Below are 57,671 nucleotides of genomic sequence, written 5' to 3'. Positions count from 1 at the left end.
CGGTACCGGGCTCGTGGGCGAGGAGCGCCTCGCCGCGCTTGAGGCCGAATGCGCACGGCTGGTCCCGCTCGGCGCGGTACGCGTGCAGCTCCTGCTTGACGAAAACGACTCGTGCATCGCCATGCAGGACATCGAGGGCAACGAGTTCTGTATCGACTGAGCCGCGAACGTCGCGCCGCTTCGCTCCCACCTCTCCGGCCATTGGGGTGAACCGCCGTTTCCCGTGATCGTTCCGTGGCGTTGAACGGCCCGACGCGACCGCTTCGGACGCGTCTTCCAGCGTTCCATGGGAGTAGCTATGCGTATGCGTTCTGCCCTGACCGCGTCCGTCCTCGCGGCCGGTGTCCTGCTCGGTGGCGCCGGCGCCGCTCTGGCCAACGACGGTGGTGGGTTCGTTCGCGGCACCGGTGCGCACGCGGCCGAGCGGACCAGTTCCTCGACGTTCGCCGGTGTCATCAAGCACGTCGGCCCGGTCTACACCTCGACCCGCGAGAGCGAGAGGGACTGGGAGCACGGGACGTTCCTGGGCATCTTCGGCCGGCACTGAAACGCCGGCCCGGCACTGCCGGGTAGGGCACCGGGCCACCAACGACGGTGCGGGGCGGTCGACATCGCGTCGACCGCCCCTTTCTCGTTTCCCGCCCGGTGTCGTCGTCACCCGTCGTCATTTCTCCGAACGTTGTGGGGCGGACCGGCGTCGTAGGGGCAGCCGATCTCGAAGGGGTCATCATGACGTCCGTACGTTCGCTCGCCCGCTCCCTCTCCGCTGCCGCGCTGTCCGGGGGACTGATCGCCGCCACCGCCGCGTGTGGTGGCGAGGTGTCCGCGGAAACCGACGAGGCGCCCTGGCAGGAGCCCGCCTCCTACACGTACACGCTGACGTCCAGTGAGGGGGAACGGGCCCTGATCGGAACCTTTCGGGTCACGGTCCGGGACGGGAAGGTGACCAAGGCGGTCGGCCTCGACGCCAGTGCCCGGCGGGTGGTGCGGCAACTGCCCGACCAAGTGCCCACCCTCGGCACGCTGTTGACCGAACTGGACCAGGCCCGGCGCGACAAGGCGGACACGGCGGAGGTCGAGTACGCGACCGACGGGCACCCCACGCGGATCTTCCTGGACTGGGAGAAGAACGCGATCGACGACGAAGCCCTGTATGTCATCAGCGCCTATGAAGCGGCCGGTGGATGACCTTCTCGGAGAATCAGGAATCAGGGAATCGAGGAATCAGGGAATCGGGGAAGTGGCCAGATCCTTACGCCCTGCGGCCATCCGGCCACTTCTCGCTGGACAGGTCCTCCGCGCAGGATCGGTTCCATGAGGTTTCTCTGGATCTTCGCGCACCCCGAGCGGCAGTCGCTCAACGGCTCCTTGCTGACCGAGGGGCTGAACGCCCTGCGGGAGCAGGGGGACGAGTACCGCGTCTCCGATCTGTACGCCATGGGCTGGAAGGCCGTCGCGGACGCCGACGACTTCGCCACCGCGGGCCTTGAGCGCCGCCTGTTCCTGGGCGCCGAGCAGGAACGCGCCTTCCAGCAGGGCGTGTTGAGCGACGACATCAGGGAGGAGCACCGGAAGATCGAGTGGGCCGACGTACTGGTCTTCCAGTTCCCGCTCTGGTGGTTCGGGCCCCCCGCGATCCTCAAGGGCTGGTTCGACCGCGTACTCGTCCAGGGCTACGGCTTCGGCATCAAGGGGCCGGACGGCCGCACCCGGCGGTACGGCGACGGCGGGTTGGCCGGGAAGCGGGCCCTGATCATCACCTCGGTCGGCGCACGCGAGTCCGGCTTCGGCCCGCGCGGTATCCACGGACCGGTGGAGGAGGTGCTGTTCCCCCTGCTGCACGGCACGTTCTGGTACACGGGCATGGCGCCGCTGCCGCCCTTCGTCGTGTACGGGGCTGACCGCTGCACGGAGCCGGAGTACACGCGCACCGCGTCGGACCTGAGGGAGCGGCTGCGCACCCTGCCGGCCACCGCTCCCGTGCCGTATCGCCCCGAGAGCGGCGGGAGTTACGACGAAGCCCTGGTGCTGCGCCCCGAACTGGCCCCGAGTCTGCGCGGACTGGAAGTACACCGCACCACGTGAGGTGGCTGTGAGGTCACCGCGAGGTCACTGGCCCGCGCCGACCGGCAGGTTGAACACATGGTCGGGGGTCACGACCTCGGTGATGGCCTGCCCGAAGAGGGTGCCGGGCTCCTGCCCGTTGTACAGGATGTCCGTGTTGAGGAGCACGACGAGGGTGGCCCCCGACTCGGGGAGATAGAGGGTCAGGGACTCGTAGCCGGGCAGCGAGCCGTTGTGGCCGATCCAGCCCTGGACATTGAAGATGCCCAGGCCGTACCCGGCGCCCGGAACACCCGTCGGGGCGGTCGCGAGCCGCTGGGCCTGGGTCTCGGGCGTCAGCAGGGTGCCGGTGGCGAGGGTACGGGCCCAGGAGCGCAGGTCCTGGAGGTCGGAGATCATCGCCCCGGCGGCCCAGCCCCAGGACGGGTTCCAGTCCGTCGCGTCCACGACCTGCCCGCTCGCGCTCTGGTTCGTGTAGCCCCGTGCGTGCGGGGTGGGGAACTCGGCGCCGGTCGGGAAGAGGGTGTGGGTCAGCCCGGCGGGCCGTACGACGTTCTGGTCGATGTACTGGTTCAGCGGCACCCCGCTGACCTTCTCGACCACGAGCCCCACCAGGATCAGATTGGTGTTGGAGTACTCGAACTTCTCACCGGGCTGGAACCCCACCGGGTGCTTGAAGGAGTAGTCCAGCAACTCCTGGGGTGTGAAGGGCCGTTGCGGGTCGGACGTCAGTGCCTTGTCGAAGTCCGGGTCCTCGGAGTAGTTGAACAACCCGCTGCGCATGCCCGCCAGTTCGCGCAGGGTGATCCTGTCGCCGCCCGGCACCCCGCTGACGTACTTCCCGATCGGATCGTCCAGACCGACCTTGCCCTCGTCGACCAGACGCAGCAGCGCGGTGACGGTGAACGTCTTCGTCTCGCTACCTATCCGCATGTTCAGGTTCGGCTCCATCGGCGCACCGGTGGCCTTGTCGGCGACTCCGAAGGACCGTACGTAACTGCCCTTGCCGGGGGCCCAGAGTCCGACGGTCACGCCGGGCACATCGGCCTCGCGCATGACCCGCTGGATCGCCGCGTCGAGCCGGGCGGACACATCCGCGGTGAGCTGCGGGAAGGCATTCGCCGTGGGGGGCGTGGTCGACGGGCTCGGGGGCGTGGTCGACGGGCTGGGAGGTGTGGTCGAGGGGCTGGGGGACGTGGTCGACGGACTCGAAAGTGAGGAGGTCGAGGAAGGTGACGAGGGTGAGGAGGAGGAAGACGGGTCCGGGCTCGGCGCGCCGTACGCCACCCCCGCCGACACCGGTGCCACCAGCATTCCGGCCGCCGCCACCCCCACGCACGCCCTGCGCCACCGCGCTGCCGAGCACTTCATGACCGGCCTCCTCCTGCCCTGGCAGGACCAGGCTAGGCCCGCCGGGGCACCCCCGCACGGCGAGGAATCGCCCGCCCGCCGTACCGGTGCCGTCATGGGGCGACCGGGCCCCGACCTACGAACGGGCCGCCCGGCGCTGAACTCCCCCCATCGAGTGCTGGATTGGGGAACAGCGGATGCGTCGGCCCTTACGGGGGCACCCTGGTGGAACCGGAGATGGAACCGAAGATTCCCCCCACGTCCCCTCAGGAGGCGGTCCCCCATGCTGCGCGGTATCGATGTGAGTGCGTATCAGTCGTCGTTCGACACCGACGGGTTGTCCTTCGTGTTCGTCAAGGCCACCGAGGGCAGGTCGTACCTCAATCCACGTCAGACCACCCAGGCGAAGCAGGCGCGGGACGCGGGGTGCGTGGTCGGCTTCTACCACTTCCTGTGGCCGGGGAATCTGAAGGCGCAGGCCGCGTACTTCGTGGAGCACGCCGTGTCCAAGGCACACGATCTGCTCGCCGTCGACTGGGAGTGGACGGGCGAGCACACCCGCGCGAGCAACGCCGAGAAGGACAGTTTCATCCGCGAGGTGAAGCGGCTGCGACCGCACCACCGGGTCCTGCTGTACACCAACCGGGACTTCTGGCTGAACGTCGACACCACGTCGTACGCGGGCGACGGCCTGTGGATCGCGGACTACACGACGGCCGGCAAGCCACGTATCAAGGCGGACTGGACCATCCACCAGTACACCGATCAGCCACTCGACAAGGATGTGGCCGACTTCAAGACCGAGGCGGCGCTACGGGCCTGGGCCGAGGGCGTCTAGAACGGCGCCGCGCAGCGCCCCGCAGGGGCGCGGGGAACCGCGCGACCAGCCACACACGACCCGCATTTCCACACCGGCCTTCCAGCGGAGCGTTCAGGCGCGGAAGTCCGCCGGCCGCTCCGGCGACGCCTCGCCCAGCGCCTTCGTGATCGCGCCGGTGTCGCCGACGAGTCCGGAGACCGGGGAGCCGGGCTGCTGGCGCCAGGACTCGTCCAGGCCGCCCGCGTCCACGGTGTCGAAGCCGATCGCGTCGATCAGCTCCCGCACGGTCCGCTTGGCCGCCTCGTCGTCACCGGCGACCGGCAGGGCGACCCGGCCGGGCGTCCCCTTGGGCTTCGGCTTGTCGAGGATGTCGTGGGCGTACGTGCCGTTGAACGCCTTGATGACGGGGTGCCCGAGCTGCCGCTCGGTCCAGCGGCTCTCCGTGACCCCGTCCTCGATCTCGGCGATCCGGCCGTCCCGCCCCGGGTAGTAGTTGCCGGTGTCGAGGACGGCGAACCCGTCGGCCGCCCCGTCCAGGATTCCGGAGGGCAGCTTCGGTACGGCCTTCAGCGGGATCGCGACCACGACGACCTGGGCGCCGCGCGCCACCTCGGTGACCGGGAGGGGCGTCGCTCCGGTCTCCTCGGCGAGGTCGGTCAGGGTCTCGGGGCCACGCGAGTTGGCCACGGAGACGTCGTGTCCGATGGCGGTGAGCCGCCGGGTGAGGTTGCCGCCGATGTTCCCCGCGCCGATGATGCCGATCTTCATGTCGTGCCTTCCGAGAGTGAGGGCTGCTGACGTCGTGATCCAACTCTCGGACAGATCGAGCTATTCCGACACCCGAGCGGACACCTGGGTGGACACCTGGTCGGACACCTGAGCCGTCTCCGCGCCCCGGGTCAGCTCCCTCAGGGTGTCCGTGAGTTCGGCCTCCGCGAGATCTCCGGCCACCGGGTCCCCCGCCTCGACGGCTGCGACCAGGGCCGCGTGCGAGGCGTCCCCGTAATTCGGGTCCCGGGTGCGGACGCCGAGCAGGGCGAGCAGGTCGATCAGCCCCTCGCGCAGGGCCGGTACGAACTCGGCGAAGAGGTCGGTGAGCACGGGGTTGTGGGCCGCCGCGACGACGGCGGCGTGCAGGGCGATGTCGGCGTCCACGAACGCCGCGTCGTCCCCGGTGGCGGCGGCCCGCCGGGCCTCCAGCGCGCCACGCAGGGCGACCACGTCCTCGGCGGTGCGGCGGCGGGCGGCGAGCCGCGCGGCCTGCACCTCGACCAGCATCCGCACCTCGTACACATCGGTGACCGCCGCCCGCCGCAGCCGGGTCGGCCAGTCCTCGACGGGCTCGGTCGCGAGGACGAAGACCCCGGCGCCCTGGCGCGCCCGTACCAGTCCGGCGCCCGCGAGTGCCCGCAGCGCCTCACGGACGGTGGAGCGGCCCACGCCGAGTTCTTTGGCGAGGGTCGTCTCGCCCGGGAGTCTGCCGCCGACCTCCCAGTGACCGGCGGCGATGTGCGCGCGCAGGCGTTCCGTGGCCTGTTCGACCAGGGGGCTGGGGCGCAGGGCACCGAGCGGCATCGGAGGGTCCACCTCGTTCGGGAGCGGTAAGCCCCCACAGCTTACTTGTCTGAGGAGCTGAGGTGTAGCTAGGCTGCCACCGGTTCCCGACCGAACGAAACCGAGGGCCCCGCACCGATATGAGCATCATCTCTCCCCCGGGCCGCGAACCGGTCGGCCACCCGGTGACCGCCGCCCCCGGGTCCGACGACCCGGTCCTGTACGCCGATGACGTGCACGTCGTCCGGGACGGCGCCGCCATCCTCCAGGAGGTGTCCCTCACGGTCCGCCCTGGCGAGCACTGGGCGCTGCTCGGTGCGAACGGCGCGGGCAAGACCACCCTGCTCAGCCTCTTCGGCGCCCTGGTCCACCCCACCCGTGGCACGGTCGAGGTCCTGGGCCGCCGTCTGGGCCGCGTCGATCTGCGCGAACTGCGGTCGTACGTCGGCCATGTGAACCCCCGACATCCCCTGCGCTCACCCCTGCGGGTGCGGGACGTCGTGCTGACCGGGCTGACGAACTCCGTGGAGCGGCCACCCCGGTGGGTTCCGACGGCCGCGCAGGAGGAGCGGGCGGACCGGCTGATCGGCACGCTCGGTCTCGCCGAGCGGAGCGGGGCGCGCTGGCCGACCCTGTCGCAGGGCGAGCGGGGCCGGGCACTGATCGCCCGTGCGCTGATGCCGGAGCCCCGGCTGCTGCTGCTCGACGAACCGGCGACCGGCCTGGACCTGCCGGGCCGTGAGCGGCTGCTCGACTCCCTCGACGGGCTCCGCCGGGACCACCCCCACCTGGCCACGGTGCTGGTGACACACCATCTGGAGGAGCTGCCGTCCGGTACGACGCACGCGCTGCTGCTGCGGGACGGCCGCTCCCTGGCGCGGGGCACGGTCGGCGAGGTGCTGACGGGGAATCTGCTGAGCAAGTGCTTCGACCTGCCGCTCACGCTGGAAAGCGCGGACGGCCGCTGGAGCGTACGGGCCCGCCGCGTCCCGCACCTGGCGGACAGCCTCGGACCCCCACCGCCGAGGATGGAGACCCACAAGGCCGAGTGACAAAGGGGTGGCGGGATGGGTACGGGTGCGGGGGCTTCGCTGCGGGGCATTCTGGACGCGGCGGCGCGGGGGAGGTTCCCGGCGGCGGACGGCGGCACGACCGTCGTACCGCAGGAGCGTCACCGGGACGCGGGCGTCATCGCGTTCACGGCGCACGCGGTGGTCATCACGGACGAGGACCCTCAGTGGGTACGGGCCGCGCTGAAGGCGGTGGACTGCGACGCCCTCGCGGCGGCGATGAACCCGCGCTTCCTGGCCGCCTTCCTGGACCGCACGCACCGCACCATGGACACGATCGATCTGCTGACGGTCGCCTCCCGGCTGCCCGGTCCGCCGCCGCTGCCGCTCACCCCGCTGGACGACCCGGACCATCCCCGGGTGGTACGGGCCCGCGCGCACCGCGACGACGTTCGGGTGTGGGCCGCCGACGGGGGCGTCCTGGTCATCGGGCGCGGGGTCGCCGGCCGTCTGGAGGCGGCGATCGAGGTCGACGAGGCGGTACGGCACCGGGGACTCGGCCGGGCGCTGGCGACGGCGGCCCGCCATCTGCTCCCGGCGGACGCGGCGGACCCGGTCATCTGGGCGCAACAGGCCCCCGGGAACGCCCGCAGCGTACGGGCGTTCCAGGCGGCCGGGTACCGTCCGGTGGGCGCGGAGGCCCTGTCACTCCCCCGCACCCCGAAGCCGTCAGCGGAAGACGCCCGTGTGGCCGAGTGAGTACCGGCCTGGCTGCGGATACACAGCGAGTCCGTGCGGCCCGCTGCCGACCGGGATACGGGCCAGTTGCTTCCCCGACGAGGTGTCGATCGCATACACCTCGGAGTTGTAGCGGCCCGACAGCCACAGCACCTTGCCGTCCGCCGAGACCCCGCCCATGTCGGGGCTGCCGCCACCGGGCAGCTTCCACTTCTTGGCGACCTTGCCCTGGGCGAAGTCGAAGACGGAGATGGTGCCTTCGCCACGGTTGGAGACATACATCACCTTGGAGTCCCGGCTGACATACAGGCCGTGGCAGCCCTTGCCGGTGGGCAGCAGGGTCGGCTTGGTGAACTTCTCGCCGTCCAGCACCCACACACCGTGGGCCATCATGTCGGCGATGTAGAAGGTCTTGCCGTCGGGTGAGATCTTCACGTCCTGCGGCATGGCTCCGGTGAACGGGAGTTTCTGCTGCCCGACGACCTCCATTTTCTCCGTGTCGACCTTGAGGAGTTCACCGGAGAACTCGCAGGAGACGATGAAGTACCGGCCGTCCATGGAGAAGTCCGCGTGGTTGACGCCGTAACAGGTGACCGGCTCGGTCTTCACACGCTTCATGGTGTGCGGGTCGCGGAAGACCAGCTCACGGTCGAGTGAGGCCATCACGATCGCGTACTTGCCGTCGGGCGTGAAGTACAGGTTGTAGGGGTCGTGCACATCGACGGGCTTGCCCGCCTTGCCGGTGCGCGGGTCGATGGGCGTGAGCGTGTTGCCCTTGTCGTTGTTGACCCAGAGCGTCTTGAGGTCCCAGGACGGCACGACGTGCTGCGGCTGGGCGCCGACCGGGATGGTCTCGATGACCTTGTACGTCTTCGGGTCGATGACCGACACGGTGTTGGAGCTGGTGTTGGGGACGTACACGCGGGACGGGAAGTCCTTGACGACCGGCGACAGCTGGTTCGGCCGGTCGGCCGCGTACACGTCCTTGGGGTCGAGCACCGGCGGCATCCCGGGCAGCCCGGAGACATCGGCGGGCCGCGCGGGCGGCTTGACGGCGCCCTGGGTGCCGAGGGCCTGGTCGGCCCGCTTGTCGCTGTGCGTGCCGCAGCCGGCGAGGGCCAGGAGGACGGCGCCGGCGGTCAGGGCGCCGGCCCGTCTGGTGAGGGTCAGGTGCAGGGACATCAGGTCAGCAGCTCCGTGGTCGTCACCGCGCGCAGGCCGCGGCGGTGCAGTTCTTCCAGGACGCCGGGCAGCGCGGCAACCGTGTCCGCGTACCCGAAGTGGAGGCTCACCACCGACCCGGCGCGGGCCGGTCCCGTCACATTGCGGACGACGGTCGCGGCGCCGGGCGAGGTGAAGTCGAGCGAGTCGACGTCGTAGGAGAGGACGTGCGGGTAGCCCACCGAGCGGGCGATCCGTTCGACCTGCGGCGACGCCTTCTGGGCGCGCGAGGGCCTGAACCAGCTGCCGATGGATCCGGTGAGCCGGCGCAACCGGTCCGCGCAGCCGGTGATCTCGGCGCGGGCCTCCGCCTCGGACATGGCGTTGATGTCCTGGTGGTGGAGGGTGTGGTTGCCGAGGTCGTGGCCGCCGTCGAGGACGCGCCGTGCCATGTCCGGGTGTTCGTCGAGCCAGGTGCCGACGGCGAGCACGGTGACACGGGCGCCCGCCCGTTCGGCCTGGGTGAGCAGGGTGCGGGCGATGGCCGGGTCGCCCTGGCCGTGGAAGGTGAGGGCGACCTGCGGGCGGCTGCCGGGGCCGTGCTCGATCTGGACGGGCAGTCCGGGGAAGCGGCGGGGGCCGGGTGCGGGGCCGCCGGACCGGGACGGCGACGGGGACGCGGCGGCGGGACCGGACGCGGGGGGCGTGCCGGAAGCCGGGGGACGGGCGGACGCGGGGCCACTGGAGGAACAGCCGGCGGTGAGGGCGCCCGCCGCGGCGAGCCCGGCGCCGGTGCGCAGCGCTGAGCGGCGGTCGAGGGTCACGCGACCATTTAAGGGGGAGTGCGGGCGAAACAGCCTGATTGACCCGGTTCGGTGCCAGGGTCCCGTAAATCGGGATCTTGACGATGGGGCTCCCAATGGGCCGTTCAGTCACTGTTTACCAGGCGAGTGTCCGATATCACCAAGGATTCACCCAGGAAAAGTAAGGACTCGTACCGAATTGCCCGAGTGGATACTTTTGGATCACTGACGGCCGTCTGCCATAGTCGGGGGCACGGCCTCCCTTGACCCGGGCCCAGGTCGTCGAAAGCTGCCGCGGACCACACCCCCCAGCGTCCGCGGCGCTCCACAGAAGCCCCCGCGACACCGCACAACGGCCGGCCGGGGGCTTCTGTGCACGTACTCGCGCGACCTTCCTCAGCGGTCGTTGACCCGCATCTCGAACCATGTCGTCTTGCCGCGCGGCAGCAGATCCACGCCCCAGCGGTCGGAGAGCTTGTCCACGAGGGTCAGGCCCCGCCCGGAGATGTCGAGTTCATGGACGGGCATCAGACAGGGCAGTCCGCGCGAGGGGTCACGCACCTCCACCCGGATCCAGCCCCGCCGCCGCAGCATCCGTAACCCGAAGACACGGGCGCCGGTGTGCCGCACCGCGTTGCCGACGAGTTCCGAGACGAGCAGGACCGCGTCCTCGGTCATCTTGGGCGAGAGACCCCAGTGCACCAGGACGACCACCTGGGCGAGCCGGCGGGCGGTCGCCGCGGACTCCGGACGGGAAGGGAGCGGAACCTCACCCTCCGTCGGATTACCGAACAACTCCAGTGCCTTGAGCGCCTGTTCGTCCGCGACCGCGGGCGACCAGCGTGCCACGGTCGCACCGCCGTGCCGCCGCGGCTGTTCGATACCCTCCAGCCCCGCCATGCCCCCCATCATGGCCGCCCAGAGCGTTTTCCGGGGCCGTTCCGACGGAATCGACCAGGCGGAATCTTTTCTTCCGGGGATGCGGGTTGACATATGCCAGGGGCAGTGATCACCCTCGAACACCGTCGCTGACCTGCGATGACCTCCCGCTTATGGGTGATCACCGTGAGCTTTGGCCAAGGCAGGCTTAAGGTTCTCTTAAGGCTGCGCTAAACCGCTCCTTCGAGGGACAACGACGGTGGACGGTGGTCAACTCGCCCTTCAGGACCGCCCATTCGGGAGCCGTCAGAGGAACTTCGCCTTGCCCGGACCCTCTTCGACGAAGCTCCGCATCCCGCGCTCACGGTCCTCCGTCGCGAACAGCCCCGCGAACCAGTTCCGTTCCACCGCGAGGCCCGTGTCGATGTCCGTTTCCAGACCGGTGTCCACCGACTCCTTGGCGGCACGCAGCGCGAGCGCCGGACCCCGGGCGAGCCGCGCGGCCCACGCCCGCGCCTGCTCGTACACCTCGGCGGCCGGTACCACCCGGTCCACCAGGCCCAGGGCCAGGGCCTCTTCGGCCTTCACCTGACGGCCCGTGAAGATGAGGTCCTTCGCCTTGGACGGACCGATCAGCCGGGCCAGGCGCTGGGTGCCGCCCGCGCCCGGGATCAGACCCAGCAGGATCTCGGGCTGGCCGAGCTTGGCGTTGTCCCCCGCGATCCGGAAGTCGGCACACAGCGCCAACTCGCAACCGCCGCCCAGCGCATAGCCGGTGACGGCCGCGACGACCGGCTTGGGAATCCGCGCGACGGCCGTGAAGGACTCCTGGAGCGCGCGCGACCTGACCACCATCGCGGGGTGGTCCATGTCCTGCATTTCCTTGATGTCCGCACCGGCCGCGAACACCTTCTCACCGCCGTAGAGCACCACGGCCCGCACGTCGTCCCGGCGCCCGGCCTCCTCGGCCAACTCCTTGAGACGGTCCTGCGTGGCGATGTCCAGCGCGTTCATCGGGGGGCGGTCCAGGCGGATGGTACCGATGCCCTCGGCGACCTCTAGATGCACAGTCATGCCGCTCAGGTTAGCGAGCGTTAATGGAATCGGGCCCGGTGCCATTGGTCACAGTGGGGGAGGTCCGGTGCGATCTCGGCTGCGGGCCGTGCGTGGCTGGTCGCGCCCACGCGGCGGAGCCGCACATGTCACAGCCCCGCGCCCCTGACGGGGCGCTCTCGTACCGGCCCTACGCGATCCACTGCTCCCAAGACATGTTCCACCCGTTCAGTCCGTTTTCCGGTTGGATCTGCTTGTCGTTGGAGTTCTTGACGATGACCACGTCCCCGATGAGGGAGTTGTCGAAGAACCAGGCCGCCGGCTGCTTCTTGTCCCAAGCTCCACGCACATCGCGCAGACCCACACACCCGTGGCTGACGTTCTGGTTGCCAGGGGCCCCCGGTGCCCAGTAGTTACCGTGGATGAAGGTGCCCGACTGCGACAACCGCATCGCGTGCGGTACGTCCTTGATGTCGTACTCACCGCCGAAGCCGACCGTGTCACCGTTCATCCGGGTCACCTTCAGCTTCTCGCTGATGACCATCTGACCGTTGTACGTGGTCGTCGCGGGGGCGCCCGCCGTGATCGGTATGTTCTTGACGGTCTTACCGTCCCGGACGACCTTCATCGTGTGCTTCTTGGCGTCGACGGTGGAGACCTGCGAGCGGCCGATCGTGAACGACACGGTCTTGAGCTGCTTGCCGTAGACGCCGGGGCGTCCCTCGACCCCGTCGAGGTTGAGCTTCACGCTGACCTTGGTACCGGCCTTCCAGTACTTCTCGGGACGGAAGTCGAGCCGGTCGTTGCCGAACCAGTGACCCTGGACGTCCACGGCGGGCTCGGTGGTGATCTTTATGGCCTTCTCGACGTCCTCGGGGTGCGTGATCCCGCGCGTGAAGCGGATCGAGAACGGCATGCCGACCCCGACCTTGGAGCCGTCCTCGGGCGTGAAGATACCGACGAAGGTGTTCTTCGGGACGAGCGTCGTGAACGTCGTGTCCTTGGCCGACTCGCGGCCCTTCGTGTCCTTGGCGACGGCGTGCACCTTGTACTTGGTGCCGGACGACAGATGCTGCGAGGGGGCCCAACTGCCGCCGCCGCCCGCCAGCTTGCCGTCGACCGGGTTGCCCTTGGAGTCCTCGACCCGTACCTCGGTCAGCTTGCCCTTGGCCGCGGTGACCTTGAGGGCGCCGCTGGTGGCGACGGAGTCCGCGCCGTCCTTGGGCAGGATCGACACGACGGCCTGCGAGGGCGCGGTGTCGGCCTTGTCGGAGCCCTTGCCGTTCTTGTCCCCGCCGGAGCCCTTGTCGGAGTCCGCTCCCCCGCCGCCCGAGCCGCACGCCGTCAGCACGACGAGCAGTGCCCCGAGCAGCAGGGCCGGCAGCGCGTGCCGGCGCCCGTGCCGTGTCCGACGTGCCGCGGGCCGCTCCGCCCCGCCGCCAACCGACGCCCCCGATATCGGTCGCCCGTTCACCTTGTTCTTCTCCCCTCGCACGGCCCGGTCAGGCCCGCACCCCTGCGCGCCCCGCGCGCACCACCCATTGCGCGTCCCGCGCATCTCGGCCAATTAATCACACGGTCCGAGGAGCTGACTCCCCCGTGATTGTCACTGTTCCGTACCAGCTTGACGGGGGGTCACGCTGGTCACGGGGTCGCGCGGGGGTCGGGGGCACCCGTCAGCGCAGTGCGGAACCGGCCTTCCACTCCTGCCACTTCATGTTCCAGCCGCTGAGCCCGTTGTCCGGGGCGACCGTCCTGTCCTCACTGTTGACCACCTCGATGATGTCGCCGATGAGGCTGCGGTCGAAGAACCAGCCCGCCGGGGTCTTCGGGCTGCCGCCCTTCACATCCCGCAGCCCGATACACCCGTGGCTGACGTTCTGATGGCCGAAGGAGTCGGGCGCCCAGTAGTTGCCGTGCAGATAGGTGCCGGTGTTGGTGAGGCGCATCGCGTGCGGCACGTCGGGGATGTCGTACTCGCCGCCGAAGCCGACCGTGCGGCTGTTCATCCGGGTCATCTCGAACATCTCGGCCACCACCATTTTCCCGTTGTACGTGGTGCGGCGCGGGGCGCCCGCCGTGATCGGCAGTGTGGTCACCAGCTCGCCGTCGCGGCGCACCTCCATGGTGTGCTTGGCCGCGTCGACCAGGCTGACCTGACTGCGGCCCACGGTGAAGCGGATCGTCTTGTGCTGGAGCCCGTACGCACCAGGTGCCGCCTCCACATCGCGCAGGGCGAGGTCGACGGCGACCTCGGTGCCGGGCTTCCAGTAGTTCTGGGGGCGCAGATCGAGCCGGGTCTTGCCGAACCAGTGGCCGACGACCTCGACGGCGGGGCGCGTGGTGACCCGGATCGCCCGCTGGACGGCGACCCGGTTCTCGATCTCGCGGTTGAACTCCAGGGACACGATCATCCCGGTGCCGACCGTGGAGCGGTTCTCGGGGGCGAGGTAGGCGATGAACCGTTCATCGGGCACGTAGGTCGTGAACGTCGTGTGCCGGGCCGAGCGGCGCCCGTGGCCGTCGAGGGCGACGGCGTCCACGGTGTACTTGGCGGCCAGCGCGAGCCGGGCGTCGTCCGGCAGCCAGCTCAGTCCGTCGGCGGAGATCCGGCCCGGCACCGGGGACTCCTGCGCGTCCTGCGCCTTGACGACCTTGACCGACTCCAGGCGCCCGCTGGGCACCCGTACCGTCAGCCGGTCCTCGGCCTGGACGGCCCGGGAGCCGTCGGCGGGAACCACCCGGATGGCGTCCTGGGGCGAGCGGGGTTTGCCGAGCGGCAGCGTGTCGGGGGTGCAGCCCGTCGCCCCGACGAGCAGACAGGCCCCGGTCAGCAGGACGGCCAGCACCGCCCCCGCGCGCCGTGCGCGCCTCTGTACCTCATGTACCTGAAGAATCACGTCTCACCCAACGACCGTCGACGGCGAGGGAAACGTGAGTGCGACCCGGCCGGTGGGCAGAACACTGGTGAGGACTACGCGGGGAGAGCCGCGGCCGGGACGCCGCGCGCTCTCGGTGGCGCGCCGGTCCCACCGAGCCGCGGGAGGGTGACAGGTGTCCAGCGCACCCGAGCAGGAGGCAGTGCAGGAGGAGGACCGGGACGCTTCGGACGGCGGCCCGGAGCGGCCCGCCGCCGTACTCGACGGCGTGCGCGTCAGGGCGCGCCCGTCGATCCCGGTGACGTCGGTGTGGCCGGGCACGTCGACCCCGCTCGGCGCCCGGTTCCGTATCGGACCCGACGGTGTGGCGGGCACCAACTTCGCGCTGTGGGCGGGCGGCGCCGAGGCGGTCGAGGTGTGCCTGTTCGACGAGCACGGCAAGGAGACCCGGGGCCGGCTGACGGAGCTGACGCACGAGATCTGGCACGGCTTCGTACCGGGCGTGCTGCCGGGCCGGCGGTACGGCTTCCGGGTGCACGGCCACTGGGACCCGTGGACGGGCGCCCGCTGGAACCCGGCGAAGCTGCTCCTCGACCCGTACGCGCGGGCGGTGGACGGCGACTTCCGGCGGCTGCCCGCCGAGGTGTACGGGCATGTGCGGGACTGGCCGGAGCAGTATGTGGCGGACACCGTGCGGGACGACCGGGACTCGGCGCCGTTCGTGCCCAAGGGCGTGGTGGTCCACGACGACGTGCCCGACGACGAGTGGCAGGACGACCGCAGGCCGAAGACGCCGTGGGAGGACTCGGTCATCTACGAGCTGCATGTCCGCGGCTTCACCAAGCTGCACCCGGACATCCCGCCGGAGCTGCGCGGTACGTACGCGGGCCTGGCGCATCCGGCGGCGATCGACCATCTCGTACGGCTCGGGGTGACCGCCGTCGAACTGCTGCCGGTGCATCAGTTCGCGCACGAGGACCATCTGCTGCGCCGGGGACTGCGCAACTACTGGGGCTACAACTCGATCGGCTACTTCGCGCCGCACGCGGCCTACGCGGCGTCCGGCACGAGGGGGCAGCAGGTCGGCGAGTTCCGGCGGATGGTGCGGGCGCTGCACGCGGCGGGCATCGAGGTGATACTGGACGTCGTCTACAACCACACCGCCGAGGCGGGCGAACTCGGCCCGACGCTGTCCCTGAAGGGCATCGACAACCGCGGCTACTACCGCCTCCAGCCCGACGCCCGCCGGTACGCCGACTACACGGGCTGCGGCAACACGCTGCACGTCGTCCAGCCGCAGGTACTGCGGATGATCACGGACTCGCTGCGGTACTGGGTCACCGAGATGGGTGTGGACGGCTTCCGCTTCGATCTGGCGGCGGCCCTCGCGCGCTCCGTACAGGACGTGGACATGCTGTCGCCCTTCCTCGCCGTCATCGCCCAGGACCCGGTACTGCGCCGGGTGAAGCTGATCGCCGAACCGTGGGACGTCGGCAGGGGCGGCTACCAGGCGGGGGCCTTCCCTCCGCTGTGGACGGAGTGGAACGACCGCTACCGGGGCGCGGTACGGGACTTCTGGCGGGGCGCGCTACCGGATGTCCGTGACCTCGGGTACCGGCTCTCGGGGTCGAGCGACCTGTACGCGTGGGGCGGCCGACGTCCGTACGCCTCCGTCAACTTCGTCACCGCACACGACGGTTTCACGCTGCGCGACCTGGTCTCGTACGAGCACAAGCACAACGAGCCCAACGGCGAGGCCAACCGGGACGGCACCGACGACAACCGGTCCTGGAACTGCGGCACCGAGGGCGAAACCGACGACCCGGACATCCTCTCCCTGCGCCGCCGCCAGCTCCGCAATCTGCTGACGACGCTCCTGCTCTCGACGGGCGTTCCCATGCTGGTCGCGGGCGACGAGATGGGCCGCACACAACGCGGCAACAACAACGCCTACTGCCAGGACGACGCGACGAGTTGGCTCGACTGGACCCTGCTCGACGACCCGGCCTGGCGGTCCCTGACCGACCTCACGGCCCGTCTCACCGCCCTGCGCCACCGCCATCCGGTGCTGCGCCGCCGCGCGTTCTTCTCGGGCGGCCCCCAATCGGCGGACGGACTGCGCGACGTGGCGTGGTTCACGCCGCACGGCACGGAGATGACGGAATCCGACTGGTACGCGCCCGCCGCCACCCTCGGCATGTACCTCTCGGGCCGAGACATCCCGGGCCGGGACACCCACGGCGCCCCCATCACGGACGACAGCTTCCTGACCATCCTCCACACGGGCACGGACACGACGGAGTTCACGCTGCCGGGGGGACGGTGGGCGGAGGAGTACGAGGTGGTGATCGACACGGAAGATGAGGAACAGACGGACTCACCAGCACGACTGCATCGGGCGGGCACACCTTTGCGGGTCGCACCAAGATCCGTCCAGCTACTCCGCATTTTGAGCCCGTCCGGCGATTGAGGACAAGGCCGAAGGCCGACATCCCCGGTCAGAGCCAACCGCGTCAGCCCAATATCCCCCGGTCATAGCCAACGGCCACCGCGGCGGCGCGGTCGCTGACTCCCAACTTGGCGTACACATGCGTCAGATGGGTCTTCACGGTCGCCTCGCTGACGAACAGCACCCGGGCGATCTCCCGGTTGGAGGTCCCCTTGGCGACCAGGGCAAGGACCTCCCGCTCACGCGCCGACAAAGGGGCACCCGCAGGGGTCACCGGCGTACGGACCGCCGACATCAGCCGGGACGCGACGGCAGGAGAAAGCACCGTGCGCCCCGCGGCAGCGGCCCGTACCGCCGTGAAGAGTTCGTCGCGCGGGGCGTCCTTGAGGAGGTAGCCGGTGGCGCCCGCCTCGATGGCGGGGATCGTGTCGGAGTCCGTGTCGTAGGTGGTCAGGACGAGGACCTTGGCGCGGGCGCCGGCCCGGGTCAGTGCCGCGATGGCGTCGACCCCGCCGCCGCCCGGCATGCGCAGGTCCATCAGGACGACGTCCGGGTCGAGTTCGGCGACGCGCGTCACCGCGTCGACGCCGTTCGCCGCCTCGCCGAGGACGGTGAAGCCGGGCGCGGACTCGAACATGCCGCGCAACCCGTCGCGTACGACGGGGTGGTCGTCGACGATCAGCACGGTGATAAGGGTGTCAGGCGTCATGGCGCACCAACGGTACGCGAGCGGACACCGCGGTGCCCTGGCCCGGTTCCGCCTCGACGGTCAGGGAGCCGGCGAGCCGCCGCGCGCGGGCCCGCATACCGTCGAGTCCGAAGCCGCCGTGGCCCGAGCGCGGGGGCAGGGCGCCCGGGTCGAAGCCGCGGCCGTCGTCGCGTACGTCGAGGGTGACCTCGCCCGCCATGTACGACAGGGTGACGCCGACGCGGGTCGCCGACGCGTGGCGCGCGGTGTTGGACAGGGCTTCCTGGGCGATCCGCAGGAGGGTCGCGTCCAGTTCGTCGTGCAGGGGTTCGGCGGTGCCGGTGACGGTGAACTCGGCGCGGGTCCCGGTCCGTTCGGCCCAGGTGGCGACCGTCTTCTCCAGGGCCTGCGGCAGTCCGTCGTGCTCCAGGGCGACCGGGGCCAGATTCTGTACGGAGCGCCGGGCCTCGCCGAGGCTGTGCCGGGCGAGATCGGCGGCGCGGTCCAGATGGACCCGGGCGGCGGCGGGGTCGCTCGTGCCCGTGACGACCTGGAGCTGGGCGATGATCCCTGTCAGGCCCTGCGCGATGGTGTCGTGGATCTCGGCGGCGAGCCGCCGCCGTTCGTCGGCGACGCCCGCCTCCCGGGCCTGGACGAGGAGCTGGCTGTGCAGCGCGGCGTTCTCGTCGAGGGCGAGTTGCAGCCGGGCGTTGGTGCGTTCCAGTTCGGCGATGGTCTCCTTCTGGAGGCGGCTGCGGTCTCGCTCCTGCTCGGCGAAGTGCCCGAAGACGGTGACGAGCGCGACGTTCGCTCCGAGTACGGCGCCGAACAGCACCCACTGGAGGCCGCCCTGCGGAGGCAGTCCCCCGGACTGCGAGCCCGCCATGGTGACGGCGGTCGCGAACAGGCCGAACCGCGGCAGTTTGCGCGGCAGCAGCCGTTCCACGCCGAAGTAGCCAGTGGCCGCGTAGAACGCGAAGAAGGGGTTGAGCCAGGTCAGCGCGAAGGCGATGCCCCAGCGCACGGCGTAGAACAGCGTCCCGGGAAGGGACGGGCCCTCGTGCCGGGCGCCGGTCACGGTCCACGCCACCTGGAGCAGGAAGGCTACGACGACCAGCGCCCACGCCACCGTGCGGGCAACGGGGCTCATCAGCAGGTCGGCGGTGGCCAGCGAGATGACGAGACCGATACCGAGCAGACCGAACGGCCCCCAGCGCTCGAAGGTCCGCTGACGCTGCTCGACCAGGTCGACCGCCGCCATGGGCTTCGGTACGGGCTCCAGTACAGGCGTCGGTACGGGCGTCGTCATCCGCCCAGTCTCGCGCACGGCGGTGTCCGTCCCCTCCATCAAGGTTCCGTCACTCCCAGCGGAACCAGCGGTTGGCGGCGGCGGACAGCACCACCGTCCACACGGCAAGGATCCCGAGGTGGGCCCAGCCCGGCCAGTCCCCCGCGGCGGCCTCACCGAGTGCCTGCGCGGCGGCGCCGAACGGCGTCAGCTCGACCACGTTCGCGAGGGCGTCCGGCATGGCCTGTACGGGCAGCCACACGCCCGCGCTGAACATCATCGGGAAGAACACCGCCGAGCCGATCGCATTGGCGATCTTCGAGGTACGGGACAGCGCGGACACCAGGGCGCCCAGCGCTAGGGCGGCAAGCACCGCCAGGACCAACGCGAGTACGTAGCCCGCGAGTTGGCGGGGCAGCACGACGTCGAAGACGAGCCTGCCGACGGTCAGCGAGAGGAGCGCCGAGGCCAGCGCGGCCACGCCGTGCAGGCCCATCTGGGCGCCGAGCAGGGCGGATGGCCGTACCGGTGTGGTGGACATCCGGCGCAGGATGCCCCGTTCCCGGTAGCCCGTGACGACCGGCGGCATGGCCTGCAACCCGGCCATGATCATGGCGAGCAGCACGGTGACGGGGACGTACACGTCGATGGTCCGGATGCCACCGAGGGACTCCTCGGGGTCCCGGAAGGACGGGATGGAGCCGAGGATCACCAGGAGCAGTGTCGGGAAGGCCAGGATCCAGAACAGTGCGCCGGGTTCCCGGCGGAACAGTCGGGTCTCCGCCTTCAGGACGGCGAGGGTGGGGCGCGGCACGGCGCGGACACCGCTCGCGCCGGGGGCGGCCGGGCCGGGGCTCGCCGGGGCGGCCTTCGTGGTGGGGGCGGTCATGCCGTGGCTCCCGTCAGATCGAGGAACGCGTCGTCCAGCGTGGCGTCGGAGACGCGCAGTTGGTGGGCGGTGATGTGGTGCCGGGCGAGCAGCGTGATGACGGCGTTGACGGTCTCGTCGGTGCCGCTGATGGTCAGCCGGCCGTCCTTGTGCTCGATGGACGTGACGGCGGGCAGCGCGCTGAGCGCCGCGTCGTCGAGGGGCGCGGACGGCGTGAAGGAGATGACGGTGGAACCGGCGGCCCTGCGGATCAGCCCGGCCGGGGTGTCGAGGGCGGCGACCCGGCCCCCGTCGATCACGGCGATCCGGTCGCAGAGCCGCTGGGCCTCCTCCATGAAGTGGGTGACGAGCAGCACGGTCACGCCGCCCGCCCGGACGTCCTCGATGAGCTGCCAGGTGTCGCGCCGCGCCCTCGGGTCGAGGCCGGTGGTCAGCTCGTCCAGGACGACGACCCGTGGGTTGCCGATCAGGGCGAGGGCGATGAACAGCCGCTGTTTCTGGCCGCCGCTGAGCTTCGCGAACCGGGTGCCGAGCTTGTCGGTCAGCCCGAGGCGTTCGGCGAGCGGACGCCAGTCGGCGGGCGACGGATAGAACCCGGCGTGCAGCTCCAGGGCCTCGCGGACCGTGAGCTTCGCCTGGAGTTCGGTCTCCTGGAGTTGGGCGCCGAGGACCTGGACGACCTCGTCGTGGTCGGCGACGGGGTCGAGCCCGGCGACCCGGACCCGTCCGGCGTCCGGCACCCGCAGGCCCTCGACGCATTCGACGGTGGTGGTCTTGCCGGCGCCGTTCGGTCCGAGCACCCCGAAGATCTCGCCCTCCTCCACGGTGAAGGAGACGCCGTCCACGACGGTACGGCCGCCGTACGCCTTGGTGAGTCCGTGCACTTCGATGACGGGCTGAGTGGTGGGCATGCACCGAGAATCCCGTCCCGGGACCCCGCGCCGCATCGCCCGTCCCGCTCGAAGGGGCATCGTCCGATCGGTTGATACGCGGCGACGGCTTCCCTTGCTACGGGGCCGTGATCTCCCTTGTCACCGGGCCGCGCCCTCCGCTCCGCGCCGCTCTCCACTCGATCCGAATCCAATGGCCTAGGACCAGCGGACGAGGCGGCCTGCGGCGAAACTCGGTGGGCTGTGTCAGTGGTGAACCGTAGGCTCGCTCCTGATGCCCACTTCACCTGTATCGGCCATGGACACCGCGGACCCCCCGGCCGAAGAGACCCCGGACAAGCGGCCCGCGGACACCGCACCGGACACCCCGGACGCCGCGCCCTCGGCCGTCCGCACCCTGCTGCGGCTGTGGCCGTATGTACGGCCCGTGCGGGCGCGGTGGATCACGGCCGCCTTTGTCGCCGTGATCGCCTCCTGTCTGACGCTGGTGTTCCCGATCGTCCTGAAGTGGATCGTCGACGGGCCGGTCGCCGACTCGGACCCGGGCGGGGTGTGGCTGGGTGCCGGAGTACTGCTCGCGCTCGGAGTCGCCGAGGCGCTGCTGTTCGGGTTCCGCAGATGGCTGGTCGCCCGGCCGCTCGCGGGGGTGGAGGCGCGGATGCGGGCGGAGCTGTACGGGCATCTGCAACGCCTCCCGGTCGCCTTCCACGACCGGTGGCCCTCCGGTCAGTTGCTGTCCCGGGGGACCACGGACCTGATGGTCGTACGGATGTTCCTGGCCTTCCCGCTGACCTTCCTGCTGGTCAACGGTGTCACGATCATCGCCGGATTCGCCCTGCTCATCGCGCAGGACTGGACCCTTGGCCTGGTCCTCGTCGTCCCGGCGGCCCCGCTGATGCTGCTGTGCTACCGCTTCGAGACGAAGTACGCGACGGCGTCCCGCACCGCGCAGGACCAGGTCGGCGATCTGACGACGGTCGTCGAGGAGAGCGTCCTCGGTATCCGCATCATCAAGGGCTTCGGCCGGCACCGCAGTCAGGCCCGTGCCTTCCGCGAACTCTCCAGCACCCTGCGCGGCACCGAGCTGACCAAGGCCCGGCTGCTCGCCGGGCTTCTCTCCGTCATCACGCTGCTGCCGGAGGCCGCGCTCGGCGCCGCGCTGGTCCTGGGTACCGTGCAGGTCGCCGACGGCCAGTTGTCGGCGGGCACGCTCGTGGCGTTCCTGTCCACGGCCCTGGCGCTGCGCTGGCCCATCGACTCGATCGGCTTCCTGCTCGCCATGAGCCAGGAGGCGGCGACCGCGACCCGCCGGTACTTCGAGGTGATGGACGCGCCGGAGGAGGACGAGGGCACGGCATCCGGAGCCGACGCGGGCCCCGGAACGGACGGCGACGACTCAGCGACCGGCGACACCCTGACGGGCGACGGACTGCGGTTCCACGGCGTGCGGTTCCGCTACCCGGACGCGCCGCCCGATTCCGTACCCGTCCTGGACCACATCGAGCTGCATGTACGGCAGGGCGAGACCATGGCGCTGGTCGGCGCGACCGGCAGCGGCAAGACGACCCTGACGGCGCTGGTGCCCCGGCTGCACGAGATCACCTCGGGCCGTATCACGCTGGACGGCCGGGACATCACCGCGATGGAGCGGGCCGAGCTGCGCGCGCTGGTCGCCGTGGCCTTCGAGGAACCGACCCTCTTCTCGGCGTCCGTCGCCGAGAACGTCCTCATGGGCGCACATCCCGAGGGCGGCGCGTCCGCTGAGGGCTCGCGTGAGGACCTGGGCCGCGCACTGGCCGTCGCGCAGGCCGACTTCGTGAAGCGGCTGCCGGAAGGGCCTGACACCGAGGTCGGTGAGCAGGGGCTCAGCCTCTCCGGCGGCCAGCGCCAGCGCCTCGCGCTCGCGCGGGCCGTCGTGGGCCGCCCCCGCTTCCTCGTCCTGGACGACCCGCTGTCCGCGCTCGATGTGCACACCGAGGCGCTGGTGGAGGCCGCCCTGCGCGAGGTGCTCGCGGAGACGACGGCCCTGGTCGTCGCGCACCGGCCTTCGACCGTGCTGCTCGCGGACCGGGTCGCCCTGCTGTCCGACGGCCGCGTCACCGCCGTGGGCACGCACCAGGAACTGCTGCGTACGAGCGCCGAGTACCGCCATCTGATGGCGGGCGACGACGGCCCGGAGGGGGACCCGATCCGATGACGGACACGAACACGGACACCAACACCGACACCGACACGCCCAGGACCGCCGGGCAGACCGGGCAGATCGGGCCGGCTTCGGATTCCCCGCCGCACGAACCGCCCGCTCCGGCGAAGGTTTCCGGCAAGGGCGGAGTCAAGGACAGAGCCAAGGACAAGGACAAGGGCGAGCACGAAGGCACCGTCACGAAGAAGGGCCCCGGCACGGTCGACCCCTTCGACCAGGACGACCTGCCCACACCCGACGGCGCCACCGGCGGCCTGCTCCGCTCCCTCCTCGCCCCCCGCCGCCGCATCGTGGTGTTCGCCGCGCTCTGCCTGCTGCTCCAGCAGGCGGCCGTCCAGGCGGGACCGCTGCTCGTCGCGTACGCCATCGACCGTGCCGTACCCGCCTTCCGCGCCGACGACTACGGGCCGTTGACGGCGGTGGCGATCGGCTATCTGCTCGCGGCGATCGGCTCCGCCGCGTTCCTGTACGCCTTCGTCCAGTTGTCCGCGCGGGTCAGCCAGGACGTGCTGCTCGATCTGCGCGGCCGTATCTTCCAGCACGGACAGGCGCTGAGCGTCGACTTCCACGACCGGTACACCTCGGGCCGGCTCATCTCCCGGGCCACGACGGACGTGGAGTCCCTGCGCGAACTCCTCGCCGAGGGGCTCCAGGAGCTGATCAACGTCATCCTCGCGTCCGTGTACATCACGGCGATGCTGCTCTGGCTCGACTTCGGCATGGGCAGTGTCGCCGCGCTGTCGTTCGTACCGCTGTATGTGCTGATCCAGCAGTACCGGCGGCGCGCGGGCCGGGTGTACGGGGAGCGGTCGACGGCGATCGCGGGGGTGATCGTCAAGTTCGCGGAGACGATGAACGGCATCCGGCCGGTGCGGGCGTTCCGGCGTGAGCGGGCCAACGACGCGGACTTCGCGGTGCTCAACCACCGGCACGAGTGGGCGAACGGCGACGCGCTCCTGGCGATGGCCCGCTATGTGGTCGGCTCCCGTCTGGTGGCGAACACGGCGGTCGCGGGCATGGTGCTGTGGGGCGCGTACCGGGTCGCGGACGGCACGCTTGAGCTGGGTGTCCTGGCCGCGGCTGTGCTGTTCATCCGGCGGCTGTACGACCCGATAGACCGGCTGGCGATGTTCCTCAACTCCTATGAGTCGGCGGCGGCTTCGCTGCGGAAGATCGCGGGCCTGCTGCACCAGGAGCCCTCGGTGCCCGAGCCGGCCGCGCCGCGTCCGCTGCCGGTGCTCGCCGATGACCGGCCGGGCCGCGAGGTCGTCTTCGACGGGGTGCGGTTCGCGTACCGCACGGGCGGTGAGGTGCTGCCGCGTTTCGATCTGCGGTTCCCGGCGGGGCAGACCGTCGCGGTGGTCGGGTCGACGGGCGCGGGCAAGTCGACGCTGGCCAAGCTGCTCGCCCGGTTCTACGACCCGGGCGAGGGTCGGGTGCTGCTCGACGGTGTGGATCTGCGGGAGCTGTCCGTGCTGGAGCTGCGGCGCGGGGTCGTGATGGTGACGCAGGAGGCGTTCCTGTTCTCGGGCACGGTCGCCGAGAACATCGCCATCGGGCGGCCCGACGCGTCCCGCGAGGACATCGAGGGGGCCGCGAAGGCGATCGGGGCGCACGACTTCATCATGGCGCTGCCGGACGGGTACGACACGGACGTCCGCAAGCGCGGTGGCCGTATCTCGGCGGGGCAGCGGCAGTTGGTGGCGTTCGCGCGGGCGCTGCTCGCGGATCCGGCGGTGCTGATCCTCGACGAGGCGACGAGTTCGCTGGACATTCCGGGTGAGCGGGCGGTGCAGCGCGCGATGCACACGGTGCTGCGGGGGCGTACGGCGGTGGTGATCGCGCACCGGCTTTCGACGGTGGAGATCGCCGACCGGGTGCTGGTGATGGCGGACGGCCGGGTGATCGAGGACGGCACCCCGAAGGACCTGATCGCCGGTACGGGCCCCTTCGCCCACCTCCACCAGGCGTGGCGCGAAAGCCTGTCGGGATAGTCAGCGCCCGTCCGCCGGGGTAGGTCAAGGGGGTGTTTTCAGCCACCGGGGGCCTGAAGTCTCCCCCGGCGGCGCGCCCTTGAGGCAGGACCGGACACCGTGATCTCAGCCGGTCTCACCGGTCCTGCCCGCGCACGGCGACCCGTCGCGATTCCCGGATGTTCAGCCGCCCGTACCCCTGCTGTGCCTGCCGTGGGCCCGTCCGCCGCCCCACTCCTCACAGTTGCGAACACCCGTCGCACACGCGGGACATGCCAGGGCGGCATATCCGTTTACCGAACATGACCAACCGTGCAACGAACCATTTCGAGCCAACCTCCTGATGCGCTCCTGACAAGCGCGTCATCGGGCTGCCACTCTTCCCCTCGGCCATCGCACAGTTCGGACACACATCCTCCGTACGGCCGTGCGGCGGCCGACACCACCCCCACGAAACACCCCCACGAAGTACCCCCACAACGCGCCACCGCCGCACCCGGCACCGGCGCACAGCAGTACCGCAGTACCGCAGTACCGCAGTACCGCAGTACCGCGTCACCGGCTACACGCTGCACGACATCGCACCCGCACGACATCTCAGCCGCACGACACCCGCACATGGTTCCGCCCCAGTTCTGCCCCGGACGGCCACCCAGCCGGCCGGTCTTCCTGGTCGCACACCCGCGACCACGCAGAAGGAGTCAGTGTTGAGACCCTCCTCCCACGACATAACCCCCCACTCCCCCCACTCCCAGGCTTCGGGCGCTTCCCGGACCCGTGCCCGTCGGCGCGCGGCCGGTGGTGCCCTGGTCGCCGTGGCGGCCCTGCTCGCCGTCGCCGTGCAGACGGGAGCGGCCAGCGCGGACGCGAGCCCGGCCGCGGCCACCGCGCGGAAGGCCGACCCCGGCGCCCTGCCGGTGAACCTCTCGCCGTCCCAGCGCGCCGAACTGCTCCGCGCGGCCGACGCCTCCAAGGCGGAGACCGCCAAGGACCTCGGCCTCGGCGCCAAGGAGAAGCTCGTCGTCCGTGATGTCGTCAAGGACCGCGACGGCACCACGCACACCCGCTACGAGCGCACCTACGCGGGCCTCCCGGTGCTCGGCGGCGACCTCGTCGTCGACGCCGCCAAGTCCGGTGCCACGCGGACCGTCACCAAGGCGTCCCGCGCCTCGCTCACGGGCGTCGACACCACGGCGACCGTGAAGGCTGCCACCGCCGAGAAGCAGGCGCTGGGCGCGGCGGCCGACGCGGGGTCGAAGAAGACCGCCGCGGACAGCGCGCCGCGCAAGGTCGTGTGGATGGCGAAGGGCACCCCGACCCTCGCGTACGAGACCGTCGTCGGCGGGCTCCAGGAGGACGGCACCCCGAACGAGCTGCACGTCGTCACCGACGCCGCCACCGGCGCGAAGCTGTACGAGTGGCAGGGCATCGAGAACGGCACCGGCAACACCCAGTACAGCGGCACGGTCCCGCTGGGCAGCACCCTGTCGGGCTCGAACTACACCCTGACCGACGGGGGCCGCGGCGGCCACAAGACGTACAACCTCAACCGGGGTACGTCCGGCACCGGCACGCTGTTCTCGCAGACCACCGACACCTGGGGCAACGGCACCACGTCGAACGCGGCCACCGCGGGCGCCGACGCCGCCTACGGCGCGGCCGAGACCTGGGACTACTACAAGAACGTCTACGGCCGCAGCGGCATCCGCGGCGACGGCGTCGGCGCGTACTCCCGCGTCCACTACGGCAACAACTACGTCAACGCGTTCTGGAGCGACAGCTGCTTCTGCATGACGTACGGCGACGGCAGCGGCAACGCCAAGCCGCTCACCTCGCTCGACGTGGCGGCACACGAGATGACGCACGGCGTCACCGCGGCCACTGCGAAGCTCGTCTACAGCGGTGAGTCCGGCGGCCTCAACGAGGCGACATCGGACATCTTCGCGGCGGCCGTCGAGTTCTACGCCAACAACGCGTCCGACGTGGGTGACTACCTCATCGGCGAGAAGATCGACATCAACGGCAACGGCACCCCGCTGCGGTACATGGACAAGCCGAGCAAGGACGGCGCGTCCAAGGACTCCTGGTACTCCGGTATCGGCTCGGTCGACGTGCACTACTCGTCGGGTCCGGCGAACCACTGGTTCTACCTGCTGTCCGAGGGCAGCGGCGCCAAGACCATCAACGGCGTCTCGTACAACTCGTCGACCTCGGACGGGCTGCCCGTCACCGGGATCGGCCGGGACAAGGCCGCGCTGATCTGGTACAAGGCGCTGACCACGAAGTTCACCTCGACCACCAACTACGCGAGCGCCCGCACCGGCACACTCGCGGTGGCCGCCGAGCTGTACGGCACGACGAGCGCCGAGTACAAGTCCGTGACGGACGCGTGGGCCGGCATCGCCGTCGGCGCGCGGCCCGGTGGTGGCGACCCGGGTACGGGTACGTCCTTCGAGAACACCACGCCGGTCGCCATCCCGGACAACGGCGCGGCTGTCACCTCCACGGTGAACGTGACCGGCCGTGCGGGCAACGCGCCGAGCAACCTCTCGGTGTCCGTGGACATCACGCACACCTGGCGCGGTGACCTGGTCGTGGACCTGGTGGGTCCGAGTGGGACCTCGTACCGGCTGAAGAACTCCAGCGGTTCGGACTCGGCGGACGACGTCCGGGAGACCTACACGGTCAACGCGTCGGCGGAGACCGCCAACGGCGCCTGGAAGCTGAAGGTGCAGGACGTGGCGGCGCAGGACACCGGGCAGATCAACAGCTGGAAGGTGACCTTCCCGTAAGCCGCCTTCTGGTAGGGCGCCTTCTCGTAGGGCGCCTTCCTGTGAGCCAGGTCATCATCGCGTAAAACCGAACGGGCGCTCGGCGTCCGGTCGGCAGACTCTCCTCAGAGACGGCGCCGCCCCGGGATCAACTCCCCGGGGCGGCGCCGCCGTTCGTCCGCATAGCGGACATCGCGCCACGACCAACGGACGATTTCTGGCCAACCTGTGGTCAGGCTCATGACACGCGCGCCATACGGCTGGCACGCTTCACCACGCACCACATGAGAACCGCGGCTTTACCGCCCCACGCGGCCCCCACGCCGCACCGGGCACCCCCCACAGGAAACACATCTGAACAAGGAGTCTGCGTGACCCCCCACATATTCCGCAGCAACCGGACCTTGGCCCTGGCGACAGCCGTGGCGGCCGGGGCCCTTCTCGCCGGCACTCTGACCACCGGCGCCTCCGCACAGACCGATCCCGCATCCGCCCCCTCGGCCGACGCCACCCCCACGGCGACCCCGATGAAGCTGTCCGGCGCCGCGCGCGCCGAACTGCTGAAGGCCGCCGCGGGCACCACCGCCCGGACCGCCGACGAACTGGGCCTCGGCGCCCAGGAGAAGCTCGTCGTCAAGGACGTGGTCAAGGACCGCGACGGCACCACCCACACCCGCTACGAGCGCACCTACGCCGGACTCCCCGTCCTGGGCGGCGACTTGGTCGTGCACACCGCCAAGTCGGGTGCGCCCGAGGGCGTCACCAAGGCTGTGAAGGCGGACATCGCCGTCGACACGGGCGCCGGGACGCTCGCCGCCCAGAGCGCGCCGAAGGGCGCCCGCAAGGTCGTCTGGGCGGCGACGGGCACACCGGTCCTCGCCTACGAGAAGATCGTCACCGGCACCAAGAAGGACGGCACGCCCCGCGAGCTGCACATCGTCACGGACGCGGCGACCGGCAAGAAGCTGTACCAGTGGGACGACATCCGTACCGGCGCGGGCGAGAGCCAGTACAGCGGCAGCGTCACGGTCGGCAGCAGCGGTTCCGGTTCCTCGTTCGCGCTGACGGACGCCACGCGCGGCAACCACAGCACGTACAACCTGAACCACGGCACCTCGGGCCAGGGCACGCTGTTCACGGACGCCGACGACACCTGGGGCGACGGCACGGTGAACGACCCGGCGACCGCCGCCGTGGACGCCGCCTACGGTGCCCAGTTGACGTGGGACTACTACAAGAACGTGCACGGCCGCAGCGGTATCCGGGGCGACGGCGTCGGCGCGTACTCCCGCGTCCACTACGGCAACAACTACGTCAACGCGTTCTGGAGCGACAGCTGCTTCTGCATGACCTACGGCGACGGGTCGGGCAACAAGGCGCCGCTGACCTCGATCGACGTGGCCGCCCACGAGATGACGCACGGTGTCACCTCGGCCACCGCGAAACTCGTCTACAGCGGTGAGTCCGGCGGCCTCAACGAGGCGACCTCGGACATCTTCGCGGCGGCCGTCGAGTTCAACGCGGCCAACCCCGAGGACGTCGGCGACTACCTCATCGGCGAGAAGATCGACATCAACGGCGACGGCAGCCCGCTGCGCTACATGGACAAGCCCAGCAAGGACGGCGCCTCGCTGGACAACTGGAGTTCGGCGGCGGGCGGCGTGGACGTCCACTACTCGTCGGGCATCGCCAACCACTTCTTCTATCTGCTGTCCGAGGGCAGCGGCGCCAAGACCATCAACGGCGTCCCGTACGACTCGCCGACGGCCGACGGCCAGGCGGTCACCGGCATCGGCCGGGACAAGGCCGAGCAGATCTGGTACAAGGCGCTGACCACGTACATGACGTCGACGACGAAGTACGCGCAGGCCCGCACCGCCACGCTGAGCGCGGCCAAGGACCTGTACGGCGACGGTTCGGCGGAGTACCAGGCCGTGGACCGCGCCTGGGCCGGCGTCAACGTGAAGTGATCTGACGGCTGTTCGGCCGTTCTCCCGACCGGGCGGCACCCGGGGGTCTCTCCTACGATCCCCGGGTGCCGCCCGCACCATGTCCGACGGGCGGCGTCGGACGACGGTTCAGCGGAGCAGGACCCCCGCGTTCTCGCCGACCGACTGGGACGGCACGGCGACCAGGCCGAGTTCGGCGCTCGACGCCAGCAGCGGGTGCTCGGGCAGGATCCGGACCGTATAGCCGTAGGGTCCGGTGCGGTCGAGGGTGAGCGGGCCCTCGTAGGTCCAGCGGCCCTCCAGATCGGGGCCGCCGACCGGCTTCAGCGGGACGTGCGAGCCGTCCGTGATCCGGTCCTCGGGGTCGACCCGGCCCGCGACGGCCTGCACCTCGACATCCTCGGGGGCGAGGTCGCCGAGCCGCACCCGGACCCGCAGCGCCAGAGTCGTACCGACCTCCGGGGTCGCGGGCGCGGCCGACGCCTCCACATGGTCGACGGCGACCCGGTGCCAGCCCGCGCGCACCCGGGTCTTCCAGGCGGCGAGTTCGCGGGCGGCGCCGACCGTCAGCTCACGATGGGCGCGGGCCGCGGGCAGATACAGCCGCTCCACGTACTCCCGGACCATCCGCCCGGCCAGCACCTTCGGGCCGAGCAGGGTGAGGGTCTGGCGGACCATCGTGATCCAGCGGTCCGGGAGGCCGGCCGGACCCTGCTCGTAGAACCGGGGCGTGACGCGCTGTTCGAGGAGGTCGTAGAGCGCCTGGGCCTCCAGGTCGTCCCGGCGGTCGACGTCGGTGGCCTCGCCGTCGGCGGTGGGGATCGCCCAGCCGAAGTCGGGCGCGAACCACTCGTCCCACCAGCCGTCCAGGACCGACAGGTTGAGGCAGCCGTTCAGCGCGGCCTTCATCCCGGAGGTCCCGCACGCCTCCAGCGGGCGCAGCGGGTTGTTGAGCCAGACGTCGCAGCCCGGGTAGAGCTTCTGCGCCATGCCCATGCCGTAGTCGGGCAGGAAGACGATCCGGTGGCGTACCCGGGGGTCGTCGGTGAAGCGCACCAGTTCCTGGACGAGCCGCTTGCCGCCGTCGTCGGCGGGGTGCGCCTTGCCCGCGACGACGATCTGCACGGGCCGCTCGGGGTGCAGCAGCAGGTCCATGAGCCGGTCGCGGTCGCGCAGCATGAGCGTGAGCCGCTTGTACGAGGGCACCCGGCGGGCGAAGCCGATGGTGAGGACGTCGGGGTCGAGTACCCCGTCGATCCAGCCGAGTTCGGCGTCCCCGGCGCCGCGCTGCCGCCACGACGCGTACAGCCGCCTGCGCACCTCGCCGACCAACTGCTCGCGCAGCACCCGCCGCAGCGCCCAGACGTCGGTGTCGGGGATCTCGGCGATGGCGTCCCAGCGGCCCGCGTCGGAGCCGGTGAGCGCGTCCTCGGTGCGCGAGGCGCCGAAGGTGCGGGCGCCGAGCCGCAGTACCTCGGGGGCCACCCAGGTGGGGGCGTGGACTCCGTTGGTGACGGAGGTGATGGGCACCTCGTCGGGGTCGAAGCCGGGCCAGAGGCCGGAGAACATCTCGCGGCTGACGCGGCCGTGCAGCAGGGACACGCCGTTGGCGCGCTGGCCCAGGCGCAGGCCCATGACGGCCATGTTGAACAGGTTGGGTTCGCCGCCGGGGTAGGTCTCCATACCGAGCTGGAGGATCCGTTCGACGTCGATGCCGGGGAGTTCGGCGTCGGCGCCGAAGTGCCGGGCGACCAGTTCGCGGTCGAAGCGGTCGATGCCGGCCGGTACGGGGGTGTGGGTGGTGAAAACGGTTCCGGCGCGGACGGACTCCAACGCCGGGCCGAAGTCGAGGCCGTCGGCGACGTGCTCATGGATGCGTTCGAGGCCGAGGAAGCCGGCGTGGCCCTCGTTGGTGTGGAACACCTCGGGCGCGGGGTGTCCGGTCAGGTCGCAGTAGGCGCGGACGGCGCGGACGCCGCCGATGCCGAGCAGCATCTCCTGGAGCAGTCGGTGCTCACTGCCGCCGCCGTACAGCCGGTCGGTGACATCGCGCTCCTTGGAGTCGTTCTCCTCTATGTCCGAATCGAGCATCAGCAGGGGTACGCGGCCGACCTGGGCGATCCAGATCCGGGCGTGCAGACTCCGGCCGCCGGGCAGTGCGATGGCGATGTGCGCGGCGCTCCCGTCCGCGGCGCGGAGCAGCGAGAGGGGCAGCTCGTCGGGGTCGAGCAGCGGATACGTCTCCTGCTGCCAGCCGTCGCGGGACAGCGACTGGCGGAAGTAGCCGTGCCGGTAGAGCAGACCGACGCCGATGAGCGGGACACCGAGGTCGCTGGCGGCCTTGAGATGGTCGCCGGCGAGGATGCCGAGGCCGCCGGAGTACTGGGGCAGCGCGGCGGTCACACCGAACTCGGGTGAGAAGTAGGCGACGGCGGCGGGCAGGTCGCTCGGCTGATCCTGGTACCAGCGGTCGCCCTGGACGTAGGCGTTGAGATCGTCGGCGGTCTCGGTGAGGCGGCGCAGGAATTCCGGGTCGGCGGCGAGTTCCGCGAGCCGTTCGGGGGCGACGCCACCGAGCAGCCGGACGGGGTCGCCGTCGGCGGCCCAGCGCGCCGGGTCCACGGACCGGAAGAGGTCGCGGGTCCCGTCGTGCCAGGACCAGCGGAGGTTACGGGCCAGCTCGCTCAGCGCGAGCAGGGGCTCGGGGAGTACGGGACGGACGGTGATGCGACGGATGGCCTTCACGTTTCCACCTTCGCAGGGGTCGGCACCGTCCGACGGTAACGGTCCGCGGTGCAGTACCAAAACAGCGCAAAGGCTCACCCTTTCTCCCGCGTAGGCGCCCCCTTGGTCACTCCTTGCTCCCACCCGCGCACCCAAAGAACACACGCGCACCCGAACCGGACGAAAAGCGCCCCGCGCGCCCCCGCCGGGAAGGGGAGGGCACCCCTCCCCCTGCTGCCGTACGGAAACTCCGCTCCCCCGGGCCCCCTGGCCCACTTGTGACGGTTCGTCCCGCGCGAGAGGCTTCGGGGGTGGCGCCGGGGGCTCGGGGGGCGATATCCGCCCGTACCGTCCGCCACGTCGGCGCGCGCGAGGAGTTAACACAGGGGCGGATTGGTCACCCGATTGCCATGGGAAGGCTCCTCCGGTACGCACATCCCGCAGGACATCCTCGCGGGACCTCTCTCCCCATCCCGTATACGACCACCAACCCGGGCGAGTGCAAGCGCACCCCCGAACGAGTGACGCGGACAGGAGCGGTCATGGCCGCAACCCGCGAGTCGCCCATCCCACCTATACAAAGGGCAAAAGCCTCAGAACGACGAGCCGCCCGCCCCGCAGAACGCCCAGGTGATGCTGTGAACCCGCCGCCCATTGGCCGCATTCCCGTGCTGGACGTCCAGCCCCGAGTCGACTGCGGGCGCCGCCCCGCCAAGGCGGTGGTGGATGAATCCTTCCAGGTCACCGCCACCGTCTTCCGTGAAGGCCATGACGCGGTGGCCGCCAATGTCGTCCTGCGCGACCCCGACGGCAGGTCCCGGGGGTGGTTCCCGATGCGGGAGCTGGCCCCCGGCACCGACCGCTGGGGCGCCACCGTCAAGCCCACGTCGGAGGGCCGCTGGACCTACACGGTCGAGGCGTGGAGCGACCCGATCACCACATGGCGCCACCACGCGGGCATCAAGGTCCCGGCCGGTATCGACACCGAGATGATGCTGGAGGAGGGCGCGCGACTGCACGAGCGGGCCGCCTCCGGGGTGCCGAAGGCCAAGGGCCGCCGGGAGACCGTGCTCGGCGTCGTGGACGCGCTGCGCGACACGGACCGGCCGAGCGCGGCCCGCCTCGCCGCCGCCCTCGCCCCCGACGTGGACGCCGTACTGTCCCGCTATCCGCTGCGCGAACTGGTCACCGCCGCCGATCCCGCGTCGCTGCTCGTGGAGCGCAGGCGGGCCCTGTTCGGGTCCTGGTACGAGTTCTTCCCGCGCTCCGAAGGGGCCAGGGTCACCGAGGGCGAGCCGCCGGTCAGCGGCACCTTCGCCACCGCGGCCGACCGGCTCCCGGCCATCGCCGCGATGGGCTTCGACGTGGTGTACCTGCCGCCGATCCATCCGATCGGCACCACCTTCCGCAAGGGCCCGGACAACACGCTGACGGCCGGCCCGCACGACGTGGGCGTGCCCTGGGCGATCGGCTCGCCGGAGGGCGGGCACGACGCGGTCCACCCGGACCTCGGGACGCTCGCCGACTTCGACGCGTTCGTCCGGCGGGCCACCGACCTCCGGCTGGAGATCGCCCTCGACTTCGCCCTCCAGTGCTCGCCCGACCACCCCTGGGTGGAGAAGCACCCGGACTGGTTCCACCACCGCCCGGACGGCACGATCGCGTACGCCGAGAACCCGCCGAAGAAGTACCAGGACATCTACCCGATCGCCTTCGACAAGGACATGAAGGGGCTGGTCAAGGAGACCGTCCGGGTCCTGCGGTTCTGGATGGACCACGGTGTGCGGATCTTCCGTGTCGACAACCCGCACACCAAGCCGGTGGTGTTCTGGGAGAAGGTCATCGCCGACATCAACGGCACCGACCCCGACGTGATCTTCCTCGCGGAGGCGTTCACCCGCCCGGCGATGATGCGGACCCTCGCGGCGATCGGCTTCCAGCAGTCGTACACCTACTTCACCTGGCGCACGTCGAAGCAGGAGCTGACCGACTACCTGACCGAGCTGTCCGAGGAGACGGCCGGTTTCATGCGGCCGAATCTGTTTGTGAACACGCCGGACATCCTGCACGCCTATCTTCAGCAGGGCGGACGCCCGGCGTTCGAGGCGCGCGCGGTGCTCGCGGCGACGCTCTCCCCGACCTGGGGCGTCTACAGCGGGTTCGAACTCGCCGAGAACGTCCCGCAGCGGGACGGCAGCGAGGAGTACCTCCACTCCGAGAAGTACGAGCTGCGCCCCCGCGACTGGGAGGCCGCCGAGCGCGCGGGCCGCAGCATCGCACCCCTGATCACCTCGCTCAACCGGATCAGACGCCGCAGCCCCGCACTCCAACAGCTACGGAATCTGCACTTCCACCACACCGACAAGGAGACGGTGATCGCGTACTCGAAGACCGCCGAGGGCACCAGCGGCTCGAACACCGTTCTGGTCGTCGTGAACCTCGACCCGCACCACACCCAGGAGGCCACGGTCTCGTTGGACATGCCGCACCTCGGACTCGGCTGGCACGAGTCCGTACCGGTCCGCGATGAGCTGACCGGCGAGACCTACCACTGGGGCAGGACGAACTACGTGCGCCTGGAGCCGGGCACGGCACCCGCTCACGTCTTCACACTCCTGCGACCGTCCTCACCGATCGGAGGGTCACCCACACGATGATCGTCAACGAACCGGTCCCGGACAAGTTCGAGGACACCCCGGCCAAGGACCGGGACCCGGAGTGGTTCAAACGCGCCGTCTTCTACGAGGTGCTGGTCCGCTCCTTCCAGGACAGCAACGGCGACGGCGTCGGTGACCTGAAAGGTCTCACCGCCAAACTGGACTATCTCCAGTGGCTCGGCGTCGACTGTCTGTGGCTGCCGCCGTTCTTCAAGTCACCGCTGCGCGACGGCGGTTACGACGTGTCGGACTACACGGCAGTCCTGCCGGAGTTCGGTGACCTCGCCGACTTCGTGGAGTTCGTGGACGCCGCGCACCAGCGCGGTATGCGCGTGATCATCGACTTCGTGATGAACCACACCAGCGATCAGCACCCGTGGTTCCAGGAGTCCCGCGCCCACCCCGACGGACCCTACGGCGACTACTACCTGTGGGCCGACGACGACAAGCAGTACCCCGACGCGCGGATCATCTTCGTCGACACCGAGGCGTCGAACTGGACCTTCGACCCGGTCCGCCAGCAGTACTACTGGCACCGCTTCTTCTCGCACCAGCCCGATCTCAACTTCGAGAACCCGGCAGTGCAGGAGGAGATCGTCGGCGCCCTGAAGTTCTGGCTGGACCTCGGCATCGACGGCTTCCGGCTCGACGCGGTGCCGTACCTCTACACCGAGGAGGGCACCAACTGCGAGAACCTGCCCGCGACGCACGAGATGCTCCGCCGGGTACGCGAGGAGATCGACGCGCACTACCCGGACACCGTGCTGCTCGCCGAGGCCAACCAGTGGCCCGAGGACGTCGTCGACTACTTCGGTGACTTCTCCAAGGGCGGCGACGAATGCCATATGGCGTTCCACTTCCCGGTGATGCCACGGATCTTCATGGCCGTACGCCGCGAGTCCCGCTACCCGGTGTCGGAAATCCTCGCCAAGACCCCGGCCATCCCGTCCGGCTGCCAGTGGGGCATCTTCCTGCGCAACCACGACGAGCTGACCCTCGAAATGGTCACCGACGAGGAACGCGACTACATGTACGCGGAGTACGCCAAGGATCCGCGGATGCGGGCCAACATCGGCATCCGCAGGCGGCTCGCACCCCTCCTCGACAACGACCGCAACCAGATCGAACTGTTCACCGCCCTGCTCCTGTCGCTGCCCGGCTCGCCGATCCTGTACTACGGCGACGAGATCGGCATGGGCGACAACATCTGGCTCGGCGACCGGGACGCGGTCCGCACCCCGATGCAGTGGACACCCGACCGCAACGCGGGCTTCTCGTCCTGCGACCCCGGCCGGCTCTATCTCCCGACGATCATGGACCCGGTCTACGGCTACCAGGTCGCCAACGTCGAGGCGTCGATGTCGTCACCGTCGTCGCTGCTGCACTGGACCCGCCGGATGATCGAGATCCGTAAGCAGAACCCGGCGTTCGGCCTCGGCTCGTACACCGAACTCCAGTCGTCGAACCCGGCGGTACTCGCCTTCCTTCGGGAGGCGCCGCCGAACGGGGACGGCGAGGACGACCTCGTGCTGTGCGTGCACAACTTCTCACGCTTCGCACAGCCCACGGAGCTGGAACTCCAGCGGTTCAACGGCCGCCATCCGGTCGAACTGATCGGCGGGGTGCGGTTCCCGGCGATCGGCGAGTGGCCGTATCTGCTGACCCTGGCGGGCCACGGCTTCTACTGGTTCCGGCTGCGCAAGGACGGCAGCCCGCCACAGCCGGTGGCTCCGCCGGTACTCCCGGACGGGTCGGACCTGCCGGTCCACTAGAGGTAGGTGGGGGTCCCGCGGCCCGTGACGGCGGCGCGACCCCCGCGTACGTTGGTGTGAACGATGGTTTCCACCCAGCCGGTCAGGGAACGGTGACAGTCACCGAGGTCCGTCTTCGGCTCCCCCGCCAGACGGATCATCCTCACCCGACACGTCCCGCACAGCAGCACAGTCGTCCCCCCAGCGGAAAGCATGGGCGGGCCCCCTCCGCATTTCCGGGACACGGACGCGCATTCTCCAGCGGTGTGCCCGGGGAAAGGACGCGACGCCATGTCGGAAGCCGTCACTCGTTCGGGCAAGACGCCCGTCGCGCGCCCCGAGCTGCTCGCCTCGCTCGACCCGCTGCTGCGTACGTGGCTGCCCCGGCAGCGCTGGTTCGCGGGCAAGGGCCGGCCGGTGAGCGGCTTCACGACGGTGTCGGCGACCGAGCTGCTGCCGCTGACGGCGTCCCCAGGACCCGGACTGCTGCATCTCCTGGTCCGGGTCGACCAGGACGGCGCCCCGGGCGACACCTACCAGCTCCTCCTCGGTGTCCGGCGCACCCTGCCCCCGTATCTCGCACCGGCCCTCATCGGCCGCCCCGCGTCGGGCCCGCTGCACGGGTTCACCGTGTACGAGGGGCTGCACGACCCCCGGCTCGCCGATCTGCTCCTGGAGGCGCTGCGGACCCGGGCCCGGATCGGTGACCTGCGCTTCGACCGGGCGAACGGCACCGAGATCGGTGCCGGTCTGGTGGCACGGGTACTGGGCAGCGAGCAGTCCAACTCGTCGCTGGTCTACGGCGATTCGTTCATTCTCAAGCTGTTCCGGCGGATCGTGCCGGGCACCAACCCGGACCTGGAACTGCCGCTCGCGCTGGCCCGCGAGGGCTGCGGACGGGTGCCGCCGCCGACGGCCTGGTTCGTGGCGAACGACGCCGACGACAGCGCGGGCTCCGGGGACACGGCACTGGTCCTGGGCGTACTCCAGCCGTTCCTCAAGGGGGCGACGGACGGCTGGGAGCTGGCGCTGCGCGAGCTGGCCCGGGGCGCCGACTTCACCCCCGAGGCACGGGCCCTGGGCCGGGTGACCGCCGAGGTGCACGGGGCGCTCGCCCACGCACTGCCCCAGGTCACGCTAGGGCGCGCCCGGATCACCCTCCTCGCCCGGGACATGGCGGAACGCCTCGACGCGACCGCACAGGCGGTACCCGCACTGCGGCCGTACGCGCCGGGACTGCGCACCGCCTTCGACGCGCTCGGTGCCCTGGGCGCCGACGGCCCGCCCTGGACCGCGCAGCGCATCCACGGCGATCTCCATCTGGGGCAGTGTCTGCGGTCCCCGGACGGCGAGTGGTCGCTGATCGACTTCGAGGGCGAGCCCGCGCGTCCGCTGGCCGAGCGCCGGCTGCCGCAGCCCACGGTCCGCGACATCGCGGGGATACTCCGCTCCTTCGACTACGCGGCCCGCTCGCACCGGCCATGGGCACCCGAGTGGGCGGCGGACTGCCGGGCGGCGTACTGCTCCGGTTACGCGGAGGTGTCGGGGACGGATCCCCGTACCGAGCCGGTGCTGCTGCGGGCCTACGAGACGGACAAGGCGGTGTACGAGGTCCTGTACGAGGCGCGTCACCGGCCGGACTGGCTTGCGGTACCGCTCTCCGCCGCGGAGCGCCTGGCGGCTGGCCCGACCGGTTCTCGGCGTCCGTGATCCTGCGGTGCCGGTGTTTCCCACCCACCCACCCAAGAGATTGATTGGCTCGCCCCTTCCACCCTCCCCCGAAACAAGAGATTGAGGCATCCCCCGTGACTCCTCGTTCATCGTCCGAGAGCACACCTAAGAAGTCCGCGAAGGGGGCGGGTAAGAGCGCTCCCAAGAAGGTTCCGAAGGCGAAGACTGCCAAGGCGAAGGCCGCCAAGGTGGCGGCGCCCGAGTTGCCGGGGCAGGTCGGGCGTGGTGGTGGGGCGGCTTCCGGCGGGGCGGTGCCGGCTTCCGTGGCCCCCGGGCCCGACGACCGGTGGCGGCTGCTCGCCGGGATGCACCATGATCCGCACGCCGTGCTCGGGGCACATCCCGTCGACGGGGGTTTCGCGGTGCGGGTGCTGCGCCCGTACGCGCTCGGGGTGAGCCTCCAGCTCGACGGCAAGCGGATCTCCCTCGACGACAACGGTGACGGGTTCTTCTCCGCGCTGCTCCCCGGTACCGAGCCGCCGAAGTACCGACTGCTCGTCTCGTACCAGGACGCCGAGATCGAGACGGCCGACGCGTACCGCATGCTGCCCGCGCTCGGCGACTTCGATCTGCATCTGATCGGCGAAGGGCGCCACGAGCAGCTCTGGGACGCGCTCGGGGCGCGGCCCATGACGCACCAGGGCGTCACCGGCACCCGGTTCACGGTGTGGGCGCCGAACGCGCGCGGGGTCCGCGTCATCGGCACCTTCAACTACTGGGACGGTGCGGGCCACCCGATGCGCTCCCTGGGCGCCACGGGTGTGTGGGAGCTGTTCGTGCCGGGTGTCGGCGAGGGCGAGCAGTACAAGTTCGAGATCGCCCGGCCCGACGGCTCCCTCACGCAGCGCTCCGACCCGATGGCCCGCCACACCGAAGTGCCCCCGGCCAACGCCTCGGTCATCGATGTCTCACGGTACGAGTGGCGCGATCAGGAGTGGATCGCGCGACGCGGGCAGCAGCCGGTCCACGCCTCGGCCTTCTCCGTGTACGAGGTCCATCTTCCGTCCTGGAGGCCGGGATTGACGTACCGTCAGCTCGCTGATCAGTTGCCGTCCTACGTCAACGACCTCGGGTTCACGCATGTCGAGTTGATGCCCGTCGCCGAGCACCCCTTCGGCGGGTCCTGGGGCTACCAGGTCACCGGGTTCTACGCGCCGACCTCCCGGATGGGCACCCCGGACGACTTCAAGTATCTGATCGACGCGCTGCACCGGGCCGGTATCGGCGTCCTGATGGACTGGGTGCCCGCGCACTTCCCGCGCGACGACTGGGCCCTCGCCGAGTTCGACGGACGCCCCCTGTACGAGCACGAGGACCCGTCACGGGCCGCGCACCCGGACTGGGGCACCCTCGAATTCGACTACGGCCGCAAGGAGGTCCGTAACTTCCTGGTCGCCAACGCGGTGTTCTGGTGCGAGGAGTTCCACATCGACGGACTGCGGGTCGACGCGGTGGCCTCGATGCTGTACCTCGACTACTCGCGCGAGCCCGGCCAGTGGACGCCGAACGAGCACGGTGGCCGCGAGAACCTCGACGCGGTGGCCTTCCTCCAGGAGATGAACGCCACGGTCTACCGCCGGGTGCCCGGTGTCGTCACCATCGCCGAGGAGTCCACCGCCTGGGACGGGGTCACCCGCCCCACCCATCTCGTCGGCGCCGGCGGCTTCGGCGGGCTCGGGTTCGGCCTGAAGTGGAACATGGGCTGGATGCACGACTCCCTCGGCTATGTCGCACACGAGCCGGTGCACCGCAAGTACCACCACCACGAGATGACGTTCTCGATGGTGTACGCGTACAGCGAGAACTACGTTCTGCCGATCTCGCACGACGAAGTAGTGCACGGCAAGCGGGCGTTGGTGTCGAAGATGCCGGGCGACTGGTGGCAGCAGCGCGCCAACCACCGGGCCTACCTGGGCTTCATGTGGGCCCACCCCGGTAAGCAACTCCTGTTCATGGGGCAGGAGTTCGCACAGGGCGCCGAGTGGTCGGAGGCGCACGGCCCGGACTGGTGGGTCCTCGACCCGTCGTACTCGGCCGAGCCCGACCACCGGGGCGTCCGCGATCTCGTCCGGGACCTCAACACCGTCTACCGCGCCGAACCCGCCCTGTGGCAGCGGGACACGGACCCCGCCGGCTTCTCATGGGTCATCGGAGACGCCGCCGAGGACAACGTCTTCGCCTTCCTGCGTCTGGACGCCGAAGGGCAACCACTCCTCGCGGTGTCCAACTTCTCGCCGGTGGTGCGGTACGAGTACCCGCTGGGGGTGTCGGAGGATGTCACGGCGTGGCAGGAGGTCCTCAACACCGACGCCGAGCGGTACGGGGGGAGCGGGGTTGCCAACCCCGCTCCCGTGAAACCGGATGCCGCGGGATTGCGGGTCACCCTGCCTCCGCTCGGTACCGTCTGGTTCCGGCCCGCCTGACGTACCGTCACGGGGCTCCGCCCCGAACCCCGGTCCTCAAACGCCGGACGGGCTGAATAATCGGCCTCCGGCCTCGTCCTCAAACGCCGGACGGGCTGAAAAGATACAGGCCGTCCGGCGCCCTGATCCCGGTTCTCACACGCCGGACGGGCTGAAAAGAAACAGGCCGTCCGGCGTTACGACAGCGGGTTCTCCCCGGTGTGCACCACGCCCAGTGACTGGGTCGTCCTTGTCAGAGCCACGTACAGGTCGCTCGTGCGGTACTCGCTCGGTTCCACCACGATCACCGTGTCGAACTCCAGGCCCTTCGACTGGCGTGGGTCGAGCAGGACTACCGGGTGGGTCAGGTCCGGTTCGGTGCCCGCCGTGATGCCGGGGAGTTCGGCGGCCAGTGCCTCGTGCAGGGTGCGCGGGGCGATCACCGCGAGCCGGCCCTCGGTGGGCTGATGACCGCGTACCGCGTCCGCGACCGTCGCGGGCAGCTTGTCCGGTGAGGTTGCCCGGAACCAGGGGCGCTCACCCGTGGACCGTACCGAACGCGGCGGTTCGAAGCCGGGGTGGTCCGTGCGCAGGACGGCCGCCGCGACCTCCATGATCTCGGACGGGGTGCGGTAGTTGACGTCGAGCCGGGTGTGTTCGTAGCGGTCGCCCACGTACGGCGCGAGGATCCGCTCCCAGGAGCCGACCCCTGCCTCGTCGGCGGTCTGCGCGGGGTCGCCGACCAGGGTCATGGAACGGGTCGGGGAGCGCCGCATCAGCAGCCGCCATGCCATCGCCGACAGTTCCTGCGCCTCGTCCACGATGATGTGCCCGAACGCCCAGGTCCGGTCCACCGCCGCCCGTTCGGCCGCGCTCCGGTGGTCGGTCTCCTCGTGCCGCTCGGCCATCCGTTCCGCGTCGATGATGTCGTGCGCGGCGAGGATCTCGGAGTCCTCCTCGTCCTTGTCGTCGAACTCGTAGGTCCGGGACGCGTACGACACATCGAGGACACCCTGCGCGTACGCGATCTGCCGGCGCCGCTCCTGCTCGGCCGCCGTACGGGCCGTCCGGTCGTCCTCGCCGAGGAGTTCGGCGGCCTCGTCAAGGAGCGGCACGTCCGCCGGGGTCCAGTCGGGCCAGGTGCCGGGGCGGGTGGTGCGCCGGATCGCCGCCGCGTCCTCGTCGGACAGGTGGGTCGGCGCCGCGAAGAAGTCGGCGAGCAGCCGCTGCGGGGTGAGCCGGGGCCACAACTCCTCGATGGCGGCGTGCACTTCGGGGTTGGCGTCGAGTTCCTCGCGGATCTGGGTGAGGTCGCTCGGGTCGAGCAGCAGCGACCCGTCGTAGGGGTCTGTGCCGATGCGTTCGGCGAGCATGTCGGTCAGGGTGTTGAGGATGCGACCCTCGAAGTACTCGCGGGCCACGTTGTGCGGCAGCCCGGCCTCGCGGGTGCGGTCCCGGGCGACCCGGACGAGACCCGCGTCGAGCGCCAGGATGTTCCGGTCGTGCTCGATCGCGATCACCGGGTCGGGCAGCGCCTGCCGGTCCGCGACGACCGCCGCGAGGACGTCCGCCATCTCCGCGCGGCCCTTGACCTCGGCGGCGCGCGGGCTGTCCGTACCGGTGGCGTGGACCCCGGGATACAACTCGCCCACGGTCGACAGGAGCACCCCGGTCTCGCCGAGCGAGGGCAGCACCTCGCCGATGTAGCCGAGGAACGCCGGGTTCGGCCCGACGATCAGCACCGCGCGTCGGGCGAGCAGTTCCCGGTGCTCGTAGAGGAGATACGCGGCCCGGTGCAGCACGACCGCCGTCTTGCCGGTGCCGGGGCCGCCCTCCACGACCAGGACGCCTCGGTGCGGGGCGCGGATGATGCGGTCCTGCCCGGCCTGGATGGTCCGCACGATGTCGGCCATCCGACCGGTGCGCGCCGCGTTCAGCGCGGCCAGGAGTACGGCGTCCCCGGTCGGGTCCTCGTACCCGGTGCGGGTGGTGTCGCCGAGGTCGAGGATCTCGTCGTGCAGCGCCGTGACCGCACGGCCCTCGGTGGTCAGATGTCTGCGGCGGCGCAGCCCCATCGGGGTGTGGCCGGTCGCGAGATAGAAGGGGCGGGCGACCGGCGCGCGCCAGTCGATGAGGACCGGGGTGCGGTTCTCGTCGTCCTCGCGGACGCCGATCCGTCCGATGTGGTGGCTGGTGCCCGATGTGAGGTCGATACGGCCGAAGCAGAGCGAACCGTCGACGGCGTTCAGCGCGGCGAGGAACCCCGATCGCTCCGCGACCAGGATGTCCCGCTCAAGGCGCGCCTGAAGGCCGTTGCCGACGGGTTCGAGTGCGCCCGCGACGGACTGTTCGGCGCCGCCGCGCAGCTTGTCGACCCGCGCGTACAGCGCGTCGATGAATTCCTGCTCGACGCGCAATTCCGAATTTGACAATTCCACTCCCGCCCGGATATGCTGTGCTCAGCAAACTTCCGCGACTTGATGACTTAATAGCGAACATGAAGTCGCGAAACATTGAATATACGCAGAGAAATCCCCCGGCTGTCAATTCACCGGGGGATTTCTTTACGTTCGGGCTTCGTGCTTCGGGCGTGGGTCTGGTCGCTCAGCCCTCGGGCTGCATCGCGCAGAAGACGGCGCCCCACGGGTCCTGGAAACCGGCGAGCCGTCCCCACGGGGTCGGCATCGGCTCCAGGACGACCGTGCCGCCCGCCTTGGTGTGCGTGGCGGTGGTGGCGTCGAGGTCGGACACGGCGAAGGTGGTCATCCAGTGCGGGGGCACATCCGCCGGGAAGCGGGTCGCCATGTCGCCGAGGCCGCCGACCGGGCGCTCGCTGTCGGACGCCGGGTACAGCGCGAGATAGCCGTCGCCGCCCTCCTCGCCGACCGGGCGGGCCGTGAGACCGAACGCGGCCTGGTAGAAGGCCGCCGCCGCCGGTACGTCGCGGGTGTTGCACTCGTTCCAGAGCACGGTGCCCGGCTCGTTGACCAGTCCGGCGCCGAAGAACTCCTTGTGTCCCCAGACGCCGAAGACGGCGCCCGTCGGGTCGGCCGCGACGGCCATCCGGCCCATCGGGCCCACGTCGTCCGGGCCGAACAGGATCGTGCCGCCCGCCTCGCTGATCCGGCTGACGGTGGCGTCCGCGTCGTCGGTGGCCAGATAGGTCGTCCACACGTGCGGCGGCTCCGGCTGGCCCTCCGGGGCCATCGCCGGTCCGATGCCCGCGACCGGCCTGCCGTTCTTCTGCACCACCGCGTAGCCGCCGAACTCGGCGGGGCCCGGCTCGCCCCGCCAGCCGAACAGTTGGCCGTAGAAGTCGAGGGCCGCGCGCTGGTCCTTGGCCATCAGGTCGACCCAACAGGGGGTGCCGGGTGCGTAGGGTTCGTTGATCTCGGGCATGAGCGGGGCCTCCGGAGTGGAACTGGGCGGGTCGGTTCTGGGTCCCCGTCCTTCACTCTGGCACGGCCCCGGTGCCTTGTCCTGACGGCGACCGGGCCCCCGGCGCCGCCGGTCAGACGACGTCGGCCAGCTCCTCCAGGAGCCTCCGCTTGGGGCGGGCGCCGACCAGGGACTTCACGGGTTCGCCGGCGCGGAACACCATGAGGGTGGGCATCGAGAGGACCCCGTACGCGAGGGTCGTCTCCGGGTTGGTGTCGACGTCGATCTGCACCACCTTCATACGATGCGCCTCCTCACGGGCCACCGCGCTCAGCACCGGCGCGATCTGCCGGCACGGCGGGCACCAGTCGGCCGTGAACTCGACGAGTACGGGAAGCTCGGCGCGGAGCACCTCGTCGGCGAAGTCGGTATCCGTCACCGCGGGCACGCCATCGGCCTTGATCATGTCGTCCGGTTTCCTTCCGTGAGTGTCTCCGTGGGGAACACGGCACACAGGGGTTCCGGACCGCCCGGAACCTCGGCGTCGGCGGCCAGCTCGTCACGAGCCCGCTCGGCCCGCTCCAACTGGGCTCCGACCTCGGCGCGTACGCTCTGCAACTCGGCGATCACCGAGTCGAGTTCGGCGAGTTTGCGGCGGTAGACGGCGAGAGACGCGGGGCAGGTGTCGCCCTCGGGGTGCCCTTCACGCAGACACTCCACGAAGGGCCGCGTCTCCTCCAGATCGAACCCGAAGTCCTGAAGGGTACGGATCTGCTGGAGCAGCCGGAGATCGTCCTCGTCGTATACGCGGTACCCATTGCCTCCGCGACGCGCGGGCAGCAGCCCCCGGGACTCGTAGTACCGCAAGGTCCGAGGCGTGGTCCCGGCCCTGTCGGCCAACTCACCAATACGCATGTCCGCGACGCTAAACCCTGCCCCTGACGTCAGAGCAACCCTCCCCCACCGGCGCCCCCACCCAAGCCAAGACCACCCTCACACTCCCGAAGCGACCCGCACCGGGGGGTCCACCGCCGTCTCATCACGTCAGCGCGAGTTCAGCACACACCCGCACAGCGATCCCCCGCCCGAACTTCTTCCCGCCGCCACGGCGGGACGCCCAAACCCGCCGGGTCCGGCGGAATCCCCACTCCCCCACGGGGAACCGGGGCGCTCCCGCCCCCGGCACCGGAGGTCTGTCTCCGCCGCTGCGGCGGGACGCCGAACCCGCCGGGTCCGGCGGAATCACCCCGGCGCCCGCCCGGGATCACGGCGAAGCCGTGTGTCAGGCTCCGGTCTCGGGTCGGCCCTCGCGGAGGGACTCCACGGTGGTGGCCCAGCTCTCGCCGGCCCGCCCCTCCGCGATCGCCCGCGCGGCAACCGCCTGGATCGCGCGGAGCGCCCCCGTGTCGAGACCCCGCCGCTCCGACGCCTCCACCAGGTGGTCCACGGCCGCCGCCATCATCCCCAGGTTCGCCGCGTCGCCGGGATACTCGCCCGCGTCGATGTCCCGCGCCGACCCGGCCACGATCGGCGGCATGATGCCGGTGATCGTGTCGAGGTACGGCGCCAACTCCGTCGCGGAAACTCCGTCCGCCGCCGCCAGCGCGAACGCGTGCGTCATCCCCGCCATGCTCCCGTAGAAGTAGTCGAGCAGCGCGAAGTCGTACACCGCGGCCTTCCCCGCGTCGGCGCCCACGTACGCCGACCGCCCGCCCAGCGCCCCGAGCACACCCTCGTACCGCTCGAAGACCTCCCGCGCGCCGCTGTAGAAGATCAGCGTCTCGGGCCGTCCGATCACCGGGACCGGCACCATGATCGCCCCGTCCAGATAGGCGATGTCCCGCTTGGCCGCCCACTCGGCGGCCTCCCGCGCCCGTTCCGGGCTGTCCGATGTGAGGTTGACCAGGACCCGGCCGCCGCCGGACAGTTCCTGAGCCGTCTGGTCGGCAATCGCCTGCGCCGCGTCGTAGTCGACCACGCAGATCACGATCACCTCCCCCGCCCGTACGGCCTCCGCCGCGCTCGCCGCACCGTGCGCGCCCTCCGCCACCAACTCGTCGGCCCGGCCGGGCGACCGGTTCCACACCGTCGTCGGATGGCCCGCGCGCAAAAAGGCGCCCGCCAGCGCTCGCCCCATCGCACCCAACCCGAGCACACTCACCGGCGCCTTCGAAGCGTCAACGGCGTCAGCAGTCAATGACATAGCGGGACTTCCCTCGTTCAGTAAGGCCGCGCGAGCGGACCGGAATCTGGTCCCCCGATCCTCATCCGTACCGCGCAACCCAACAAGTACCGACTAAATAGTCAGGTACTCACCAGAAGGTAAGTGTGGAGCCCAGAGGCATCCCCGTACCAACGACCCTCCCCCTTCAAGAAGTTGACGGTGCACAGCCATTGACCGCCCTGGTTGCTTCATCTACAAAATCTGAGAGCGCTCTCAAAACCCCCCTCCGGAGGTGTTCCATGAACACGACCGCTCCCCCACGCCCCCCACACACCAGACACGCCACCCCCCGCGCGATCCTCGCCGCCGCACTCGCCGCCGTCCTCTCGCTCGCCGCCCTGATGTACGGCGGTCCGGCCGAAGGCGCCGTACCCCCGCCAGGACCCGGCTGGACCACGCAGTGGAGCGACGACTTCAACGGCTCGGCCGGTACGCTCCCGTCGTCCGCGAACTGGCAGATCGACACCGGCCACGGCTACCCGGGCGGCCCCGGCAACTGGGGCACCGGTGAGATCCAGAACTACACCAACTCGACCAACAACCTCAGCCTCGACGGCAGCGGCAATCTGAAGATCACCCCGCTCAAGGACGGCGCGGGCAACTGGACTTCGGCCCGTATCGAGACCAAGCGCGCCGACTTCAAGGCCCCGGCCGGCGGCACCCTCGCCATCGAGGGCCGCATCCAGATGCCCAACGTCACCGGCGACCAGGCACTCGGCTACTGGCCGGCCTTCTGGGCGCTCGGCCAGCCCTACCGCGGCAACTACTGGAACTGGCCCGCCATCGGCGAGTTCGACATCATGGAGAACGTCAACGGCATCAACTCCGTGTGGGGCGTGCTCCATTGCGGCGTGAACCCGGGCGGCCCGTGCAACGAGACCACCGGCATCGGCGCCAGCCGCACCTGCCCCGGCGCGAGTTGCCAGTCCGCGTTCCACACGTACCGCTTCGAGTGGGACCGTTCGGTGAGCCCGAACCAACTGCGCTGGTACGTCGACGGGCAGCAGTTCCACAGCGTCTCCGAGAACAGCATGGACGCCACCTCGTGGGCCAACATGACCAGCCACGCGGGGTACTTCATCCTGCTGAACGTCGCCATGGGCGGCGCCTTCCCTGACGCGCTCGGCGGGCCGACCCCGACCGCAGCGACCGTCTCGGGCCGTCCGATGCTGGTCGACTACGTGGCCGTGTCGACCAAGGGCGGAGGCGGCGGCGACCCCACCGACCCGCCCACCGGCAGCGCGACCCGCAATCTGCTGTCGGGCGGCGGCCTGGGCGTCGCGGGCTCCGCGTCCACGGCGACGGTCGCCTCGGCGGGCGGCGGGAACTTCGACGGGACCCCGAACAATCCGCAGACGTTCACGGCGACCGGCGTGAGCGGCACGTACACCGGTGGCTCCACGGCGTTCGACCTGTTCGTGGACTCGGGCTCGACGGTCGCCAACGCCCAACAGGCCAGAGTCAGTTACGACCTCACGGGCGACGGGAGCTGGGACCGTACGGAGACGTACAACTACTTCGCCACCGATCCCGTACCGGGCTATGAGCACTACACACAGGCCAAGGGTCTGAAGTCGGCGACCGGTTCGCTGGGGAACATGAGCAACGGCAAGGTCCGCGTCGAGGTGTGGAACGCGATCGGCAACGGCAGCAGCACCCTCGGCACCGGCAACCAGTCCCAGGTGACCATCCCCTTCAGCTGACCCGCGTCGCAAGCCACTCCCATGCGCTTCGGGCCGGACCCCCTCCCGCGGGGGTCCGGCCCGAAGCGTCGAGCGGTGTGGCGCAAGGGGTGGGGGGACCCCGGGGGGCCTACGCCTTCACCGGCTCCTTCTCGCCGTCGTGCCGCTGCTCCGGCACGTCGTCGCCGGGCTTGCCGCCCGGGTGGTCGGATGCGGGCACCTCGTCCAGCAGGGTTCGCTCGTCGAACGGCAGCTTGCCGGCGAGAACCAGGTCGACCCGTTCGCGGTCGACCTCCTTGGTCCAGACGCCGATCAGCAGGGTGGCGACCGCGTTGCCCGCGAAGTTGGTGAGGGCGCGGGCCTCACTCATGAAGCGGTCGATACCGATGATCAGGCCGACGCCGTCGACCAGCGCTGGCTTGTGGGACTGGAGCCCGCTCGCCAGGACGGCGATACCGGAGCCCGAGACACCCGCCGCGCCCTTCGACGCGATCATCATGAACAGCAGCAGACCGATCTGCTGACCGATACCCATCGGCTGATCCATCGCGTCGGCGATGAACAGGGACGCCATCGTCAGATAGATCATGGTGCCGTCGAGGTTGAACGAGTACCCGGTCGGCACGGTGATGCCGACGACCGGGCGGCTGACCCCCAGGTGCTCCATCTTCGCGATGAGCCGCGGCAGCGCGGACTCCGACGACGAGGTGGAGAGGATCAGCAGGAACTCACGGCCCAGGTACTTCAGCAGGTGCAGGAGATTGACCTTGGCGACCAGGCGGACCAGGGTGCCGAGGACGATCGCGATGAACAGCACACAGGTGACGTAGAAGCCGAGCATGATCGTGGCGAGCGCCTTGAGGGCGTCGACGCCGGTCTCACCAATCACGGCGGCCATCGCGCCGAACGCGCCGACCGGAGCGGCCCACATGATCATCCCGAGTACGCGGAAGACCAGCTTCTGGATGTGCTCGATCCCGCGCAGTACGGGCTCACCGGAGCGGCCCATGGCCTGGAGCGCGAAGCCGACGAGCAGCGCGACCAGGAGTGTCTGGAGCACCTCGCCCATGGTGAAGGCGGAGACCAGTGTGGTCGGGATGACGCCGAGCAGGAAGTCGACGGGACCTTCGCTGGCGCCCTCGGCCGCGGTGTGACCCACACCCTTGACCGCCTCGGTCAGGTGCATACCGTCACCGGGGTGCAGGATGTTTCCGACGAGGAGACCGATGGCGAGGGCCACGACCGACATCGCGAGGAAGTAGGCGAGGGCCAGGCCACCGACCTTGCCGATCTTGGCGGCCTTCCTGACCGATCCGACACCCAGGACGATCGTGCAGAAGATGATGGGGGAGATCATCATCTTGATCAGGGCCACGAAGCCGGTCCCGATCGGCTTCAGCTCCTTGGCGAAGTCCGGCGCGGCGAAACCGACGGCGATGCCGAGGATGACGGCGATGATGACAGAGATGTAGAGATAGTGGGTCCGGTCCCGTTTGGCGGGCGGTGCCACCTGTGTTTCGGCCACGGGGTGCCTCCTTGACGACTTCATCGGCGTGCGCGAAGTTCTGCGATGACCTCGCGAGGGTCGCGAAGAGCAGTGGGGGGCTACCTCGCGGAAGTACGCGCAGTGCGTGCGGCTCACGTCCTGGCGGGCGGATCCCGGTGAATATCTCCCAGGCTGTGAGGGCGGTCACCCTTACGTTCATTTAGTTCACGCTTATACGAGGATGCAGACTGAGTTCATGCGCTTTTTCCGTATGCCACGCCCCCGCAGCCTGGCCGGCCAGCTCTTCGCGATGCAGGCCGTCCTGGTCGCCGTCGTGGTCGCGGGCTGCGCGCTCTTCACGTACATCAGCGACGGCCACCAGGCCCAGCAGGCGGCCCGGCGGCAGGCCGAGGCCGCGGCCCGCGCGGTCGCCGACTCGCCCTCGGTACGGGAGTCCATCCGCGGCACCGACCCGACGAGCACGCTCCAGCCGTACGCGTCCCAGGTGCAGCGGGACACCGGCGTGGACTTCGTCACGATCATGAATCCGCAGGGCATCCGCTGGACGCACCCCGACCCGGCGCAGATCGGCGCGCGGTTCCTCGGGCACACCGCCCCCGCCCTGCGCGGCGACACCTTCGCCGAGACCTACACCGGAACGCTCGGCCCGTCGATCCGCGTGGTGACGCCGATCAACGACAACGGCCGGATCGTCGGTCTGGTAAGCGCCGGGATCACCGTTGACGAGATCAGCGCGCAGGTACGGGGACAGGTGGTCGCGCTGATCGGGGTCGCGGCGGGTGCGCTGGTCCTCGGCGGTATCGGTACGTATGTGATCAACGCCCGGCTACGGCGGTCCACTCATGGCATGAACGCGACCGAGCTGAGCCGGATGCACGACTACCACGAGGCGGCGCTGCACGCGGTGCGCGAGGGGCTGCTGATGCTCGACGGCCGGCGGAGGATCGCGCTCGTCAACGACGGCGGGCGCGAACTGCTCGGGCTCTCCGGTGACCTGGTCGGCCGCTCGGTCGCCGATCTGGGGCTGCCGCCACCGCTCACCGGGGCGCTCCTTTCGGCCGAGCCGCGCGTGGACGAGCTGCACCTCACCGCCGAGCGCGTCCTCGTCGTGAACACCTCACCCGTGTCCACCGGTGAACAGCGCGGCACCGTCGTCACCCTGCGTGACCACACGGAACTCCAGTCCCTGACCGGCGAGCTGGACTCCGAGCGCGGGTTCACGCAGGCCCTGCGCTCCCAGGCGCACGAGGCCGCGAACCGGCTGCACACCGTGGTGTCCCTGATCGAGCTGGGCCGCGCGGACGAGGCCGTCGACTTCGCCACCGCCGAACTCGAACTCGCCCAGGCCCTCACGGACCAGGTGGTCGCGGCCGTCGGGGAGCCGGTCCTCGCGGCCCTGCTCCTGGGCAAGGCGGCCCAGGCCAACGAGCGGGGCGTGGAGCTGGTGGTCTCCCCCGACAGCCGGATGGACGACGGTCTCCTTCCCTCCTCGCTCCCGGCCCGTGACCTGGTGACGGTCCTCGGCAACCTCATCGACAACGCCATGGACGCGGCCCAGGGCACCACGCACGCCACGGTCACCGTCACCGCCCGCGCCGACGACGACGGCCTCCTCCTGCGCGTCGCCGACACCGGCGAGGGCGTGGACCCGGCCCACACGGAAGCCATGTTCGAACGCGGCTGGTCCACCAAGCCCTCAGGCCCGGCAGGCCGGGGCCTGGGCTTGGCACTGGTCCGCCAAACCCTCACGAGAAACAACGGCACACTGGCCGTGACGGAGTCCCAGGAGGGCGGCGGCGCGGAGTTCACAGCCTGGCTCCCCCTCGGTATCTCCGCTCCTGTTGTGGGCAGGCGTTCCGCAGGGCAATGGGGGTCCCCCCGGTCGAGCGAAGCCGAGACTGGGGGAGGGTGGGCACAACCCCAAGTACCGGGTCAGCCGGAAGTAACAGCCACCCCGGAGGGGGAACCACAGGTATGACACCGGCGCCCCCGGACATCCGGGTCCTAGTGGTGGAAGACGACCCCGTCGCCGCAGACGCCCACATGATGTACGTACAAAGAGTCCCCGGCTTCAAGGCGGTCGGCAAAGCCCACACCGCCGCGGAAGCCCGCCGCACCCTGGACCGCGTACCCATCGACCTGCTCCTACTGGACCTGCACCTACCCGACGGCCACGGCCTGGCCCTGGCCCGCTCCCTCCGCGCCGCAGGCCACCACGCCGACGTGATCGCGGTGACGTCGGCCCGCGACCTGGCCATAGTCCGCGAGGGCGTCTCCCTGGGCGTGGTCCAGTACGTACTGAAACCGTTCACTTTCGCAACGCTTCGCGACCGTCTCGTACGGTATTCCGAGTTCCGTACGACGGCGGGCGAGGCCAGCGGCCAGGACGAGGTGGACCGCGCGCTCGCCACGCTGCGGGCCCCGTCACCGGCCGAACTGCCCAAGGGCCTGAGCGCCCCGACCCTCGACCGGGTGATCCGCACCCTGCGCACGGCGACCGACGGCCTGACCGCGGCAGCGGCGGCCGAGTCGGTGGGGATCTCCCGGATCACGGCCCGCCGCTATCTGGAACATCTGGTCACCACGGGCCGCGCGACCCGCAGCCCCCAGTACGGCCAGGTCGGCCGCCCGGAGCTGCACTACCGTTGGCTACGCGGCAGTTGACGGAGTGTCACCTTCGGCACGCTTCCGGCGCACTTTCAGAGGTGCGACCAATGGCGGTACGACGGCCGGGACAACAACGTTGTCACGGTCTCCACTTGGGGCGATGCACGACCATTGACCTTGCCTCGACGGCCGCCCTAGGTTCACCGGGCAGCCAACGAAGGCTCGTAGGAGGTCGTGCCCGTGCGCCCCACCGCCGCCCCACTGCTTCTCGCCGCCGTCCTCGCGGCGTCCACCCTGTCGCTGACCGCCTGCGGAAGCGGGTCCGGGAGCGACTCCGACACCATCAAGGTCGCGTACAACCGGAGTACGGACAACAAGGTCCGGTTCAAGGACGAATACCTCCAGGACATGAAGAGGGAATTCGAGAAGGAACACCCTGGTAAGAAGGTCGAACTCGTCCCGATCCAGGCTCCGGACAACGATTACGCGACCAAGGCGCAGCAGATGATGCGCTCCCCGAAGACCGCTCCCGATCTGGTCTACGAGGACACGTTCCGCATCAACTCCGATATCAAGGCCGGGTATTTGCGCCCGCTCGACGACTATCTCGCGAAGTGGGACACCTGGGACCAGTTCGTCGACACCGCGAAGGCGGCGGCGAAGGCGGAGGACGGCAAGACGTACGGAGTTCCCGACGGTACGGACACCCGGGGACTCTGGTTCAACAAGAAGATCTTCCAGAAGGCCGGGCTGCCAGAGGACTGGGCGCCGAAGAACTGGGACGAGATCCTCGAAGCCGCCCGCACCATCAAGAAGAAGGTGCCCGGCGCGATCCCGCTGAACGTCTACACCGGCAAGGCTCCCGGTGAGGCGGCCGTGATGCAGGGCTTCGAGATGCTGCTGTACGGCACGGGCGACGATCCGCTGTACGACCCGTCCGCGAAGAAATGGGTGACGGGCAGCCAGGGGTTCAAGGACGCGCTCGGCTTCGTGGAGACCGTGTTCGGCGAGAAACTCGGTCCCGATGTGTCGGACTCCCTGGACCCGAATGTCGGCACCACGGTCGCGAATGAGTGGTTCCCGGAGGAAAAGCTCGCGATCTCGCTGGACGGTTCCTGGATGGGCCAGTTCTGGACGGGCAAGGGCACCACCGCATGGCCCGAATGGAAGACGGATCTGGCGCAGGCGCCGATGCCGACGCAGAACGGCCAGGCTCCCGGAAAGGTGTCCATGTCGGGCGGCTGGACCTGGGCCATTCCGCAGAAGGCCGGTAATCCGGATCTCGCGTTCGACTTCATCAAGACGATGCAGACGAAGGAGAACGCGACCCGCTGGGATGTCGTCGGGGCGCAGATCGCGGTCCGTAAGGATGTCGCGGCCGACCCGTCCTATCTGAAGTCGATGCCGGGCATCGAGTTCTTCACCGGTCTCGTCCAGTACACGCACTACCGTCCAGCGCTGCCGGTGTATCCGCAGGTGTCGACGGCGATCGGTGAGGCGATGGAGTCGGTGACGACCGGGGACGCGGACGCGGCGAAGGCCGCGGGGACGTACGACGGGCAGTTGAAGGACCTGGTCGAGGGAGCCGTGGTGACGAAACCGTGAGCGTGGCTCCCACGGTGCGTGAGGCGGGGCGGGCGGCCGGGCGGGGAGCGGGGCGCGGGAAGGGGCGCGGCGCCGCACCTCGTTCCGGGGGCCGGCTCCGCCCCCTGCGGTGGCTGCCGCTGGCCCCGGCGACCGTGCTCCTGCTGCTGTTCCTGGCCGGGCCGATCGCGTACTGCGTCTACATCGCGTTCACGAACATGCAGCTCACCGGCTCGTCGTCGGCGGATTTCGTGGGCTTCGAGAACTTCCGACGGGCGTTCTCGGACCCGAAGTTCCGTAACGCGGTATGGCTGACGCTGGTGTTCACGGTGGTGTCCTCGATCATCGGGCAGAACACGCTGGGGCTCGCGCTGGCCGGCCTGATGCGGCGCGCGTCGAAGCCGGTGCGCACGCTGACCGGGGCGCTGGTGATCGCCGCGTGGGTGCTCCCGGAGATCGTCGCGGCCTTCCTCCTGTACGCGTTCTTCCGCCGAGAGGGCACCCTCAACGCGGTCCTCGACTGGCTCCATCTCCCCACCCAGAACTGGTTGTTCACGCTGCCGATCCTGGCCGTTTCGTTCGCGAACGTGTGGCGCGGTACGGCGTTCTCGATGCTGATCTACTCGGCGGCCCTGTCGGAGATCCCGAAGGAGATCACGGAGGCCGCCGAGGTCGACGGGGCGAACGGTGTGCGCAAGGTGATCCATGTGACGCTGCCGATGATCCGTCGGTCGATCGGCACCAATCTGATGCTCAACACGCTTCAGACGCTGTCGGTGTTCGGGCTGATCTGGGCGATGACCCGGGGCGGGCCCGGGGACCGGTCGACAACGTTGCCCGTGTTCATGTACGACCAGGCGTTCAACAAGAGCCTCATCGGCTACGGCACGGCGGTGGCGCTGCTGCTTCTGCTGGTGGGGGCCCTGTTCTCGGTCGTGTATCTGCGGCTGGCCCGAGCGGAGGTGTGACGCGGATGGCGCTGCGCCGCAAGACCCGTCAGCGACTCGCCGTGGACGCCGCGCTGCTGGTGGCCGCCGTGTCGTTCGCGCTGCCGCTGCTGTGGCTGCTGCTCTCGTCGATCGCGCGGGACGCCGATCTGCGGGTACGGGTGCCGAAGGCGACGACCCTCGACAACTTCTCGGCGGTCCTGACGGACGAGATCACCTTCACGCCGATGCTCAACAGTCTGCTGCTGTGCGGGGGCGCAACGCTGCTCACGGTGGTGTGCGCCGCGCTGGCCGCGTACCCGCTGTCGCGCTACCGCTCCCGCATCACCCGCCCGTACCTCCTCACCGTCCTCTTCTCCACCTGCCTGCCGATCACGGCCGTGATGGTCCCGGTGTACGGGCTGTTCGTGCAGGTCAATCTGATCGACACGATGTACGGTACGGCGTTCTTCCTCGCCACGTCCCAACTGCCGTTCGCCATCTGGCTGATGAAGAACTTCATGGACGGCGTGCCGCTGGTCCTGGAGGAAGCCGCGTGGACGGACGGCGCGTCCTCGCTCCAGACACTGCTGCGGGTGGTGCTGCCGCTGATGGGCCCGGGTCTGACGGTCGTCACGATCTACAGCTTCATCATGATGTGGGGCAACTTCTTCGTCCCCTTCATGCTCCTGCTCTCCCCCGACCAACTCCCCGCATCCGTCTCGATCTTCACCCTCTTCGGCAACTACGGCCAGGTCGCCTACGGCCAACTCGCCGCCTTCTCGATCCTGTACTCGACACCGGTGGTTCTGCTGTACGTGCTGATCGCGCGGCGGCTGGGTGGAGGGTTCGCTTTGGGGGGAGCGGTGAAGGGCTGACGCCGGACGCGGGGCGGCCACCACCGTGTTTGCGTACATGTGCGGCCCGATCCTGTGCACTCGTTCGGGTTCGGTTCAGCTTCAAAACTGGCTCTCACCTCGCCCGGCCCCGTTCGATGTGCCAAAATCGCACCATGGGGACGGAGACGAGCTGGCAGGACGTGGGCGCCCGCATCGGGGAGGCTCGGAGGGCCGCCGGCCTGACGCAAGGGCAATTGGCCGAACGGGTGGGACTCGACCGCACGGCCATTTCCAAGATCGAGAGTGGCACGCGGAGGATCGGTGCGCTCGAATTGACGCGTCTGGCAGACGCCCTGTCGCTTCCGGTTGATCATTTTCTGACCGCGCCCGCACTGGTTCTGTCGAATCGGCAACAAGTGGTCGAGGACGACGAGTCGGAAGCGACAAGATCGGCGTTCCGGACCGAGGCCCTTCTGAGCGCCTGGTTGCGTGATGTGCGACAGCTCCTCGATCTCGGCTTCCTCCTCCCCCGCGACCCATGGCACTACCCTCACCCGGTGGACGGCGCGGAGTCCTACCGGGAGGCCGCCCGGTGGGTGCGTAGCGAGCTGAGATTGCAGAATGGGCAGAATAGTCCGCTCGATTCCATGGCGCCCATTTGTGCGCAACTCGGCCAATGGCCACTGGTTGCGGAGATTCCCGGCGACGGTGCTTCGCTGATTGACGGCGATGTCGCCGTATCGATCATCAGCTTGCGGGGCGACCCTGGACGCCGCCGTGCCACGGCAGCGCATGAGCTGGGGCATCTGGTTTTGGGTGACGCGTATTCGAATGATCTCGGAGTGCATGCGTCCGTCGAGAAACGCGAACAGGCAATTGAGGCATTCGCGGCCGAATTACTACTGCCGCTGGCCGCCATCAACGAATCATGGTCGAGCGACTCGCCCGAGAGAGACCAGCTCATCTACTTTGCGGCAGAGTATCGAGTCTCGTGGAGTCTGGCTCTCGCGCAAGCAAAGAGGGCCGACGTCATCGATCACGCGTCGAGAAATCTCCTCATGGCACGCAAGCCGACTCGTGCGGAGTTCATGCAGGCCATGGGATGGGTCCCGGTTCCCGACCTCTCCGCGGTCCGGGTTGCTCCTGAGTACGCGTCGGCCGTGGTGAAGGCGTACAAGTCCAGGAAATTGTCGCGGGCACGGGCAGTCGAGATGCTGCATGGACAGGTAAATTCTGAAGATCTCCCGAACGAGGAAGATCTGGATTCGTAGCATGCAGCAGATCAATCAGGGCCTGCTCGTCCTGGACGCAACGTTACTGAATCATTCGGCGCGCGCCGACAATATCGACCTTCTGGGCGATTACCTGAAATCCTTTGAGTGCTGGACCACGGAAATTGTTCTCGATGAACTGAAGGTCGGCTATTCTCAGCACGCCACGTTACGACGTGCCGTCGACGCCGACTGGCTGAAGATGGATCCGCTGGATTCGCTGGACGCAATCACCACATACGCCGAATGGAGTCGTAAGGTCGGGGTATCGGAGATGCGGCACAGGGGGGAAGCCAGCATATTCGCCTGCGCTCAACTGCGGCAGGGAATCGCCATCACCGACGACCGCCAAGCAGCATTGGTCGCTGTGGCCAACGGGATCGAGGCGCATGGGTCGCTCTGGCTCCTGGCACGACTGGTCCGCGAGCGCATCATCACGGTCGCCGCCGCGGAGAGCTTCATCGAGGCACTTCTTCAGCAAGAGGCTCGCTTGCCGTGCAGTGGACGCGACTTCGTCCCGTGGTGCGCGGCACATGGAGTTTCGCTCGACTGACTTATCGGTCCGCCCGGCCTGATGGCGACACGGCGGGCCCCGCGCACCATGGTCCAACACCCTGGTGTGCGCCACCCGCCCGTACGAGGCTGTCGCCGCCACGATCGGCGCCTGGGACCATCGAGCACATGGGCAAGCACCGCCGACCCGGCCCACCGAACCAGCCGGGCGGACCTCCTCACACCGGCGGGCCGGCGCGGCCTGACCTCGTTGTTCTGGTCCCACGTCCGGCCCTACGGCGAGGTGTAACTCAACATGACCAGCAGACTCCCGCTCAGCACGAGCTGACCGGTGTCCGGTGTCCGGTGTCCGGTTGGGGATCCCTTACCTACACGGCCTGTGATCCGGCAGGGGTATCACGATCGCCTCGGAACACAGCGCCGCGAGATCCTTGGGCGCCCGAAGCCCGCGCCGATCCGACGTA

Annotated in this window: 44 protein-coding genes (1 of these 44 running past the window's edge); 24 read left to right on the top strand and 20 right to left on the bottom strand. The window is 69.9% G+C overall.

Annotated elements, in window-relative coordinates:
- The 4 genes from ACFVT5_RS28755 to ACFVT5_RS28740 all read left to right on the top strand — a co-directional run.
- On the top strand, positions 1–160 hold the 3' portion of the coding sequence (locus tag ACFVT5_RS28755; protein WP_389893989.1) for a VOC family protein. Its footprint begins 269 nt before the window's first position; only the last 160 of its 429 coding nucleotides appear in the window; its start codon lies beyond the left edge, outside the window; it ends in the stop codon at positions 158–160.
- Between the two features lie 138 nt (positions 161–298).
- Entirely contained in the window at positions 299–547 is a 249-nt protein-coding gene (locus ACFVT5_RS28750) for a hypothetical protein (protein ID WP_389893987.1), read from the top strand.
- A 182-nt stretch (positions 548–729) separates the two neighbouring features.
- The gene (locus ACFVT5_RS28745) at positions 730–1,188 is read left to right on the top strand and encodes a DUF6174 domain-containing protein (RefSeq protein WP_389893985.1); all 459 of its coding nucleotides are present in this window, start codon (positions 730–732) and stop codon (positions 1,186–1,188) included.
- 126 nt (positions 1,189–1,314) lie between these two features.
- Positions 1,315–2,085, top strand: coding sequence for an NAD(P)H-dependent oxidoreductase (locus tag ACFVT5_RS28740; RefSeq protein ID WP_389893983.1), 771 nt, complete (start codon positions 1,315–1,317; stop codon positions 2,083–2,085).
- Positions 2,086–2,109: 24 nt separating this feature from the next.
- On the opposite strand, the gene ACFVT5_RS28735 is transcribed toward ACFVT5_RS28740, so the two are convergent.
- Positions 2,110–3,435: a serine hydrolase domain-containing protein gene (locus tag ACFVT5_RS28735; protein WP_389893981.1), complete on the bottom strand. Its 1,326-nt coding sequence runs from the start codon at positions 3,433–3,435 to the stop codon at positions 2,110–2,112.
- A 262-nt stretch (positions 3,436–3,697) separates the two neighbouring features.
- Here ACFVT5_RS28735 and ACFVT5_RS28730 point away from each other — a divergent pair, with 262 nt between their 5' ends.
- Positions 3,698–4,252 (top strand): GH25 family lysozyme, encoded by a 555-nt coding sequence (locus tag ACFVT5_RS28730; protein WP_389893979.1) that lies wholly within the window; start codon positions 3,698–3,700, stop codon positions 4,250–4,252.
- Positions 4,253–4,345: 93 nt separating this feature from the next.
- On the opposite strand, the gene ACFVT5_RS28725 is transcribed toward ACFVT5_RS28730, so the two are convergent.
- On the bottom strand, positions 4,346–5,041 hold the full coding sequence (locus ACFVT5_RS28725; protein WP_389894440.1) for an NADPH-dependent F420 reductase: 696 nt from the start codon (positions 5,039–5,041) through the stop codon (positions 4,346–4,348).
- A gap of 21 nt (positions 5,042–5,062) precedes the next feature.
- Positions 5,063–5,809, bottom strand: a complete 747-nt coding sequence (locus tag ACFVT5_RS28720) for a FadR/GntR family transcriptional regulator (RefSeq protein ID WP_389893977.1) — start codon at positions 5,807–5,809, stop codon at positions 5,063–5,065.
- 119 nt (positions 5,810–5,928) lie between these two features.
- On the opposite strand from ACFVT5_RS28720, the gene ACFVT5_RS28715 reads away from it, so the two are divergent.
- Both ACFVT5_RS28715 and ACFVT5_RS28710 read left to right on the top strand, forming a co-directional pair.
- A complete protein-coding gene (locus ACFVT5_RS28715) occupies positions 5,929–6,840 on the top strand; it encodes an ABC transporter ATP-binding protein (protein ID WP_389893975.1) in 912 nt (303 codons plus the stop codon).
- A gap of 15 nt (positions 6,841–6,855) precedes the next feature.
- Positions 6,856–7,557 (top strand): GNAT family N-acetyltransferase, encoded by a 702-nt coding sequence (locus ACFVT5_RS28710; protein ID WP_389893973.1) that lies wholly within the window; start codon positions 6,856–6,858, stop codon positions 7,555–7,557.
- Here the strand turns inward: ACFVT5_RS28710 and ACFVT5_RS28705 are convergent.
- The 6 genes from ACFVT5_RS28705 to ACFVT5_RS28680 all read right to left on the bottom strand — a co-directional run bounded on the left by ACFVT5_RS28705 (position 7,528) and on the right by ACFVT5_RS28680 (position 14,332).
- Positions 7,528–8,718 carry a YncE family protein gene (locus tag ACFVT5_RS28705; RefSeq protein ID WP_389893971.1) on the bottom strand — a complete coding sequence of 397 codons (1,191 nt, stop codon included), beginning with the start codon at positions 8,716–8,718 and terminating at the stop codon, positions 7,528–7,530. The genes ACFVT5_RS28710 and ACFVT5_RS28705 overlap by 30 nt on opposite strands.
- Positions 8,718–9,521: a polysaccharide deacetylase family protein gene (locus ACFVT5_RS28700; protein WP_389893969.1), complete on the bottom strand. Its 804-nt coding sequence runs from the start codon at positions 9,519–9,521 to the stop codon at positions 8,718–8,720. The genes ACFVT5_RS28705 and ACFVT5_RS28700 overlap by 1 nt, the downstream gene beginning before the upstream one ends.
- A gap of 375 nt (positions 9,522–9,896) precedes the next feature.
- Complete coding sequence (locus ACFVT5_RS28695; protein WP_389893967.1) at positions 9,897–10,400, bottom strand: ATP-binding protein; 504 nt, start codon at positions 10,398–10,400, stop codon at positions 9,897–9,899.
- A gap of 285 nt (positions 10,401–10,685) precedes the next feature.
- On the bottom strand, positions 10,686–11,453 hold the full coding sequence (locus ACFVT5_RS28690; RefSeq protein ID WP_389893965.1) for an enoyl-CoA hydratase/isomerase family protein: 768 nt from the start codon (positions 11,451–11,453) through the stop codon (positions 10,686–10,688).
- Positions 11,454–11,622: 169 nt separating this feature from the next.
- Positions 11,623–12,906 (bottom strand): Ig-like domain-containing protein, encoded by a 1,284-nt coding sequence (locus ACFVT5_RS28685; protein ID WP_389893963.1) that lies wholly within the window; start codon positions 12,904–12,906, stop codon positions 11,623–11,625.
- 202 nt (positions 12,907–13,108) lie between these two features.
- Positions 13,109–14,332, bottom strand: a complete 1,224-nt coding sequence (locus ACFVT5_RS28680; RefSeq protein ID WP_389893962.1) for an Ig-like domain-containing protein — start codon at positions 14,330–14,332, stop codon at positions 13,109–13,111.
- 154 nt (positions 14,333–14,486) lie between these two features.
- On the opposite strand from ACFVT5_RS28680, the gene glgX reads away from it, so the two are divergent.
- Positions 14,487–16,781, top strand: coding sequence for a glycogen debranching protein GlgX (gene glgX / locus ACFVT5_RS28675; RefSeq protein ID WP_389893960.1), 2,295 nt, complete (start codon positions 14,487–14,489; stop codon positions 16,779–16,781).
- Positions 16,782–16,824: 43 nt separating this feature from the next.
- Here glgX and ACFVT5_RS28670 read toward each other — a convergent pair whose 3' ends face one another.
- From ACFVT5_RS28670 to ACFVT5_RS28655, 4 genes are read right to left on the bottom strand one after another with little or no spacing between them, the layout of a single operon-like run.
- Positions 16,825–17,469 carry a response regulator gene (locus ACFVT5_RS28670; protein ID WP_389893958.1) on the bottom strand — a complete coding sequence of 215 codons (645 nt, stop codon included), beginning with the start codon at positions 17,467–17,469 and terminating at the stop codon, positions 16,825–16,827.
- On the bottom strand, positions 17,459–18,757 hold the full coding sequence (locus ACFVT5_RS28665; RefSeq protein ID WP_389893957.1) for a sensor histidine kinase: 1,299 nt from the start codon (positions 18,755–18,757) through the stop codon (positions 17,459–17,461). Before ACFVT5_RS28665 ends, ACFVT5_RS28670 begins: the two co-directional genes overlap by 11 nt.
- A gap of 49 nt (positions 18,758–18,806) precedes the next feature.
- On the bottom strand, positions 18,807–19,625 hold the full coding sequence (locus ACFVT5_RS28660) for an ABC transporter permease (protein ID WP_389893955.1): 819 nt from the start codon (positions 19,623–19,625) through the stop codon (positions 18,807–18,809).
- Positions 19,622–20,536 (bottom strand): ATP-binding cassette domain-containing protein, encoded by a 915-nt coding sequence (locus ACFVT5_RS28655; RefSeq protein ID WP_389893953.1) that lies wholly within the window; start codon positions 20,534–20,536, stop codon positions 19,622–19,624. The genes ACFVT5_RS28660 and ACFVT5_RS28655 overlap by 4 nt, the downstream gene beginning before the upstream one ends.
- 253 nt (positions 20,537–20,789) lie before the next feature.
- Between ACFVT5_RS28655 and ACFVT5_RS28650 the strand changes: the two genes are divergently transcribed.
- The 4 genes from ACFVT5_RS28650 (at position 20,790) to ACFVT5_RS28635 (ending at position 29,432) form a co-directional block, all read left to right on the top strand.
- On the top strand, positions 20,790–22,712 hold the full coding sequence (locus ACFVT5_RS28650) for an ABC transporter ATP-binding protein (RefSeq protein ID WP_389893951.1): 1,923 nt from the start codon (positions 20,790–20,792) through the stop codon (positions 22,710–22,712).
- Complete coding sequence (locus ACFVT5_RS28645; protein WP_389893949.1) at positions 22,709–24,712, top strand: ABC transporter ATP-binding protein; 2,004 nt, start codon at positions 22,709–22,711, stop codon at positions 24,710–24,712. Before ACFVT5_RS28650 ends, ACFVT5_RS28645 begins: the two co-directional genes overlap by 4 nt.
- A 707-nt stretch (positions 24,713–25,419) precedes the next feature.
- The gene (locus ACFVT5_RS28640) at positions 25,420–27,483 is read left to right on the top strand and encodes a M4 family metallopeptidase (RefSeq protein WP_389894438.1); all 2,064 of its coding nucleotides are present in this window, start codon (positions 25,420–25,422) and stop codon (positions 27,481–27,483) included.
- Between the two features lie 350 nt (positions 27,484–27,833).
- On the top strand, positions 27,834–29,432 hold the full coding sequence (locus ACFVT5_RS28635; RefSeq protein ID WP_389893947.1) for a M4 family metallopeptidase: 1,599 nt from the start codon (positions 27,834–27,836) through the stop codon (positions 29,430–29,432).
- Between the two features lie 108 nt (positions 29,433–29,540).
- Here the strand turns inward: ACFVT5_RS28635 and glgP are convergent, their stop codons facing one another.
- Positions 29,541–32,156, bottom strand: a complete 2,616-nt coding sequence (glgP, locus tag ACFVT5_RS28630) for an alpha-glucan family phosphorylase (protein ID WP_389893945.1) — start codon at positions 32,154–32,156, stop codon at positions 29,541–29,543.
- A 521-nt stretch (positions 32,157–32,677) separates the two neighbouring features.
- Here glgP and ACFVT5_RS28625 point away from each other — a divergent pair.
- From ACFVT5_RS28625 to glgB, 4 genes are all read left to right on the top strand, one after another.
- A complete protein-coding gene (locus ACFVT5_RS28625; protein ID WP_389893944.1) occupies positions 32,678–34,792 on the top strand; it encodes an alpha-1,4-glucan--maltose-1-phosphate maltosyltransferase in 2,115 nt (704 codons plus the stop codon).
- The gene (treS, locus tag ACFVT5_RS28620) at positions 34,789–36,564 is read left to right on the top strand and encodes a maltose alpha-D-glucosyltransferase (protein ID WP_389893943.1); all 1,776 of its coding nucleotides are present in this window, start codon (positions 34,789–34,791) and stop codon (positions 36,562–36,564) included. The genes ACFVT5_RS28625 and treS overlap by 4 nt, the downstream gene beginning before the upstream one ends.
- Before the next feature lie 270 nt (positions 36,565–36,834).
- Positions 36,835–38,253: a maltokinase gene (locus ACFVT5_RS28615; RefSeq protein WP_389893942.1), complete on the top strand. Its 1,419-nt coding sequence runs from the start codon at positions 36,835–36,837 to the stop codon at positions 38,251–38,253.
- A 284-nt stretch (positions 38,254–38,537) separates the two neighbouring features.
- Positions 38,538–40,697: a 1,4-alpha-glucan branching enzyme gene (gene glgB / locus ACFVT5_RS28610; RefSeq protein ID WP_389893941.1), complete on the top strand. Its 2,160-nt coding sequence runs from the start codon at positions 38,538–38,540 to the stop codon at positions 40,695–40,697.
- Positions 40,698–40,873: 176 nt separating this feature from the next.
- Here glgB and ACFVT5_RS28605 read toward each other — a convergent pair whose 3' ends face one another.
- The 5 genes from ACFVT5_RS28605 to ACFVT5_RS28585 form a co-directional block, all read right to left on the bottom strand.
- Positions 40,874–43,093, bottom strand: coding sequence for a HelD family protein (locus tag ACFVT5_RS28605; RefSeq protein ID WP_389893939.1), 2,220 nt, complete (start codon positions 43,091–43,093; stop codon positions 40,874–40,876).
- 187 nt (positions 43,094–43,280) lie between these two features.
- Positions 43,281–44,075: a VOC family protein gene (locus ACFVT5_RS28600; protein WP_389893938.1), complete on the bottom strand. Its 795-nt coding sequence runs from the start codon at positions 44,073–44,075 to the stop codon at positions 43,281–43,283.
- Between the two features lie 112 nt (positions 44,076–44,187).
- Entirely contained in the window at positions 44,188–44,520 is a 333-nt protein-coding gene (trxA, locus tag ACFVT5_RS28595) for a thioredoxin (protein WP_389893936.1), read from the bottom strand.
- Positions 44,517–44,969 (bottom strand): MerR family transcriptional regulator, encoded by a 453-nt coding sequence (locus ACFVT5_RS28590; RefSeq protein WP_389893935.1) that lies wholly within the window; start codon positions 44,967–44,969, stop codon positions 44,517–44,519. Before ACFVT5_RS28590 ends, trxA begins: the two co-directional genes overlap by 4 nt.
- 367 nt (positions 44,970–45,336) lie before the next feature.
- Positions 45,337–46,191 (bottom strand): NAD(P)-dependent oxidoreductase, encoded by an 855-nt coding sequence (locus ACFVT5_RS28585; protein WP_389893934.1) that lies wholly within the window; start codon positions 46,189–46,191, stop codon positions 45,337–45,339.
- A gap of 326 nt (positions 46,192–46,517) precedes the next feature.
- On the opposite strand from ACFVT5_RS28585, the gene ACFVT5_RS28580 reads away from it, so the two are divergent.
- Positions 46,518–47,981 (top strand): glycoside hydrolase family 16 protein, encoded by a 1,464-nt coding sequence (locus tag ACFVT5_RS28580; protein WP_389893932.1) that lies wholly within the window; start codon positions 46,518–46,520, stop codon positions 47,979–47,981.
- A gap of 109 nt (positions 47,982–48,090) precedes the next feature.
- Here the strand turns inward: ACFVT5_RS28580 and ACFVT5_RS28575 are convergent, their stop codons facing one another.
- Positions 48,091–49,509, bottom strand: coding sequence for a cation:dicarboxylate symporter family transporter (locus ACFVT5_RS28575; RefSeq protein ID WP_389893930.1), 1,419 nt, complete (start codon positions 49,507–49,509; stop codon positions 48,091–48,093).
- A 193-nt stretch (positions 49,510–49,702) separates the two neighbouring features.
- Here ACFVT5_RS28575 and ACFVT5_RS28570 point away from each other — a divergent pair, with 193 nt between their 5' ends.
- From ACFVT5_RS28570 to ACFVT5_RS28540, 7 genes are all read left to right on the top strand, one after another.
- Entirely contained in the window at positions 49,703–51,445 is a 1,743-nt protein-coding gene (locus tag ACFVT5_RS28570) for an ATP-binding protein (protein WP_389893928.1), read from the top strand.
- Positions 51,442–52,131 (top strand): response regulator, encoded by a 690-nt coding sequence (locus ACFVT5_RS28565; protein ID WP_389893926.1) that lies wholly within the window; start codon positions 51,442–51,444, stop codon positions 52,129–52,131. The genes ACFVT5_RS28570 and ACFVT5_RS28565 overlap by 4 nt, the downstream gene beginning before the upstream one ends.
- Positions 52,132–52,314: 183 nt before the next feature.
- Positions 52,315–53,679, top strand: coding sequence for an extracellular solute-binding protein (locus tag ACFVT5_RS28560; protein ID WP_389893924.1), 1,365 nt, complete (start codon positions 52,315–52,317; stop codon positions 53,677–53,679).
- Between the two features lie 104 nt (positions 53,680–53,783).
- Entirely contained in the window at positions 53,784–54,626 is an 843-nt protein-coding gene (locus ACFVT5_RS28555; protein ID WP_389894436.1) for a carbohydrate ABC transporter permease, read from the top strand.
- Positions 54,627–54,631: 5 nt separating this feature from the next.
- Entirely contained in the window at positions 54,632–55,462 is an 831-nt protein-coding gene (locus ACFVT5_RS28550) for a carbohydrate ABC transporter permease (RefSeq protein WP_389893922.1), read from the top strand.
- A 134-nt stretch (positions 55,463–55,596) separates the two neighbouring features.
- Entirely contained in the window at positions 55,597–56,694 is a 1,098-nt protein-coding gene (locus ACFVT5_RS28545) for a helix-turn-helix domain-containing protein (RefSeq protein ID WP_389893920.1), read from the top strand.
- 1 nt (position 56,695) lies between these two features.
- Positions 56,696–57,247, top strand: coding sequence for a hypothetical protein (locus ACFVT5_RS28540; protein WP_389893918.1), 552 nt, complete (start codon positions 56,696–56,698; stop codon positions 57,245–57,247).
- The last annotated feature ends 424 nt before the right edge of the window (positions 57,248–57,671 follow it).

It is taken from the genome of Streptomyces sp. NPDC058001 (assembly GCF_042886315.1).
GTDB lineage: Bacteria > Actinomycetota > Actinomycetes > Streptomycetales > Streptomycetaceae > Streptomyces.
This window is presented reverse-complemented; position numbering and strand designations above follow the sequence as displayed.

Coding starts and splice junctions, on each gene's coding strand:
- ACFVT5_RS28750 (WP_389893987.1), top strand. CDS start 299: ATGCGTATGCGTTCTGCCCTGACCGCGTCCGTCCTCGCGGCCGGTGTC.
- ACFVT5_RS28745 (WP_389893985.1), top strand. CDS start 730: ATGACGTCCGTACGTTCGCTCGCCCGCTCCCTCTCCGCTGCCGCGCTG.
- ACFVT5_RS28740 (WP_389893983.1), top strand. CDS start 1,315: ATGAGGTTTCTCTGGATCTTCGCGCACCCCGAGCGGCAGTCGCTCAAC.
- ACFVT5_RS28735 (WP_389893981.1), bottom strand. CDS start 3,435: ATGAAGTGCTCGGCAGCGCGGTGGCGCAGGGCGTGCGTGGGGGTGGCG.
- ACFVT5_RS28730 (WP_389893979.1), top strand. CDS start 3,698: ATGCTGCGCGGTATCGATGTGAGTGCGTATCAGTCGTCGTTCGACACC.
- ACFVT5_RS28720 (WP_389893977.1), bottom strand. CDS start 5,809: ATGCCGCTCGGTGCCCTGCGCCCCAGCCCCCTGGTCGAACAGGCCACG.
- ACFVT5_RS28715 (WP_389893975.1), top strand. CDS start 5,929: ATGAGCATCATCTCTCCCCCGGGCCGCGAACCGGTCGGCCACCCGGTG.
- ACFVT5_RS28710 (WP_389893973.1), top strand. CDS start 6,856: ATGGGTACGGGTGCGGGGGCTTCGCTGCGGGGCATTCTGGACGCGGCG.
- ACFVT5_RS28705 (WP_389893971.1), bottom strand. CDS start 8,718: ATGTCCCTGCACCTGACCCTCACCAGACGGGCCGGCGCCCTGACCGCC.
- ACFVT5_RS28695 (WP_389893967.1), bottom strand. CDS start 10,400: ATGGCGGGGCTGGAGGGTATCGAACAGCCGCGGCGGCACGGCGGTGCG.
- ACFVT5_RS28690 (WP_389893965.1), bottom strand. CDS start 11,453: ATGACTGTGCATCTAGAGGTCGCCGAGGGCATCGGTACCATCCGCCTG.
- ACFVT5_RS28670 (WP_389893958.1), bottom strand. CDS start 17,469: ATGACGCCTGACACCCTTATCACCGTGCTGATCGTCGACGACCACCCC.
- ACFVT5_RS28665 (WP_389893957.1), bottom strand. CDS start 18,757: ATGACGACGCCCGTACCGACGCCTGTACTGGAGCCCGTACCGAAGCCC.
- ACFVT5_RS28660 (WP_389893955.1), bottom strand. CDS start 19,625: ATGACCGCCCCCACCACGAAGGCCGCCCCGGCGAGCCCCGGCCCGGCC.
- ACFVT5_RS28655 (WP_389893953.1), bottom strand. CDS start 20,536: ATGCCCACCACTCAGCCCGTCATCGAAGTGCACGGACTCACCAAGGCG.
- ACFVT5_RS28650 (WP_389893951.1), top strand. CDS start 20,790: ATGCCCACTTCACCTGTATCGGCCATGGACACCGCGGACCCCCCGGCC.
- ACFVT5_RS28645 (WP_389893949.1), top strand. CDS start 22,709: ATGACGGACACGAACACGGACACCAACACCGACACCGACACGCCCAGG.
- ACFVT5_RS28625 (WP_389893944.1), top strand. CDS start 32,678: ATGGCCGCAACCCGCGAGTCGCCCATCCCACCTATACAAAGGGCAAAA.
- treS (WP_389893943.1), top strand. CDS start 34,789: ATGATCGTCAACGAACCGGTCCCGGACAAGTTCGAGGACACCCCGGCC.
- ACFVT5_RS28615 (WP_389893942.1), top strand. CDS start 36,835: ATGTCGGAAGCCGTCACTCGTTCGGGCAAGACGCCCGTCGCGCGCCCC.
- ACFVT5_RS28600 (WP_389893938.1), bottom strand. CDS start 44,075: ATGCCCGAGATCAACGAACCCTACGCACCCGGCACCCCCTGTTGGGTC.
- trxA (WP_389893936.1), bottom strand. CDS start 44,520: ATGATCAAGGCCGATGGCGTGCCCGCGGTGACGGATACCGACTTCGCC.
- ACFVT5_RS28590 (WP_389893935.1), bottom strand. CDS start 44,969: ATGCGTATTGGTGAGTTGGCCGACAGGGCCGGGACCACGCCTCGGACC.
- ACFVT5_RS28585 (WP_389893934.1), bottom strand. CDS start 46,191: ATGGGGCGAGCGCTGGCGGGCGCCTTTTTGCGCGCGGGCCATCCGACG.
- ACFVT5_RS28580 (WP_389893932.1), top strand. CDS start 46,518: ATGAACACGACCGCTCCCCCACGCCCCCCACACACCAGACACGCCACC.
- ACFVT5_RS28575 (WP_389893930.1), bottom strand. CDS start 49,509: ATGAAGTCGTCAAGGAGGCACCCCGTGGCCGAAACACAGGTGGCACCG.
- ACFVT5_RS28570 (WP_389893928.1), top strand. CDS start 49,703: ATGCGCTTTTTCCGTATGCCACGCCCCCGCAGCCTGGCCGGCCAGCTC.
- ACFVT5_RS28565 (WP_389893926.1), top strand. CDS start 51,442: ATGACACCGGCGCCCCCGGACATCCGGGTCCTAGTGGTGGAAGACGAC.
- ACFVT5_RS28550 (WP_389893922.1), top strand. CDS start 54,632: ATGGCGCTGCGCCGCAAGACCCGTCAGCGACTCGCCGTGGACGCCGCG.
- ACFVT5_RS28545 (WP_389893920.1), top strand. CDS start 55,597: ATGGGGACGGAGACGAGCTGGCAGGACGTGGGCGCCCGCATCGGGGAG.
- ACFVT5_RS28540 (WP_389893918.1), top strand. CDS start 56,696: ATGCAGCAGATCAATCAGGGCCTGCTCGTCCTGGACGCAACGTTACTG.